This window comes from Candidatus Krumholzibacteriota bacterium (assembly GCA_016931295.1).
Lineage (GTDB): Bacteria > Krumholzibacteriota > Krumholzibacteriia > Krumholzibacteriales > Krumholzibacteriaceae > JAFGEZ01.
On record JAFGEZ010000038.1, the window covers coordinates 1 to 57,671 of the forward strand.

A 57,671-nucleotide genomic window follows, 5' to 3' on the forward strand; every position below is an offset into this window, starting at 1 on the left:
GTCGCCGTCGATGTCCCCGGCGGCCATGGCGGCGCGGATGTTTCCCGCCATCGAGAGCGGGAAGGCCTCGAGACCGTCCCCGTTGCGGAACCACCACGAATAGACGCGATACCTCGGTCCCGCCGCCGAGAAGGATTCGTCGAAGGAGATCGGCGAGGGCACCGGACCGCTCGCCAGCGACCACGATCCGACCGAGACCTGCATGCCGGGCGGGACCGAGCCGTCGTCGTCGACGAGGCTGACCCGGCCGGTCCAGTATCCGAATGGTGGCGCGGACTGCCACCAGGAGGACGTGACGGCGACCTCCTGCTGTTCATCCTTGTCCCCCTGGACCATGATCGGGGAGGTCTCGATCATCCCCGGCACCCGCGGGGCCGTGGGCCAGACGAACGCCCCCGAGGGATCGACGGCGAAGACCTCGCCGCTCAGCGCGCCGACGACGATTTCGAGCCCCGCGGCCGCTGCCGAGATCTCTCCGATGACCGGCGGCGCGACGACGACCGTGTCGATCGTCGCCGGCCACCCGGCGCCGTAGACCGAGCCGTCGTGGCTCAGCAGGTCGAGCCGCGAATGGATGCCCGGCGACGTGTACCCCCACGTCACGACGGCGATCTCGAGGTCGCCGTCGTTGTCGACGTCGCCGACGGCCGCCTCGGTGATGCCGCCGTTGACCTTGTACACCGGCTCCGTCCAGCCCGCGGTCCATTCCTCCCCGCTTCCCTTGAACACGCGGAGGCGGCATTCGCCGCCCTCCTCGTACTGGGGGAGAATGATCTCGCACAGGCCGTCGTCGTCGAGGTCGGCGAGCGTCACGGCGTTGCCGATCCGGATGTACGTCTTGATGTACCGGACGACGGTCCCGTCGCTCTCCACCAGGTGGAGAAAGCCGTCCACCGTGCCGACGACCACCTCGGGGCGCCAGTCGCCGACGACGTTCCCCACGGCCGGGGCGGCGACGATCGAGTCGCCGAGCGAGACGGGCCAGCCCGAGAGGGGACCGCCATCGGCGCGGATGGCGTGCAGGAGCCCGCCGTCGTCGCCGACGATCGTCTCGAGGGTCGCCGGATCGTCGTCGATGTTCGCCAGGGCCGGCGCCGTGCGAACCGGGGCGAACCCCGCCGCGGGCCAGCCGGGTTCGCCCGGCACGCCCCAGGTGACCGTCACGGGGCCGGCCGCGTTGTTCTCCTCGTCGCCCTCGCGCACCGCTCCGTTTGCGTCGGCGAGAAACCAGCTCTCCCAGACGCCGAAGTCGGCGCTCGTCATCGGCCCCGCCGTCCAGGTGACCGAATCGCCGGCGGCGAGCCCCGCGACGAGCGTGTCGAGGGTCGCGGTGGATCGGATCATGGGCGCCGTCGAGCGATCGCGGTAGAACCCGATCGCGAAGGTGTCGGCCGCGCCGATGCCGTCGTTCCGCACCGTCACGGTGAAGAGGATCTCCTCGCCCGGATCGAGGTGCGTCCCGTCCGCGAAGAGGGCGGTGACGACGAGATCCGGCGCCTCCTCGCAGTCGACGGCGAGGGCGCCGACGAGCTCGCCGCAGGGGGCGTGGGCCGGCGCGCACGGGGAATCGTCGAAGAGGTGAAAGTCGCCGGCGAGGGTGTCGCAGAAGAGGGGGGCCTCGGAGAAATTGTCGTCCAGCCCGGTCTGGTCCTCGAGATCGCCGGCGTACTCCCCGCCGGCATTGCCGAAGACGTCGGAGCAGGCGACCGTGACGTCCCAGCCGCCGACCTCGCCGTCGACGCAGATCCCGCAGCCGCCCCCGCCGTTGAAGGCGACGATCGTCTTCTCGACGACGACCGGATCGTCCGTGCCGACCGGCCCGATGTGGATCCCGCTCCCGGCGAAGGCGGACTCGTTTGAAACGATCGTGCAGTTCGAGATCGTCGAGGCGCCGGAGACGCGCAGGCCGCCCCCCCACGAGGTGCCCTCGAGGGCGACGGCGTTCCCGGCGACGACCGTGTTCGAGATCGCGAGCCCGCCGCCGGCCATCACGCCGCCGCCGCCGAGTTCTGCATGATTGCCCGTGATCCGCGAGTCCTCCACGACCAGGTGATGGTCGGTCCCGGCGAAGACGCCGCCCCCCCAGACGCCGCCGGCGTTTTCGGCGAGCGTGCAGTCGCGGATCGTCGATTCCCGCGCGGCGCCGCCCGCGAGGCCGACGCCTCCCCAATCCGCGCCGGTGTTTGCTTCGATCGTGCAGTGCTCGAGGAGGAGCTCGGCGTTCACGGCCGAGATCCCTCCCGCGCCCGAGTTGCACTCGTTGTCCTCGACAACGCACCAGCGGACGGCGGGGCTTCCCCATTCGAAGCGCATCCCGCCGCCGGGGCCGAAATAGTCCGTCTCGTCGTTGTCGACGAAGCGGCAGTGTCGTACGACGGGACTCGCCCCGTCGCCGCGAACGCCGGCGAGAGAGGCGCGGGTGACGGTGAAGCCGTCGAGGACCGACGCGCTGTCCTCGCCGGCGACGAAGAGGAACCCGGCGTGGTTGTCTCCTGGCGCGCTCTCGCAGTCGACGATCGTGAGATCGCGGCCGCTCTCGGAGAGAACGAGGAGCCCCTTGCCGCGGAACTCGACGTCGCGGTTGCCGGCGCCCGTGTACGTGCCCGCCGCCACCAGGACGGTGTCGCCGGCGAAGGCGGAGTCGATCGCCGCCTGGATCGTCGGCGCGTCACCCGTGCCGGCAACCGTCACGTACCAGAGGCTCCGCGAATGGCAGGCCTGCCCGAACAGGCCCATCAGCTCGCCGCACGCGTTGTTCGCCGGGAGACAGGGAGAGATCCCCTGCAGGCCGAGGTTGCCGCCGGCGGCGTCGCAGAAGAGCGGATCGGCGGCGATGTTCCCGTCGATGCCGGTGCGGTCCGTGACGCTCCCGCCGTAGCCGCCGCCGGCGTTCCCCCAGACGTCCGAGCAGGAGACGGTCGCGCCGGAGACGCCGGCCGCGCCGCAGATCCCCTCCCCCGCCGTGGACAGGGCGACGATCGCGTTGGCGACGGCAGGGTAGGCGTCGGTCCCGGCGAAGATGCCGCCGCCGTTCGGGGCGTGGCAGGAGACGATCGTGCACCGCGAGATGCCGGGGCTCGCGCCGTAGACGGCGATCCCTCCGCCGGAGGCGGCGGCGCTGTCGGCGTCGAGCAGGACGTATTCGATGTCCGCCCCGGCGTGGTAGAGGCAGAGACCGCCGCCGACGCTCCCGGCTGCGCAGCCGGCGATCGCCGCGTCGTGGATGTGCGGCGCGCCGTAGTACGCGTAGATGCCGCCGCCGGCGGCCGAGCGGCAATCCTCGATCGTGCAGGCATCGATCTCGGAGGCGCCGCCGGCGAGATAGAGGCCGCCGCCCCGCAGGGCCGCCTCGCAGGAGAGGATCCGGCAGTCGGCGATCCGTGCCGAGGGGCTCGCGCAGAAGAGGGCGCCGCCGTAGCCGGCCTCGCCCGCGCCGTCGGCCGAGCCGCCGGTCAAGGTGAAGCCCTCGATCGTCACGGCGTCCGCCTCGCTCTCCACGCGGAAGCAGCGCCCGAGCCCGCCCGCGTCGACCGACGTCTCGCCGGGGCCGCCGGGGGCCGTGACGACGAGCGACCTGTCGACGACGAGGTCGTGCTCGTCGTAGAAACCGGGCATGACGACGATCGTGTCGCCCGCCGCGGCGACGTTCAGCGCCCCCTGGATCGTCTCGAAGTCCGCGCCGCCGTCGTCGTCGACGAACCACGTCGTGACGAGGGCGAGCCCGGAGACGACGAGCGAGACGTCCTGCGAACCGCCCGCGAGGAGGCCGTTGTTCCAGATCCACAGGGCGTAGCGGTCGCCGATGCCCGCGCCGTCGACGTCCACCCGTTCGACGTTGTCCCGGTGGTTCGCGGCCCGCAGGGCCCCGGCGTCGGGATTGAACGGATCGAGGATCCACGGGTAGTGGAACGCGCCGCCGCGCTCGAGCATCAGCTCGACGTCGTTGACGAGCTGCGGGACGGTCGGATTCAGTGCGATGCCGGTCGGCGAGCCGGGCGGGTCGTTCCAGCAGATCGTCGCGCGCGGCTGCGCCGCGGTCGCCCGGTAATGCATGACGATCGGGGTCCCCTCGTCGAGGGTCAGTTCGCGGACGATCCCCCGGCCCCCGTCGAGGTCCGCCAGGAGGAGATCGTACGCGGCCTTCGCGTCGAAGAGCCCCCAGCCGAACCGGTAGTCGGGGCCGTCGTACGTCCCCGCCTCGCGGGCCGTGCAGAGGGCGAGCGCCTTCAGGGTCGCCGCCCGCATCGGGCCGCCGTGGTTGTCGACGTACCAGTCCTCGAGGAGGGCGAGCGAGCCGGCGACGTTTGCCGAGGCCATCGACGTGCCGGTGAGGCGGTCGTGCCCGTCGTGGAGCCCGATCGCCGAGTAGACGTCGTCGCCGTTGCCGACGAGGTCGGGCTTGATCCGCCCGTCGTCGGTCGGCCCCCAGGAGGAGTAGTCCATCATGGAGACCGATCCCGGCCCGGTGTATTCCTCGAGGTCGGCGACCATCCCCACGGTGAGGCCGTTCTTCGCCGTCTTCCAGCCGTCGCCGAGACAGTCGTACCCGTCGATCCCGCCGTCCATCTCGCGCGTCGCCGAACTCCACTGCCAGTAGCCGAGCCCCTGGTTCCACACGTAGTGGAGGCATCCCGGGTAGGGGACGTTCTCCCAGCGGTGGTTGCCGGCAGAGCAGACCATGAGATAGTCCGGGGCCTCGCCGGCGATGCTGTCCACCTGCGCGGAGATGTCGCTGTAGGAGCCGAAGCGGTAGTCCTCGACCCCCGAAACGAGCGTGTTGCCGTACCAGTACCAGTTGTACTCGGTGACGCCGTCGTCGTGCAGGTCGCCGTAGTACCAGCCCTGGATGTGCCCGTAGGAATGGTTGGAGAGGACCATGCCGCCGGCCGCCTCGGCGGCCATCTCGGCGATGTCGTCGTCGTTGCAGTACGCGGCGAGCTCGGCGTCCCAGGCCATCCCCAGGGCGAGGGCGTTGCTCGAGCCGTCGCCGATGAGCGTGCCGGCGACGTGCGTCGAATGGATGCTGATGTCCGGGTTGCCCGCGTCCTCCCAGGAGACCCGCGTCGACAAATCGGGGCGCCGGAAATCCTCGTGGGTGATGCCGATCTTGCCGGCGTCCCAGATCCCGAAGACGAATCCCGTGCCGCCCCCGATCGCGCCGTGCACCTCGTCGGTGCGCGTCGTGGCCGCCGCGTCGACGTTCTCGGTGATGTAGTAGACGGGGATCTCGCCGGGGCCGAGCGCCTGGAGCGAGAACTCCCGCCCGCCCGCATCGACGCCGGCGACGGCGAGCCCGCGCGAGCTTGCGGCGCGGAGCGCCGTCTCGCGCGCGCCCCTGCTCTGCTCGAGGAGATCGCGGGAGAGTTGCCGCAGCCGGTTTTCGTCGCCGCGCATGCCAACCGGGAGAGCGAGGATCGCAGCCGCCAGACCGGCGCAGATGATGGATCGTCTCACGCGTGCTCCTTTGCGCATGGTTGTCGTCTGTGCGGCCCCCGCGTAACGGAAACGGCCGGTACATGTTCAGACCGCCGGAACCGGTACGATGACACAGCCGGCGCGCGTGAAAAACGGCCCCGTCCGGGTGGACGGGGCCGTGAACGATCTCGTATCGGGCAGTCGGCCGTCTAGTACTTGACGGCCAGCATCACGTATTCCTGGAAGCGGCTGTCCCGCTCGTCGCACCGGAGGTTCACCGTCGACATGAAACGGGCGATCCCGTCCATCTCGGCGCAGCTGAGCCGCGGGTGTCCGCGCCCCTCCCGCCGATGGATCCGCTCGAGGATCTCGAAGCCCTCCTCGGTGAACTCGGCGAGAAGGAGCTTCCCGCCGGGGAACAGCACGCGCGCCGCCTCGCGGATGATCCCCTCGGGGGTCTCGAGGTGATGGAGAACGTTGACCGCGGTAACGAGGCCGAAGGAGCCGTCCTCGAAGGGCAGCGCGCCTCCCTCGTAGAGATGGAACTCGATGAAGTGGTCGAGCCCGGCTGCGACCGCGTTGAGATGGGCGACCCGGAGATACTCCTCCTCCACGTCGACGCTCGCCACGGGCAGGCCGCGCCGGGCCAGCTCCATCGCGACGAGGCCCTGCCCCGTCCCCACGTCGAGGACGGGCGGACGGATCTGCCCCGCCGAATCCACGACGAACCGCATCGCCGCCTCGCGGTCATGCCCCTCGTCGCGGTAGACGGCGAGCCGTTCGCCGTGGTGTTTCCGCCTGTCGGCGATCTCTTCAGGCGTCGGTGCGCTCGGTCTCCAGAGCATCGGAGGTCTCCGCCGTTGAGGACGAGCCGATGAGCGCCATCCCCTGATCGAGGTCGGCGATGATCTCGTCGACATCCTCGATCCCCACGGAGATACGCACGAGCCCGTCGGTGATCCCCGCCGTGGCGCGCGCCTCGGGGCTCATGCCCGAGTGGGTCATCGAGGCCGGGTGCTGCACGAGCGACTCGACGCCGCCGAGGCTCACGGCCAGCGTGCAGAGCTTGACGTTGTTCATCAGGACCTTGCCCGCCTCGAGACCGCCCTTCAGTTCGAAGGAGATCAGCCCGCCGGGGCCCGAGGCCTGCTTCTTGTGCGTCTCGTACTGCGGGTGATCGGGCAGGCCGGGGTACATGACGCGCTCGACCTTCGGGTGGTCGTCGAGGAACTCGGCGATTTTCATCGCGCTGGCGCAGTGGCGCTCCACCCGGATGGCGAGGGTCTTGATCCCGCGGGCGACGAGGAAGGCGTTGAAGGGATCCATGCAGCCGCCGATCTTGATGTGCGTGTCGCGCAGCGTGCAGAAATCCTCCTCGGTCTTCGCCACGACCATGCCTGCGACGACGTCGGCGTGGCCGTTGAGGAACTTCGTCATCGAGTGCAGGACGATGTCGGCCCCGAGATCGAGGGGCTTCTGCAGGATCGGGCTCATGAAGGTGTTGTCCACGCAGAGCCGCGCGCCGTGCTTGTGAACGAGCTCGGCGATCGCGGCGATGTCGGAGACGACCATCGTCGGGTTGCAGGGCGTCTCGATGTGGATGAGCTTCGTGTTCTTCTTGATCGCGGCCTTGATCGCGGCGAGGTCGCTCGTGTCGACGAAATCGGCCTCGACGCCGAACGTGCTCATCACCGAGCCGAGCAGCGCGGTGACCGGCCCGTAGACCGCCTCGCTGCAGATCACGTGGTCGCCCTTGCCGAGGAAGGTGGCGAAGACGAGGTGGCAGGCGGCCATCCCGGAGGCGCAGCCGAGCCCCATGAACCCGTTCTCGAGCACGGCGACGGCCTTCTCGCAGCCCTCGATCGTCGGGTTGCCGACACGGGTGTAGATGTACCCCTGCTCGGTCCCGGCGAAAAGAGCGGCGCCGTGGTCGACATCCCTGAACTTGAAGGTGGAGGTCTGGTAGATGGGGGTTACGACGGCTCCGCGCTCGTCGTGAAGGTCACTCCCGTGCACGCATTTGGTGTCCTGGTGACGCATTCGAACGTCGTCCATGACTCGACTCCTTTCATATCGTCCGGCAGTACGACATGCCGTTGCCAACGTGTATCGATCGCCCGGAAAACAGCGGTACTAATATAACGTAAACCATCGCCCACGGCCAAACGGAACGACACATTATTGCAAAAATTTTAAGAAATGCCTGATTGCCGGCGTCGGCAATCGTCGATGGCGGCCCTGAGCGCCCCCTCGCCGAGGAGCGAGCAGTGCCGCTTCTCCTCGTCGAGCCCGCCGACCGCCTCCTCGATCTCGTCGGCGGTGACCGCGTACGCCTCGTCGAGGGAGCGTCCCTCGGCCAGTTCGGTCATCGCGCTCGAGGTGGCGATCGCCGAGGAGCAGCCCCGGCATCGGAAACGGATGCCGGCGATCGCGCCCGCCTCGACGCGGATCGTCACGCGCAGCCAGTCCCCGCAGGATTCGTCGCCGCACAGGCCGACGCCGTCGGGGTCGTCGATCTCGCCGACGTTCCGCGGATTGATGAAATGGTCGAAGAATGCAGCGTTCACGATCTCCATGGCGGAGTGCATGATAGCAGATCGCGGCGCGGATTGCCAGCGCGGGAAGCGGCTGGTCGCCGGTGGCGTGCGGGCGCGGCGGCGGGTCGCGGGCGGGACGCGGGCGAACCTGAACGCGGAGGGGGCATGACCGAGGGCGCGGCTGCGGGTCGGCCCGTGCCCGCGAGGCGGATCAGAGGGGTTCGTTTACCCGCTCGCCGCCGCGGCGGACGATGCGGGCCGGCACGCCGGCGACGGTGCAGCCGGGGGGGACGTCGCGGAGGACGACGGCGTTCGCCCCGACCACGACGTCGTCGCCCACGGTGATGCCGCCGAGCACCTTCGCCCCCGCCGTGATCTTCACCCGGTCGCCGATCGTCGGCGTGTCGGTCGCGCTCGTGTAGCCGATCGTCACCTGCTGGTTGACCCAGCAGTCGGCCCCCATCCGGCGCGCGGCGACGATCGTGGCGAAGCCGTGCTGGATGAAGAATCCGGGGCCGATCTCGGGGCAGACGAGATGCAGGGTCGGCTCCGGTCGCCAGAAGAGACGCGCGATCGCGACGAGCGGCCGCCGGAGCGGGCGATGCTCCATCAGGAGCCGGTAGTAGAGGAGGTTGCGGAAGGCCCGGTGGCGGGCGAGGAGCCGGGGCAGCGCCCGGGCGGCCGGGACCGTTCCGCGGTCCGGGCCCTCGATCACGTCGAGCCAGCGGGTGACGTCGCGGTCGATCGCGGCGCGGGCCCGCGAGGTGCGGTAAAGCGCGAGATGCGGCAGCGACAGGATCGCCGCGAGGAATCCGGGCATTCGATCTCCCCTGCGGTAACGGCGGGCGCCGGCGCGGCGGCCGCCCCGGGGCAGTATAGCACGCGCCTGGCGCGGCCCGTCAACAGGCGCCCGGCGACTCCTTTTCGCGGATCCGCCGCTGAACGCGGTTCCACCTCGCGAGGCCGAGGGGGAAAGCGATCGCCCAGGGGATCCACACGAGAAACCGCCAGGGCGAGGGCAGCAGGAGGAGCGCGGCGAGGAAGAGGAGGCCGGCGATCCACAGCACGGCGCTCGCGCGGATGACGAAGGCCCGCTCGCGGGGGCCCCCGGTGTTCCGGATGCTGCAGCAGGTGCCGACGACGCCGCCGGCGAGGCCGATCGCGGCGCCCGCGATCCCGCCGATCAGTCCTGGATGCATGGCGTACTCCTTTCCCCCGGAATCGCTTGCATCATTCGTGCCCGCCGTGCCCGTCGCCTGGGCCGGCGGGTGTCTCCGCGCCGGTTTGCCGCTCGCCGCTCGTCTCCGCGCCGGTCTCCCGCGGGTTGCGGAGGAATCCCTCGAAGAGATCGGCGTGCCGGCCGATGCGATCGGGGCCGAAACGCTCCTCGTACCGCCTGCGGGCCGCCCGGCCCATTTGTTCGCGGAGGGCGTCGTCCCCGAGGAGGCGGTTCACCGCAGCCGCGAGGGCGGCCGGATCGCCCGGGGGCACGAGGAGCCCCGTCTCGCCGTCCGCGACGACCGCGGGGATCCCGCCCGTGTCCGAGGCGACGACGGGGGTGCCGACGGCGTGGGCCTCGAGATTGACGAGCCCGAAGGCCTCGTGGATGCTCGGCGACACCTGGACGGCCGCGGCGGCCATGAGCTCGTAGACGCGATCGATCGAAACGGCGCCGTGGAAACGGCATGCACCCGGCACGCCGAGTGAATCGGCGAGCCGTTCGAGAGCCGCCCGCTCCGGCCCGTCTCCGGCGATTTCGAACGTCGTCTCCGGGTGCGCGGCGACAACGTCCGGGATCGCGCGAACGAGCACGTCCACCCCCTTGCTCGGGGCGAGCCGCCCCGCGTACACGATCGAGCGCCCCCGCGGGAGCGCGGAACCCGCGAGCGGATCGGGCAGGACGAAATGAAGGACCTCGATTCTCGCCGGCGAGACGCCGTACGAGCGCATGAGATCCTCGCGTGTCGCCGCGCTGTTCGCGACGATCCGCGTCGCCAGGCAAAGCACGGCCCGGCGCCGCAGATCGAGGAGCCGGCGCTTCACCCCTGCGACGGCGGTATCCATCCGTATCTGGCTTGTGAGGGTGTGCCCCCACGCCACTCGCGCCGGCACGCAATCCAGCCGGCCGACGATCATGCAGAGGTTCACCGCGGTGAAATTGCCCACGAGGCAGTCGACGCGGCGCTCATGGATCAGGCGGTGGAGAAACCGCGCGTCGGCGAGGCGCGTCGGGCTCGCCGAGGGCCAGGAGAAAATCGCCGGGTTTCCCGCCGGGGCGACGAGATCCCGTCGCCGCCCGTCGAGAAGGAGCGCGGCGCGATGGCCGCGGGCGGCGAGCTCCCCTGCGAGCAGGGAGAAGTACCGGTAGAGGGCCCCCGTTGTGCCCAGCGTGGCGAAAACGAACGATGCCATGGCGCGGTCTCCCAAACCGGAAGAAACGACCTGCGGGCGCCGGCGGACGACACCACCCACGATACCCGGGCGGCCGCCCGCGAGGCCAGCGAAATCCGCGCCTGGAAAAGACGTGGCAATCCTCCGAGCGGTGGTATACCGTTTGCAATTGTCAGGTATTCACCGGACGGCCGCCGGCGTGTGTACGGAACGACGGGGAATCATGCGGCACGCCCGGGAACGACGTCATATCAGGGGACCCGATGAACCGATCGAACGGAAGGTATACCGTGACCAGCATCAACGCCTCGCGCGGGGGAATCGTGCGTTTCGCCCTGCTTTTCGCTGTCCTCGCGCTCGTCCCCCCGGGCGCGCGCGCGGCCGGCGAGGCGGCAAACGACGGGTACACGAGCGTCATGATCCATGCAGACCGTGCCGGCGTCCGCGCCATCGAGCGCGAGATCGCCGCCATCACCGGGCGCGCCGGCCGGCGACTCCTCGTTCCGCGCTATCGCGAAACGGTCCTCGCCGAACTCGATGCGCTCGTGGGCGAATTGCGTCCCCTCGTCGAGGCGGGTTCGGTCCGGAACGTGCGCCCGCTCTGGATCGCCGGCGCCGTCGTCGCCGACGTGCGGGCGGAGGCGGTCGACGGGATCGCCCTGCTGCCGGGCGTCGATTGCGTCGTCTCCACCGATCGGGCCGCCGCGAACGCGGCGGCCGGCCCCGCGGCCCGGAACGGCCGGGGCGGTTTGTACGCCCCCATGGCCGACGACACCTCCTGGGCCCTCGGGCGACTCGGCGTGACGGGGCTCTGGGCGGCCGGGCTGACCGGCGAGGGGGTCGTCGTCGCCATCCTCGACACGGGCGTCGACGAGACGCATCCCGACCTCTCCGGGCGTCTCTGGACCAACCCCGGCGAGATCCCGGGGAACGGCCTCGACGATGACGGCAACTGGTACGTCGACGATGTTCACGGCTACGACTTCGCCGGCCGCACGGAAGAGATCGCCGACTTCGACGGCCATGGCACACGGGTGGCCGGCTGCGTCGCCGGCGACGGCACGGCCGGCTCGGCGACCGGCGCCGCCCCGGGCAGCCGGATCATGATCTGCAAGGCCTTCGAGGATCTCTCCGCGATCGACGACATGGACTGCTTCGAGGCGATCCAGTACGCCGTCGAGAACGGCGCCGATGTCATCAACATGAGCTTCGGCGTCGCGGCGGCGGACCGCCGCGGCTGGCGCGAGACCTGTCGCGCCGCCTCGCTTCTCGGCACCACGATCGTCGCCGAGGCCGGCGACGGACGGGGCGACCTCTCGGCTCCCGTACCGGCGAACATCCCGACGCCAGGCGACGTCCCCTCCCCCACCGCCCCCGGCAACGAAAGCGGCGTCATCACGATCGGCGCCGTCACGAAGAGTGACGCGATCTGGGATCCGGCCCCCGACACCCTCGGCAGCGGCGAGGGCCCGGTGAGCTGGGAGACCGTCTCCCCCTACCTCGACCACCCGTATCCGCCGGGGCTCGTCAAGCCCGACCTCGCCGCGCCGGGCGACAGCCTGCGGACCACGGCGCCCGGTGGCGGGTACGTCGACGACGTGTCCGGCACATCCTACGCCGCGCCACTCACGGCCGGCGTCGCCGCGCTCCTCCTCCAGCAGGACCCGAACCTCCTGCCCGCCCGGCTCGACTCGATCCTCCAGGCGACGGCCATCGACCTCGGCGCGCCCGGAAAGGACAGCGATTTCGGCGCCGGCCTGGTCGACGCCGCCGCGGCCTCCGCCGTGCTCGAGCAGAACGTGGCGAGCGGGCACATCACGGAGAACACGACGTGGTACTCGGGGATCGTCTACCTCGTGACGGGCGACCTCACGATCGATCCCGGCGTCACCCTCGCCATCGAGGCCGGCGTGATCGTCAAGGTGGGTGCCGGCGCGAGCATCGTCGTGGAGGGCGTGCTTTTCCCGCAGGGCACCTCGACCGTCCCGGTCGTCTTCACCTCCTGGCGCGACGACGCGGTCGGCGGCGACACGAACGGCGACGGCCCGTCGGCGGGCGAGGCGGGCGACTGGGGCCAGGTCCGGATCGTCGGCACGGGGAACGTCATCCAGTTCTGCGAGTTTTACTTCGGCGGCAGCACCGACGACGTCGACGCCGTCCTCTACGTTGCCGGCGGCGACCCCGTGATCCGCTACTGCCGTATCGAGTCGGGATACGAGTACGGCGACTGGATCTATTGCGAGGGCGGCTCGCCGATCGTCGAGCACAACCGGATCGTGGCCGAGGGCCTCTCGCCGACGAAGCACGTCACGGCGATCCACGCCACGGGCGGCTCGCCACGGATCCGCTTCAACCGGATCGAGTTCACCGGCACCTTCGCCTTCGTCCGCGGCATCCAGCTCGACGACGTCTCGTCGGGCGCCGTCGCCCTGGGCAACCGGATCGACGACACCTGCCTCTGGAACGGCGGGTCGGATTTCATCATCCGCTGCGCCGGCTCGACCGCCCCCGAGATCTCGGCGGACACGATCGCCACGCTCTATGGCAACGGCATCGGCTGCTCGCTCGGCACGGCGGCGACTCTCTCGGCCAACGTCGTCTCGGGCGGCGGCGCGGGGCGGGGCATCTACTGCCACGAGAGCGCGAACGTCGTCGTCACGGGCAACAAGGTGTCCTCGTTCGCGTACGGCATCGAGAGCTACCGGTGCCGCCCGACGATCACGAGCAACACGATCTCGCACACGGCGACCGTCGGCGAGCGCTACCCCTTCGTCCACGTGGGAAGCGCCTGGCCCTCGTACGCGAGCAACACGGTGAGCGGCACCTGCATGCACGCGATCGGCGTGAAGGGGGTCACCGACGGCAACCTCGCCTGGAACGACATCGAGGGGCGCGGCTGGCCCTACGTCCTGATCGACAACTTCATCGTGAACGCCGGCGACACCCTCGCCGTCCCCGCCGGCCTGGTCATCAAGGTGAGCCTCGACAGGATCTTCTACCTGAACGGCCTCCTCGCGCTCGGCGCCACGGCGGCCGACCCGGTCATCTTCACCTCCTGGCGAGACGACACGGCGGGCGGCGACAGCAACGGCGACGGCCCCTCGGCCGGCGTGCCGGGCGACTGGGGCTATCTCCGCATCGCCAACGGAGACAACCTCATCGAGCACTGCGAGTTCCGCTACGGCGGCAACACGGCCTACTACGACGACTACGCCATCTACGTGGCATCGTGCGACCCGGTGATCCGCCGCTGCTCGATCCTCGAGTGCAAGGACAACAACGTCTACGGCATCTACTGCGAGTACGCGGCCCCGACGATCGAGGACTGCACGATCCGGACGACCCCGGTCGTCAGCGCGAACGCGACGGCGATCTACTGCGTGTACAGCGCCGGCCAGCCGATGTTCACCGGCAACACGATCTCGGGGTTCCGCGTTGGGGTGCTCGTCAACGGCATCGGCACGACGGGCACCCAGCCGCGCGTCACCGGCAACTCCTTCGACGGCACGGGGACCGACGCGACGGGCTATGGCGTCTACTGCATCGGCGCGGCCGGCGCCATCTGGCACCCCTACATCGAGGGCAACGAGCTCATCGGCAACTGCACGGGCTGGGGCGTCTACCTGAACAACGTCGGCGACGGAACGATCGTGCAGAACAACGACATCTTCGATTTCTCGCTCGGCGGCGTGCGCGGCGCGGGAGCGAGCGGGTGGATCACGTCCAACTCGATCGCGCAGGGCACCGGCTACGTCGGCATGGGCACGGGGATCGAGGCGAACGCGGCGAGCGACCTCATCATCACCGGAAACATGATCAACGGCTTCGCGACCGGCGTCCACAGCGCGTCGACGTCGACCGCCGCTTCGAGCGACCTCACGATACGGAACAACCACATCCTGAACGCCGCCGGCGACGGGCTGCGCTTCGAGTCGCTCGACACCCTCGCCTGGGACGGACCCACGGTCGTCGTCGAGAACAACGACATCTGGGGGCACGGCGGCTACAACCTGTCCCTCGGGCACTACCAATCGCCCGCTTCGCGCCACATCGCTGCGACCGGGAACTGGTGGGGCACGGCGAACGCCGATACCGTCGCGATGGGCATCTTCGATTACACCGACAATGTCCTCTCCCCGGTCTGCGATTACGAGCCATACCTCACCGAGCCGATCGAGGACGACGTGCCCAACCTCTGGGTTTTCCCCGCGCGGCTCCACGTGGCGATGTTCCCGAACGAGGCGAAGTCGACGACGTTCATGCTCGGCAACTCCGGCGTCCGCGACCTCACCTTCGCGATCACCGAGGGGATCGGCGAGACGGCCGCCGAGATCCGCCAGACGCCCGTGCCGGGCTCGGGGCGCGAGCCGGTGACCCTCTTCGACGTGCCGTGGATCTTCGAGACGCCCACCGACGGCACGATCCTCGGCGGCCAGCAGGAGGAGATCGAGGTCTTCTTCTCCTCCACCGGCCTCACGGACAGCATCTACACGTCGTACCTCATCCTCGACACGAACGATCCCGACATGAGCACCTTCGTCATGCCGGCGACGATGGAGGTCTCCCACGTCTTCGTCACCGGGCCGAACGGCGGCGAGTCCTACCAGGAGAAGAACGACATCAATGTCACATGGACGACCGCCTACAGCGGCGACGTGGAGGAGATCGACATCCTCTTCTCGAGCGACAACGGCCAGCACTTCTACCCGGTCGTCGCGGGCGAGCCGAACGACGGCTCGTTCAGCTGGCGGATCCCCGGCCTCTCCTCGGACAGCTGCCGCGTGATGGTGATCGCCCACTATCCGTCCGACCGCGCCTATTTCGACGTGAGCGACAGCGTCTTCTCGATCATCGCGCCGGTCGACGCGGGGGAGATCCCCGGGATCCGGCGCGCGGCGCTGCGCCAGAACTTCCCCAACCCCTTCAACCCGTCGACGACGATCACCTTCGCACTGCCCGAGAGGACGCGCGTGCGCCTCGACGTCTACGCGCCGGACGGCCGGCACGTGGCCACGCTCGTCGATGGCGAGCGCGACGCGGGGATCCACACGGTGATGTGGGACGGGGTGAACGGACGGGGTGCTCCGGTGTCCTCGGGGATCTTTTTCTGCCGCATGCGCGCCGGCGGACGCACCGAGACGCGGAAGCTGATCCTCGTCAGGTAGGGGGCGGGGGCGCCTGTCAGCGGCCGGGGTTTCGGGCCGAGACGGCGAGAAGCTTGCCGGCGAACTCGGTCTCCTTCTCCCCCATGTCCTTGTGGAACGAGATCTTCTCGAAGCCGGCCCGCCCGAGCATCCCGCGGAGCTCGGCCGGCCGGTAGGCCTGGGTCGTCGAGGCATAGCGGGTCGTCTCGCCGCTTTCGGCGTCGACGATGAGCCAGCGGCTCACGGTCGCCGCGGCTTCCTCCCGCCAGAAATGCTCCTCGAGCCAGAGATGCGGCCGGTCGGAGAAGAGCCCGCGCTCGAGCGCCTGCCACCACGGCGGCTCCTTTCCCTGGCGCTCGATCTCCTCGCAGGTGGCGACCTCGACGAGGACGCGCCCGCCGGGCGCGAGGGCGGCCCGGGCGCGGCAAAGGATATCGAAGGCCTCCTCGCGGCGGAAGACGCCGAACTCCCCGAAGACCATCATGACGAGATCGAAATTCTCTCCGAACTCCGCCTCGCGGACATCGGCGAGATGGTAGGCGATCTCGAGACCCGCCGCGGCCGCCTCCTCGCGGGCGTGGCGGATCGAGGCGGGACCGAAATCGATCCCGACACACCGGTGGCCCCGCGCGGCGAGGCGCCGCGCGTAGAGCCCGGGACCGCAGGCGAGGTCGAGGATGCTGGACGGGCCATCGAGGAAGCGCTTCCCGATCCAGTCGACGTGCCGGTCGACGACCGCCTCGCGCCGGCTCGCCCAGTCGCTCTCCTGCGAGAGGTGGGTCGCGAGGATCCGCTCGCTGAACGCGGGATCGTTCCAGGGGATCTTCTCCCCCTCCTCCCACGGGTCCGGGGGGATCTTGCGTTCGATGATGTCTCGCAGGTCCATTCGTCTCCCTACCGGTCCGGTGAGTTGCTCCGCATTTTCAGCGAGGACCACGTGTTCTCCGCGACCGGCGTCGCCAGGATGTTCGCGACGAGTGCGCCGGGGTTTCCCAGAGTATGCACCGGGGAACCGAGCGTTGCCAGGTATTCCTCCAGCCCGTAGTTTGAACCGACGGCGACCGGAAAGACGGTCGCGCCGAGGGCGACGAGGTCATCGATCTCCTGCTGGGCCGCCTGCTTCGCATTGGCCGTGTCGATCGGCCGGTTGGGCTCGCCGTCGGTCAGCACGACGACGATGTCGGGAAATCCGCTCCTGCCGTATACCATCAACTGACTCCGCGCGCCGCGCAATCCGCAGTACAGGCAGGTTCCGTCGCCTCCGCACCAGACCATGTTCGCAAGCGCCCCGACGACGGATGCGGAATCCGCATTCAACGCGACGATCAGCCGCTCCGACAGGGCGAAACCGTAGGCGCCGAAGCGCGCCGCTCTCGGCCCGGTGAAGTCGAACGCCGCGACGACGTCGAGGCAGTACTGCTTCATGGCCGCGAACTCCCCCGAGTCGATGCTGTTCGATTCGTCTATCACGAACACGACATCGGCGTACGCCGACACCTTTGCCGGCGCAAAGCCGACAACCGCCAGGCAGGCGACCGAAACGAGAATGAATCTGGAAAGGTTACCGTACATCGACGCCTCCTTCGTCCCTGTCCCCGGCGAGCGCCGGAAAACGATTGCAAGACATGTACAGATGGCGTGATACGGATTCGCGTGCGCCGCGCATGACGGATCCCGTCCATCAGCCCGGACTACGCATCAGAAGATGTAACACGAAGGTGGCGAGACTGCAAGCACGATCGGGAGCATCGCGCATTCGGCGTCAACGGCGGTCGGCCAACCCGGAGGTCCTCGCCGGCGAATCGCCCCACCAGAACAGGCTTTTGGCGCGCCAGAGATAAAGAATAGCCCAGACGGAGAAGAGAACGAACGGCGAGAAGAGCACGGCCCCGGGGCTGACCAGGCCGAGGCGCGCGTCACGGCACCAGATCACCGTCATGGAGTAGAGCCAGAGGATGTTGACCATCTGCGCGGCGAGCCAGCCCCACGCCCGCATCCGCCAGAGGCCGACGGCGCCGACGACGAGGGTGAGCGCCGCCCACACGAGATCGCCGACCATGAATCCGAAGGTCGCCGACACCGAGCCCGCGTCCATTTCCCCGGGCGATGCGGCTCCGGGGGCGAAGAGCCGTGCGTACACGAGCACCCAGAAGGCGATCGTGAGCATGGCGGCGAACGCGTCGACGACGGCGATGACGGTGATGCCGCGGGGTCGCTTCATGATGATCCTGCCTGCCTTTCCCTGTGCGGATTCATCTCGATCGCTTCTCTGCAGCAGCGATGAGCATTTCGCGCGCTCTATCACGCTAGAACCAGCTTTCCTTTTTCGCGGGGCCTTCCCTGGAACGAACATACTTGATTGCCGGTTCACGTTCGTTCACTGAGATCGCCTCGATGTAAAGGCTTTCTTTCGGGCCAACGCCGGGAACGGAGATGACGAACATGCTGTCCCTGGTGACGACGGATGACGTGCCAGGAAAGGCAGGTGTGATCTCCCATTGCGCCGGAGGCCTGCTGAAGGCGACTTCGACGCGCTCCGCCGTCCGTTCACCGTTGTTACGCACGCGAACGTCGATCTCCCATACCTTGTCGACACGCTGATCGAGAAAGGCACGGGACGCGGATATGGACGCGTATCCTCTCACGCTGTCGGAGTTCAAATGAACCATCAACATCGTCACCTTGTCGCCTCTTTCATTCCTCGGCCAGGTCGGGTTGCCGCGAACGTCGTCCGCCAACCAGTCATCGTCCCGATGTTTCCTGAGAAAAGAACCGATGCTGTCTGGCCGCATGATTGTATCGTATCCTCGTGGTGCGACGGCATAGACCAGCCCGGGACGAGGCTCAAGCCAGCGCTGAACATACAGGGTCAACAGCACGCTGATCGAAGCGACGAAGAGATTCGAGATTATCGGGTGCCTGTTTCGAGAACGAACCATTGATTCCACCGAGGCAAACAGAAGCCCAGATTTCATGAAGCCGCTGCGGCAACGATTCGCGACATGATTCAGATCACGCGGCGCTCGGCTTCCCTGAATCTGCCGAACCGCATTTCCAGACGCTCCCGGCTCGGCCGCCGATCGACCGCCCGGGGAAGGATGATCCGGTTTCCATCCATCCCCTTGAGCCCGTGAAGCAGCATCGGACCATCCTCTTCTTCCAAAATATCACGCCGGACCCGAATGAAATAGTCGGGATCGATTCCGAGGAAGAATTTATCATATGCCGCGTGGTGGAGTTTGCAGAGGGCTATGCCGTTCACGACGACCGGTTCACCCCCCGGTTCCCCGTCGGGGATGATGTGGGCGGCATCGAGGAGTTCAGCGTGCCTGAGCCGGCAGAGCGCGCACTGCTGCCGGTATGCCGTCAGCACACGCTCGCGGAATCCCCGCTGATGGAGACGTTGCTTCACCGTGGAGGTGATGTACTGCCTGCGTCCCATATCCTCGGCAACCATTGCCTCACTCCTGGATCGTTTGAAGATCCCCGCATGAGCGGCATCGTCCACGGCCACCTGGAATGTCAGCGCAGCCGGATTGTCTCCGACTATGAATACGGGCCAGACAGCCATGTATTTTCCCGGGCTCACCGCATGAAAGTAAACCAAGGGGATGTTTCTCGCCATTGCCGTGCGGAGACCGACATTATCCCGGTGACGAGGGTCCGAACCCCGATATCGATAGAGGATCAGCCCACCGTTTCCAAGCCGGTCGTCGTACGGACCGTGAACGGTTGTCGTGATCGAGAGGGGAACTTCAAGAACCCGGGGCTTGAATATCCCCTGGGGCCCAACAACGGGAATCCGGTTGCCGTCGAACTCGAAACCCTGGGCGAGAAGGCTGCGGGGGAGAATCTCGTCATGCGTCCTGGCCTGATCGCGGAGCCACTGAAAGACCGCCGCTCTCACTCTCTTGTCGTCTAATCGCTCTGTCATTTCCTATCCCCGTATTCTTCACGCCATCGCATGAGCCTGGCTACTTGTACTTTTTCGGTATCGCGCTGTTGAGCGGCGGCACCTCACCGAAGCGAAACAGGTACCGCTTGATAAGCGTCTCCTCCTCAGCTTCTGCCTCTTCACGAGTGGCGAAAGGTTTGAACGCGATCTCATAACGGGCCCCGGAAAACCTGCGCCGCAAGCAAGAACGCCGTTCAAGCATATGCAATAAATTGGCTTCTGAATGCCCCCAGCCCGTGGCAAGACCGCGGACAAATTGCCGCCTGCGTTTCTTCGCGTTCTTTGTCACGCCGATCTGAAGGATACCAGACGGATCCTTGCGCAGGAATCTTTGTATCGTGGCAACTTCATCACCAATGATGAAACGCACCTTGTACGACGCCGGTCCTGCATAATCGACAGGTGAATCGATCGGTCGGAATCTCCATCGCATCAATCGCCTCCAATGCAATCCAACGTTCCAGGCTGATGCGGCACGTACCGTGCAGTTCACATGGCATCCAGACAACTACCAGGGCATTATGGGGATATGCCTCAAATTCCTTTCGTCACACGTTGCCACCAGCGTTCCGGAGTCATAGCAAACTGCCTCGAGGCCGCTTTCATCTGGATCGGCCGAGCGACGAATGCATCCACTTTCGATTCCAGGTCGGCGTACGCGACAGGATCGATTCCCCTGTCTCTTTCAGGTAATGCCACTTCGAGGCCTGCGCGGAGTAGTTCATCAATGATGCGATTCCGACCGAGCAGTTCGATGACCTGTGTATCCACACCGCCTCCAGCGAATGTATACACATATGTATCTATTTATCGAGACGAGGATAGCACGTCGGAAGCTCAGCATGCCAGAGATAGATTAAAACCGGGGAGCAGGAACGATGAAAACGCCGGCGGGCCTTGTGAGGCCCGCCGGCGCCGGTGTATTCGCGCATGTTTTTCCGCGCTCAGTGGTCGCAGACGTTGTCGCCGATCTCGAGGTCGCCGGTCATCCACGCCTTCGCGATCTCCTCGGGAGTACCGGCCGGGGCGCCGGTGATCAGGTTGATCCCCCGCTCGCGGAAGAGTCCCTGGGCGCGCGAACCCATCCCGCCGGCGATCACGAAGTGGATCCCCCGGTCGTGGAGCCATGCGGGCAGCACGCCGGGCTCGTGGGGCGGCGGATCGAGATACTCGACGCCGTGCACCTGCTTCGCCTCGCGATCGACCGAGACGACGGCGAAGGTCTCGCAGTGGCCGAAGTGCATGCAGAGTTTCCCCTCGGCGACAGGGATGGCGATCTTGTAGAGGCCGTCGCTGTCCGCCCCGCTCTCCTTCTCCTCCGCCGCGGGCGCCGCCCCGGCGGCGCCGTCGCTCGCGCAACTCGAGCAATTCCCGCTGCACCCGCTCGCGGCCGCCGCCGGAGCGGTCGCCTCGCTCGCGGGCCTCGGGGGCAGCCCGAGGATGGGAGCGGCGATCTTCGCGAACAGCTTGCCCGTCTCCGTCTCGGGGAAGGTGGTGACGTAGGGCTTGCCATCGTCGCTCGCCGAGACGATGCCCGGATCGATCGGCACGGCGCCGAGGAAGGGCACCTTCATGTCGCCGGCCATCAGTTCGCCGCCGCCGCGCTTGAAGATATCGGTCACCTCGCCGCAGTGCGGACACGTGAACCCGCTCATGTTCTCGACCACCCCGAGAACGGGGACGCCGAGCTGGTGGCAGAAGTTGATGCTCTTGCGGACGTCGATGAGGGAGACGTCCTGGGGCGTCGTGACGATGACGGCGCCGTCGGCCTCGGGGATGAGCTGCGCGATCGACAGGGGCTCGTCCCCCGTCCCCGGCGGCGAGTCGACGATGAGGAAATCCAGCTCGCCCCACTCGACGTCGCCGAGGAACTGCTTGATGACCCCGTACTTCATCGGGCCGCGCCAGATCACCGCGTCGTCCTGGTCGCGCAGGAGGAAACCGATCGACATGATCTTGAAATTGTCGCCGATGGCGAAGGGATGGATCGTGTTCTCGTCGACGACGTGCAGCGGCATCCCGTCCACGCCGAGCATCTTGGGCACGCTCGGTCCGTGGAAATCGATGTCGAGGATGCCGACCGACTTGCCCGCCGCGGCGAGCGCGACGGCGAGATTGACGGCGACCGTGCTCTTGCCCACGCCGCCCTTGCCGGAGAGCACGAGCACCGTGTGCCGGATGTTCTTCATCCGCGCGGCGACCTTGGGATCTTCGGGACCCATCAATGTTCCTCCTGTTCGATCACGTATTTCACGCGGTTCCAGACGCGGCGGACGTCCTCGGCGGCCGGCCCGTCGCCGATCTCGACGACGCTGCGGCCCGCGATCTGCGCCGCGGTGACGGCCGCATCGTAGCGGATCCGCCCCGCGACGGGCACGCCGTTTTTCGAGGCGAACTCCTCGATCTCGGCGGCCGCGTCCATGTTGATGTCGTACTTGTTCACGGCGACCATCGCCGGCACATCGAAGTGCCGGGCCAGCTCGATCACCCGTCCGAGGTCGTGGATCCCCGACAGGGTCGGCTCGGTCACGACGAGCACGAAGTCGGCGCCGGTGATCGAGGCGATCACCGGGCATCCGATCCCCGGCGAGCCGTCCACGAGGACCATGTCGATCCCCTCCTCGTCGGCGATCCGCCGCGCCTCGCGCCTCACGAGGGAGACGAGCTTGCCCGAGTTCTCCCCACCGGGCCGGAGCCGCGCGTGCACCATCGGGCCGAACCGCGCGTCCGATACGAACCAGTCGCCGGCTGTCTCCTCCACGAGATCGATGGCCTCCGCGGGGCAGAAATATGCACAGACCGCGCAGCCTTCGCAAGCGATCTCGTCGATCGCGTATCGGGTTGCGGCGGCGGCCCCCCCCGGAGTCCCGCCGCCTGCCGCTGCCGCGTTCGTTTCCCCGAGAGCCGATACCGCATCGAAGCGGCAGAGTTCCTCGCACCTGCCGCAGCCCGTGCAGCGCGCCGGATCGATCCTGGCGACGACTCCGCCGCTGAAGCTCTCCGTCCGCTTCACGCGGGGGTCGAGGACGAGATGGAGATCGGCCGCGTCGACGTCGCAGTCGGCGGTCACGCATCGATCGGCGAGCGCGGCGAAGGCCGCGAGGATGCTCGTCTTGCCCGTTCCGCCCTTGCCGCTGATCACGACGAGTTCCTTCATTCCGTCACCTCCGCGTCGCTCGTCCGGTCGTCACCGGGCGCGGCCCCCGGCGCCGATCCCGTTTCGTCCAGGACCGCGAGCAGGGCCTCGATCCGCGCCCGGAAGCCCGGGACGGCGTCCACGGGCAACTCTCCCCGCGAATAGGCCTCGGCCACCGTCCGGTCGTCCGGAATGCGGGCGAGGATCCCGATGCCCTTCTCGTCGCACCAGCGGTCCACCCGGTCGTCGCCGGCGCCGTCGCGGTTCACGACGACCCCCGGCTCGAACCCCATCGTGCGCACCGTTTCGACGGCGATCGCAAGATCGTTGAGCCCGAAGGGGGTGGGCTCGGTGACGAGGATCACCCGGTCGGCGCCGCGCACCGACTCGACCATCGAGCACGAGGCCCCCGGCGGCGCGTCGACGATGACGAGCCCGTCCGCGGGGATCTCGCGCTTGACGGCCCTGATCACCGGCGGGGCCATCGCCTCCTTGACGTTCAGCGTCCCGTGGAGGAATCCCACCTCGGCGCCGCCGGCGGTCCGCGCCGTGCCCGACTCGAGGACGCCGACCTCGCGCGGCCGCTCCGTGATCGCCCGCACCGGGCAGACGAGCGCGCAGCCTCCGCACGCGTGGCAGAGCTCGTGGAAGGTGAGGACGCGATCGAGGATGAGGGTGATCGCCTTGAACCGGCAGATCCGCCCGCACTCGCCGCAGGCGGTGCAGAGCGCCTCGTCGACGACGGGCATCAGCATCGTCACCGGCTCGCTCCGGTCGATCTCCGGCTTGAGAAAGATGTGGCCGTTCGGCTCCTCGACGTCGCAGTCGACGTAGGTCGACCGCCTCCCGGCCGCGGCGGCCACCGCCGCGAGGTTCGTCGCGATCGTCGTCTTGCCCGTTCCGCCCTTGCCGCTCGCGATTGCTATCCTCATCGTCTCACCGTCTCCATGTCGACCGGTGAAGGCAGGGCCCTGCCTTCACCGGCGTTCGCCTCTCCCCGGATCCATCGGGAGAGGGCACCGTTGTTCGCTACTTCTTCTTCTCGTCACCGGCGGATTCGAGCTCCTCGATCCGCTTCGTGACCTCGGCAAGGCCGTTCTTCAGGTAGCCGGCCTCCTCGCGCAGGGCCGCGAGCTCGTGCTCGCGATCCGGCGCCTGCGGGGCAGCCGGCCCGGCGTTCCAGTTCCACGCCCATCCGGGCACGCCCGTCGCGTAGAACCGGTTGCGCCGCCCGCGGCCGCCGCCGCCGAAGCCGCCACCGAATCCGCCGCCGCGGCCGAAGCCGCGACCGAACCCGCCGCCGAAACCGGGGTTCATGTAGCCGGGCGTATCGTACCCGGAGCAGTACCCCAGGCCCCGCCCGGTCCGGGGACCCATTCCCTGCGGTCCCGTTCTGTCTCCTCTCGGCATCGTCGCCACCTCCTTTCGTGGTCGTTGATCCCGTCCGTTCGCTACTGCCAGTGTCCCTGGACGTCCGGCCCGCCGGTCACCTGGAGCTTCCCGTCCTTCCAGGCCGCGATGGCATCCGCGACCGTGCCGGAGATCCCCGACGCGATCGTGACGCCCGCCGCCTGGAGCGTGCGGAAGGCCTTGGGCCCGACGTGGCCCGTCAGAACCACGTTGATATTCTCTTTCGCCATGCGCTCGCCGGACTGGATGCCGGCCCCCTGCATCGCGTTCATGTTGACCGCGTTGTCGACCGCCGTGTACTCGCCGGTCTCCGTGTCGTAGATGACGAAGTGTTTCGCGCGTCCGAAACGCTCGTCGACGGGGCTGTCCTTGTCGGGCCCCTGCGCCGTTACCGCGATCCTCATTGTCCCCCTCCTCCGCGATTGTTCCGGTTGCGTCCGCTGCCCTGACCCTGGCCGCCGCCCTGGCCCTGACCGCCGCCCTGGCCCTGGCCACGACCCTGGCCCTGGCCACGACCCTGGCCCTGCCCGCCGCCGCGTCCCTGGCCCATACCGCCGCCCTGACCCTGGCCACCGCCCTGGCCCATGCCGCGACCCATGCCGCCGCCACGTCCCCGGCCCTTGCCCTGGCCCATACCGCCGCCCTGTCCGTTTCCCTGTCTCATACCGTCGCCTCCCCGTGCGCCGCGTCCCATACCGGCGCCCATGCCACCGCCTGCGCCCCGTCCGCACCCTCCGGCCCAACGCCCCCGCCCGCCGCCACACCCCGGCATGAGATAGCCGGCATCGCCGAGCCGCCCCGCCGCGTACGCGGCGAGCACCTCGTCGACCGGCCCGCTCACGAACGGGATCAGCGTGATCCCGGCGGCGACGACCATCTGCCCGAGCGGGTTCGAGACGGCGCCGCAGATGAGCGTGTCCACGCCGAGTTCGACGAGCCGCCGCGCCCGGTGGGGCGGGAAGGTCGCGGCCAGGTCAACCTCGTCGCGACCGCGCTCGCCCCCCTCGTCGATCTCGACGAGGAGAAGCCGCGCGGCCGTGTCGAAGACCGGCGAGACGCGTTCGTTCCATATGGGTATCGCGAGTTTCATCATCGTTTCACCAATGCGACGGTAACGCAAGGGGCGTGCCGCATGCTCGTCCCGAAATGACATAATCTGTAACGCCTTATTATACAACATTTCATACGGAGAGACGATCCGCCGGCGCGCGACGCACGGTGACGCATGGTTGCGTATATGCTACGGTATCCGGGGGCGGGATGGTTGCGGCGGCGCAGTCCTAGTCGTTTTCGCCGGGGTGCCGGCTGCGGCCGTCGGTGTCGGGCAGCTCGAGACCGAAGCGGCGGACCTTTCGCCAGAGGGTGGTCTTGTGCATCCCGAGCTCGCGCGCGGTTGCCTGGCGGTTCCACCCGTTCCGCCTGAGCGCCTCGAGAAGGAACCGCGCCTCGATCTCTTCGAGGCTCCCGCCGGCCGCGGCCAACTCCTCGTCGGCGGGGCGCAGGTGGTCGGGCAGGTGCCCGGGCTCGATGAGACCCTCGCGGCAGAGGACGAAGGCGTGCTCGACGGCGTTCTCGAGCTCCCGAACGTTCCCCGGCCAGTCGTGGCCCATGAGGATCGCCATCGCCTCGGGAGCGACGCCGCCGATCGCCTTTCCCTTGAGGCGGTTGAACCGCTCCACGAAACGGTCGACGAGAAGCGGGATGTCCTCGCGACGGCGCCTGAGCGGCGGCACGCGCAGGCGGACGATGTTGATACGGTAGTAGAGGTCGCGGCGGAACTTGCCCGCCTCGACCATCCGGTCGAGATCGCGGTTCGTGGCGGTGATGATCCGCACGTCGGCCGCCACCGGCCCGGTGCCACCGAGCGGCTCGTAGACCCGCTCCTGCAGGACGCGCAGGAGCCGCACCTGCATCGCCGGCGAGATGTCGCCGATCTCGTCGAGGAAGATCGTCCCCCCCTCGGCGAGGGCGAAGCGACCCGGCTTGTCCTTTTTCGCGTCGGTGAAGGCGCCGGCCCTGTAGCCGAAGAGCTCCGCCTCGAGCAGCGTGTCGGGGAGCGCGCCGCAGTTCACCGACACGAGCGGTCCCTCGCGCCGGGGGCTGAGGTCGTGGATCGCCCGCGCGACGAGCTCCTTGCCCGTGCCGCTCTCCCCCTCGACGAGGACGGTGCTCTCGCTCTCGGCGATCTCGGGAAGGATGTCGAAGATGCGGCGCATCTCGTGGTTCCGGCTGACGATGTCGCCGAGCGAACGGCTCGCGTCGAGCTCGCGGCGCAGCGCCTCCTCCACCGAGAGGTCGCGGAAGGTCTCGACGCCGCCGATCGCCTCTCCCGCCTCGTCGCGCAGCACGGCCGCCGTCACGCTCACCGTGAGCGGCTCGCCGTCGGCGCGGATGATCGAGATCGCGCGGTCGCGCACCGGCGCGCCCTCGGCGAGCGCCCGGCGGATCACGCAGGCCGTCTCGCAGACGGTGGCGCGGAAGACCTCGGCGCAGATCCTGCCGATCGCCTCCTCGCGCGGGATCCCCGTGATCTCCTCGGCGGCGGCGTTGAAGGAGGTGATCCGCCAGTCGAGGTCGACGGTGAAGACCCCCTCGGCGAGCGAGTCGAGTATGATGTCGCGGTCGGCGTCCATCCGGTACCTGCCCGCGCCCGTGGTTGCCCGGAGCGCGTCGTGGCGGCCGGACGCGCTCCGGTCGCCCCGCCCGCTCCGACGGGTCGCATGTCCAATGATACAGGCCGGCCCGCCGCGGCGCAAGGGATATCGTTGCATATTTGCTACGATATAACCGGGTCGTACCCGCCGCATCCCCGAATATTTTCCGCTGCGGCGACGATTCCGCTTGCGTACCGGGGCCGAACATCTATTATTTGCGTGATTTTCAACTCATTCCACCGGCCGCGCGGGACGGCGGCCCGGATGCGGGCGACCATGCAGCGCTGCGACATGAACGAACACGACGACCCACCGTCATCGCAACGGCTCCTGTTGTTTCCCGCGTACAACATCGGGGACAGCGAGCTGCTCCATTTCATCAAGAGCCTCGAGCGCGCCGACCTGGCGGACCGCGTCCTCCTCGTCTGCCCGGCCGATTTCGCCACCGCCCACGCCATCGATCCGGCGCGCACCATCGTCGACGAGTTCGACGACGTTCCCGCCCTCGTCGAAAAGGTCGCCGCCTGGAAAAACGAGCACCGGTGCGTCTTCACCGGCATCGTCGGCATCGACGAGGAGGTGCAGTTCCGGCTCTCGCGCAAACTGGCGCGGCGTTTCGGCCTCGAGTTCTACGGCGAGGCCACCTGCGCCATCGCCGCGAACAAGTACCTGCAGAAGCGCGCCTTCAGCGAGCACGGCGTCCCGACGAGCGACTTCGCGCTCTGCACGGGACGGCTCGCGGACGCCGCCCGCCGCATCGGCTTCCCCAGCGTCCTGAAGGCGCTCTCGGGCACGCAGAGCCATTTCGTTTTCTTCAACCGGAACGCCGGCGAGCTGGCCGCCAACCTGCGCAGGATGAGCCGCGCCGCCGCCGCGACGAACGGCGATCCGCGGTTCGCGCGGCAGCGCGCGATGCTGGACGGACGCCGCGTCACGCTCGACCCGAAAAGCCAGTTCCTTCTCGAGGCATACGTCCCGGGCGATGAGTACAGCTGCGATTTCCTCGTCCGCGACGGCGCGATCAAGATCATCCGCGTGACCGGCAAGCTCCCCGGCTCCCACTTCGGCTACGCCGGCGGCTACCGGCTCCTGAACGAGGCGGGGCTGGCGCGCGCCAACATCGGCCGGGCGCGTCTCGAGGCGGTCTGCCGCGGGATCGCCCGCGCCCTCGGCATCGACGCCGGCGTCTGCATGGTCGACTTCAAGAAGGGCGACGGCGGGATCGTCGTGCTCGAGACCTCGATCCGCCCCGGCCTCAGCGCATTCAACCACCTGATGTACGACATCTGCGGCTACACGTCGCTCGCCCTGATGGCCATGGAGAAGCTGGGCCGGCCGGTTCGCGTGGAACTCCCCGACGCGCGGGGCGCGGTCGTCTACCTCTACGACTCGGCCGACGGCGTGCCGCGCCCGCTCGATACGCCCCTCCGCGACGACCTGTTCTCCCGGTGCGCGGTCACCGCCACACATCTCTACCGAGACGACGGCGGGCGCGCGGCGGATTCGGCCGTCGACCACTCGGCGCTGCTGCGCGGCTACGTCGTCCTGAACGATCTCGACGGGACGGCTCCGCCTCCCGGCCGTCCGGCGGCGCGCGCCGCCTGCGGGATCGAGGCCGGGGAGCGATGAAAATGGACCGTCGCGGCGAGATCGAGCGTCTCCTCGGCGAGCCCGTCACGGCGAGTCCGCCCGGCTCCTTCCTCCCCTTCATCCGGCGGATCGACACGGAGCGCCTGCGGGCGAGCGCCGAGCGATTCGGCACACCCCAGTACTGCCTCGATCTCGACAGGCTGCGCGAGCGGGCCGGCCTCTTCGCCCGTACGATGCGCTCGCACCTGCCGGCGAGCGAGTGCTTCTACGCCTTCAAGTGCAACGATTTGCCTCTCCTCGTCAAAACGCTGAAGGAGGCCGGCTTCCAGGCCGACGTGGCGGGGATCTTCGAGCTCGAGCTGGCCTTGCGCCTCGGGTTCGAGCGGATCCTCTTCAGCGGCCCGGGCAAGAGCGCCGACGAGCTGGCCCTCGCCGCGCGCAACGGCGACCGGGTGACCGTCATCGTCGACAACATGGACGAGCTTCGTCTCCTTGCCGATGTCGCCGCCCGCGAAGGCGCGGAACCGGCCCTCCGGATCGGCTTCCGCCTGCGGGGGATCCGCTCGCCGCGCGCCGGCGGGAACTGGTCGAAGTTCGGCATCGCCCTCGACCGCCTTCCCGGGGCGATCCGCGTCGCCGACGACTCGCCGCGGCTCGACTGGGCGGGGCTCCACTTCCACGCGAGCTGGAACAGAACGCCCCGCGCCTACGAGGAGAACATCGCCCGGATCGGCGGATTCCTCGGCGGGCACATCCCCGGCGATCGGCTCCGGCGCATGCGCTTCTTCGACGTCGGCGGCGGCTTCTACCCCGAAGGGACGGCCCTCCTCGCCCGGGGAACGGACCGCGGCACGGTGGAGGAGATCCTCGCGGAGCGGCGGCGCCTCGCCGGCCGCCCCGGCGAGGAGACCGGCTTCGATCCGGACGCCTTCGTCATGACCGAGGTCGCGCCGATCGACGAGTTCGCCTCCGCGATCGCAGGGAGCGTGCGGACGCACATCGAGCCGCTCGCGCCCGGCGCCGCCGTCTACCTCGAGCCGGGACGCTTCATCGCCGCCCATTCCACCACGATCCTTCTCACCGTCACGGCGGTCAAGCCGGACTGCGTCATCGTCGACGGCGGGATCAACATGCTCGGCGACTCCGGGCCCGCCGAGTACGCCTTCGCCCCGATCGTCAATCTCTCCCGCCCAGGCGACGGGCTCTCGCGGCGCACCGTCTGCGGCCCGCTCTGCGACCCGGCCGACCTGTGGGGCCGGATTGTTTACGGCGGGGAGCCGCTGGCGGGCGACCTCCTGGCCGTCCTGCACCAGGGCGCCTACACCTTCTCGACGGCGTGGCGGTTCATCAAGCCGATCCCGCGCTACGTCGCCTGCTCGGGCGGACGCCTCGCCCTCGCCCGCGAGACCGAACGCTTCGACGACCGCTACGCGGGCTGCCGCTTCTGACCCAAAGCCGTTGACTTCGCCGTCGGCTGCTGATTTACTCGACGCGGAGACCCCGCACGCAACCCCGAACGGAGGTAACCCGCCATGACAGCTCGCAAGACGCGTCCGGTCGCCGCGCTGCTTTTGTTCGCCGCGGCCCTGCTCGCGGCCGGCGCCCTCGCCGGCGCCGCCGCGCGGAACGAGACCGTCCTCGAGACGACGATCGTCTCCGCCGACATCTACGGAGGACTCGCCAGGGTGACGCGCCGCGGCCGGGTCGCGCTGACGCCGGGAACGTGGCGTATCGTCTGCGACGATTTGCCGAACGCCGCCGACGAGACGAGTCTCCAGGTGGCCGGCGCGGGCACGGCGGGGGCCGTCATCCTCGGCACCGATATCGAGCGGATCGTCGAGCCGCCCGAGGAGACGCCGCGCTACGGCGAGCTCCGCGCGCGGCGCGACGCGCTCCAGGGTCGCCGCGACTCCCTCGCCGTCGTCGTCACGGCCCTCGCGAACCGGTCGTCCTTCCTGAAGATGCTCGCCGCCCTCCCGACGAAGCAGGGTGAGGAGCAGCATCCCCCCGACATCTTCCGCGTGGACGACTGGCGTGCGCTCATGGACTTCCTCCAGGCGGACGAGACGGCCACGTGGCACGCCGCGCACGACGTCAAGAAGCGCGTCGATGAGATCGACCGCACGATCGCCGCCATCGACGCGGAGCTCGGCTCGATGAAGCGGGAAAGCTGGCGGCGGCGCCTCGTCGTCTCCTGCGAGGCGTCGTCTCCCGGCACCCTCTCGCTCGACGTCACCTACAGCGTCGGCCCCGTCTCGTGGATCCCGCGCTACACGATCCGCTACGACGCGGCGACCGAGCGGATCGGCCTCGACTACCGCGCGCGCATCAACCAGAAGACGGGGGAAGACTGGCGCGACGTCGCCGTCACCCTCTCGACGGCGAAGCCCCACATCGGCGCGGCGCCTCCCGATGTGAGGCCCTTCTACGTCCGCCGCCTCCGCCCGCTTCCTCGCGGCGGCCGGGGCGGCTTGCAGGAGATCGTCGTCGAGGCGGAGGCGGTCAACGACGTCGCCGAGGCCGTCGCGATGAAATCCGCCGTCGTCTCCGCCGATGCCGTGGCGACCGTGGCCATGAGCCAGTTCGCCGCGAGCTTCGCCCTCCCGGGCACGGTGGACCTGCCGAGCGGAGACGCGCCGAAGACGGTCCTCGCCACGCACGCGATCCTCGCCGGCGCCCTCGCCCGCTCGACCGCCCCGCGTCTCTCCAGGCACGTCTTCATCACCGCCGAGGCGGAGAACACCCTCGGCGTGCCGATCCTCGACGGCCAGGCCGAGGTCTACGTGGAGACGCCGGCCCCCGGGCGGACGGGCACCGTCTCGACCTTCGTCGGCCGGGCCGACGTCGCGGCCGTTCCCGCGGGCGGCACCTTCCCCGTCCACCTCGGCGCGGACCAGGACATCGCCGTCTCTTTCGAGCTCGTCAAGCGCGAGCAGGTCTCCCCGGACAGCAGGAGCCGTCGCGCGATCCGCTTCACCTACGAGATCGGGATCGAGAGCTTCAAGCAAGAGCCCGTCGAGGTGACCGTGCGCGACCGCGTGCCCGTCTCCGCCGAGAAGGACATCAGGATCGGCGACGTCGATCTCGACCCCAGGCCGAACGAGCGGGACGAGGAGACGGGGCTCTGCTCGTGGACGCTCCTCCTCCAGCCGAAGGAGAAGCGACTGATCGGGATCGCCTACACGATCTCCGTACCGGCCGAATGGCCGGAGCACCTCGTGCCGATGGAATAGGGGCGAGCGCCCGCGGGCGCAGGCGCGGAGACGGACGCGGCGCGGCCGGACGCGCAGCCCCTCACGCCCGGGGCATGCAGACGATCTCGCGGATGCGCGTGTCGAAGAAGGTGTGGGTGTTGGCGGCGGTGAGAACGATCGCCGTGTCGGCGCCCTTCCCCGTGCCGGCGATCGCGACGACCTCGCTCCCCGCGCAAACGAGTCCCGCGTCGGCGGCCATGCAGGCGATCTCGCAGCAGACCTTGGCGCCCTGTCCGAAGAGCCGCAGCGTGTTCGCGACGATTCCGTCGGCCTGCGCGCCGCCGAGCCGCCGGTCGACCGCCCGGCCGATCATCCCGAAGGCATGGCCGGCGAAGAAGATCCTTCCCCCGGCCGCCTCGATCGCCGCGCGATGTGCGTCCCGCATCGCGACGGCGTTCGGTTCGCGGAAGCCGCAGACGCCCCCGCAGACGACGAGATCGAATCCCCCGAAGACCGCCGCGGCCCCCGCGCCGGTCTCGCCCGTGTAGGAGGCCACGACGATCGTGCGGAGTTCCAGCGCGTCGGCGCGCTCGCGGGCCAGGCGCAGCGTCTCGCCGGTATTCGCCGCGCCGCACCGCTCGAAATATCGGATCGATCGTTCCATGGTCATGGCTGCATCCGATCAACCCGGGCGAGCCGGCCTACATCTCCCACTCGAAGCGGTAGCGGCAGACGGCTCCACCCTTCGCGCGGCATTCCTCCTCGGCCGCCTCGACGTTCTTCGCGCCGCACATCCGCAGGGCCTCCTTGTACCAGCCGATGACCGTCCCGCAATCGGGGGCCGAGAAGGTTTCCGCCTCGAAGGTGGTGACGACGCCCGAGGTCGGGCCGGTCTCCTGGTATTCCCGGTGCCCCTTGTCGTAGTAGAACTTGTATATCATCGGAGTCTTCCGCATGAAGGCCTGCGGATCGCCCGGCGCGAGGAATGACTTGTTGACCTTCGTGAGGCCGCGCCGGGCCGACGTGGCCCCGATCTTCTCGAAGATGTCGGTCTCGCCCTCGCCGAGGACCCTGGCGATCGCCCGATCGAGATGCTCGCCCACCTCGAAGGGATACCACTTGGCCGTGAGAAGCACATCGTCGCCGAGCACTTCCCGGTCGGGGCCGGGAAGCACGGCGAGCACGCGCTCCCAGGCGCCGTGGCCGTATTCGTCGTTGACGAACTCCTTGCGTGCCTGCAGGACCATACCCTTGATCTGCATGGGTCACCTCGCTGTTGATGCCGCGTTCAGGGCCGAACCTAGCGCAGGCGCCGACGGATGTCAAACGACGAAAAGAGGCCTCCCCCGCACGGGGGAGGCCTCCGTCTATCGGACAGGGCCGGAGAGCCGGATCCGTCCGGCGTCGCCGCTAGATCAGGCCGCGCCGTTCGAGCATCGGCTCGTTCTTCGGTTCCGCGCCGCGGAACTTCACGTAGAGGACCATCGGGTCCTCCGTGCCCCCCTTCGAGAGGACGAACTCGCGGAACCGCCGCGCGGTCTCCCGGTCGTAGAGATCGCCCGTCTCCTTGAAGGCCTGGAAGGCGTCGGCGTCGAGGACCTCGGCCCAGATGTAGCTGTAGTACCCCGCCGAATAGCCGCCGGAGAAGATATGCTGGAAGTAGGTCGACCGGTAGCGGCTCACGATCTCGGGGATCAGCCCGATCCGGTCGAGGGACGCCGTCTCGAAGGCGACGGGGTCGACTTCGACGGCCTCGGTCATCGTGTGCCAGTCCATGTCGAGAAGCGAAGCGGCGAGATACTCGGTGGTGGCGAATCCCTGGTTGAAATGCTTCGCCTTCCTGATCTTCCCGATCAGTTCCTCGGGAATCGGCTCGCCCGTCTCATAGTGGCGGGCATAGACCTTCAGCAGCTCCGGCTCGCCGGCGAAGTTCTCCATGATCTGCGAGGGCAGCTCGACGAAATCCCACGCGACGGCCGTGCCGGAGAGCGTCTCGTAGGTGCAGTCGGAAAGCAGGCTGTGCAAGCCGTGGCCGAACTCGTGGAAGAGGGTCAGCACCTCGTCCCAGCTGAGCAGCGAGGGGCTGTCCGCCGTCGGCTTCGAGAAGTTGCCGACGTTCGTGACGATCGGCGTCACCTCGCCGTCCATGCGCTGCTGCTTGCGGATGGCGCCCGACCACGCGCCGCCGCGCTTGCTCTCGCGAGGGAAGTAGTCGGTGTAGAGGATGCCGATGTGCGAGCCGTCGGCCTCCTTCACCTCGAAGACGCGGACGTCCTCGTGGTAGACGGGGATGTCCTTGCGCTCCTCGAATTGCAGGCCGTAGAGGTTCCCGGCGAGATGGAAGACGCCCTGCAGGACGTTTTCCAGCTCGAAGTAGGGCTTCAGCATCGTCTCGTCGAGATCGTACTTCGCCTTCTTCAACTTCTCGGCGTAGTACCACCAGTCCCAGGAGGCGAGCTTGAAGTCGTGCCCCTCGTCGTAGACGAGCTGCTGCATCATCGCTCGCTCGTCCTTCGCGCGGGCGAGCGCAGGCCACCACAGCCCGTCGAGGAACTCGTGGACGCGCTCGGGGGTCTTCGCCATCCGCTCGTCGAGGATGAACGCGGCCCAGGAGTCGAAGCCGAGCAGGTTGGCCTTGCGGACGCGCAGGGCGGCGATCCGGGCGGCGTTCTTCTTGTTGTCGAACTCGTCGTCGTTGTTGCCGCGCATCGTGTAGGCGCGGTAGATCTTCTCGCGCAGTTCGCGGCGGTCGGAATACTGCAGGAAGGGGATCATGCTCGGCTTGTGGAGCGTGAAGACCCAGCAGTTCTCGTGGCCGCGCTCGGCGGCGGCCTCGGCGGCGGCGGTGACGACGGCGTCGGGGAGGCCGGAGAGATCGGCTTCGTCGTCGATCACGAGCTCGAAGGCGTTGTTCTCCTTCAGCACGTTCTCGCCGTACTGCAGCGAGAGGACGGCGAGCTCCTTGTTGATCTCGCGCAGCTCGGCCTTCTGCTCGTCTTCGAGGGCGGCCCCGCTGCGCACGAAGTTCTTGTAGTACTCCTCGAGGAGCCTGTGCTGCTCGGGATCGAGATCGAGCGTTCCGCGCATGTCATAGACGGCCTTGACGCGCTCGAAGAGCTTTGCGTCGAGGCTGATGTTGTCGCGGTGATCGGAGAGAAGCGGCGCCGCTTCCCTGGCGATCTCCTGCATCCTCGGCGAGGTGTTCGCCGAGTTGAGCGCGAAGAAGATGTTCTCCACGCGGGAAAGCAGCTCGCCGCTCCGCTCGAGCGCCTCGATGGTGTTCTCGAAGGTGGGGGCGGCGGTGTCGTTCGCGATCAGGGCGATCGCATCCCGCTGGGCGGCCATGCCCGCCTCGAAGGCCGGCGGGTAATGTGCCTCCTCGATGCGGTCGAAGGGCGGCACGCCGAAGGGCGTATCGAATTCGGCGAGCAGGGGATTGCCTTCCTGCATCGTCCCGGGCGCCTTCTCGACGCAGGAGATGAACAGGACACCCGTCGCGAGAACCAAAAGCAGCGCCTTGGTCGCGTTGCGCATATCGGATCTCCTTGCCTGTGGAGTTGGACGATAGAGATACATGCAGGAAAGGTAGTCGCCGGACGGCCGCCGGCACAAGGGGAAATTCCCGTGTCGCCTCTCAGGCCGACGTCCGTCCCGTCCTGAGCCACGCGGCCCAGTCGTCGCGCCCGCCGCGCTCGGCGAGGCGGGCGACGGCCTCGCAGTCGTAGCGCACGCTCACCGGCTCCACCTCCCATCCCGCCCTCGTTTGATGGAGGACGGCGTAGCGGGCTGCCGGCGAGCCGGTCTCCATCACGTGCGGGTACGGCTCGGCGTCCGCGAAGGCCGGGCAGCCGACCGATCCGGGATCGACGACGAGCGTGCCGCCGGACAAGGCGATCACCCGCGGCACGTGGTCGTGCCCGCAGAGGACGAGCGCCCCGCGGTACCCGTCGAGACGGGAGGCGACGGCGGCGGCGTCGCGTTCGACGGCGCCGGCGGGTGTCACGTCCCAGAGCAGGTACTCGTCGTCGGCGTCGGGCGAGGCGTGGAAGCAGACGATCCCGCCCTCCACGTGCGCGACGGCCGGCAGCGACTCGAGCCAGCGCAGGTGCTCGCCGGACAGCATGCCGCGGACGTGGCGCGCCGTCGGGTCCGCGTCGGCCGCCTCCCCGATGAGCAACCGGTCCTCGTTGCCCCGGACCGTCGTTATCGGCCGCGCGAGGAGCATCTCCGCCGTGCGGCGCGGATCGAGCGGGCCGTAGAGGCTGTCGCCGAGGTTGACGATCCGTCCGATCCCGCGCCGGTCGATGTCGGCGAAAACGGCGCCGAGGGCCCGGTGGTTGCCGTGGATGTCCGAGATGACAGCGATGCCGCTCACGATGCCTCCTTTCCCGCCCGCCGGGGAGAAAACCGCCGCGACCGAGGATATACGGTCGGGGCGCGGCATGCAACCCCGCCCCGACCCGGGGGGCCGGGCAGGCGATCCCGGCGGACCCCGAAAAGGCACGGCCCGGCCGCCTCCGGGCGACCGGGCCGTCTGCAGCCGCTGACGCAGGCGAAACGCGATCAGCGGAGCAGGATGAGCTTGCGGGTCCGCTCGTACCCCGGCGCGGTCATCCGGCAGAAGTAGACGCCGCTCGCCATGCGCGAGCCGGCGTCGTTCGTGCCGTCCCAGAGGACCGTCTGCTCGCCGGCGTTGCGCACGCCGGCGACGAGCGTCCTGACGAGGGCGCCGCGCACGTCGTAGACCTTGATCTCGACGCGCGAGGTGGTCGGCAGGTTGAACGCGATCGTCGTCGTCGGATTGAACGGGTTCGGGACGTTCGCGTCGAGGGCGAAGACGCCGCGCGGCGTCTCCTCCGCGTCGGGCCGCGAGTAGCGGCCGGTCGACACGAAGATCCATTCCCGCCTGACGTCCCGCGAGATCGGCGCGAGTTCGTTCGCGTCGAAGACGAGGTCGATCACCTCGCCCCGCGACAAGGTGAGCACGCCGGCCGGAGAGGCGGCGACGGCGTCGCAGTGACCCGACGGCGCGGTGTGCTCCGCCCGGAGCAGGACGGGCTCGACCGGCACGCCCTTCCATTCCTCGGCCTCGCGGAACTCGATCATGTCGGTCCGGTACCATCCCTCCCACGAGTAGCGGAGCACGAGATCGCGATCGGGAGAGAGGAGCCGCTTCTCGACGAGGGTCGTCTGCAGCGTCTTCTCGGCCCGCGAGTCGGCCTCCGAGACGAGAATCCAGCCGTCTTCGGTCTTCACCGAGATGCGCAGCTTGGAATCGGGGGCATCCTCGCCGGCCTTCAGCACATCGGGCTCCTTCGGCCGCGGCTCCTGCGAGGTCGAAACGAACCGGCGGATCTGCTCCGGCGAAAGGGTGCCGAAATCGATCTCGAACCAGCCGTCTTCCCGGCTGTCGTAATAGACGCCGTCACGGGCGGCCAGGAGCGGCTTGATGTCCTCGCCGTTGTGATCGCGCGCCGACTTGATCATGAACAGGCGGCCGAGCGTGATGATCTCTCCCTCCCGCGTCACCTGGATCGCCTGGTCGGCGGGATGGTCGATCGCCAGGAGGCGGAAATCGCTGAACCGGCTGGTCTCGAGACCGTCCTCGCGGACCTGGAAACGCAACTGTCCGTCGACGGCGGCGACCGCGTTGTTCATCAGGTACCAGTCGGTCACGTCCGTCTCGACCGTACGGCCGTCGCACTGCGGAAGGATCGTGTTCTCCCTGGCGAATGTCTCGCCGTTCCATACGTACAGGGCCGGGCAGGACGGCGGCGGCGGCGTTGGAACGATCGTGATCATGCCGTCGTCCAGCGTCAGATCGGCCTCGTGCATCCCCAGTCCACCGTACCGGTCGAACCAGACCTTGTTCACCGTCCAGAACCTGATCTTGAACTTCGTGCCGACCGGGTAGGCGGCGTTGCGCGAGAAGTTGATGGCGAACACGTCGTCGGGCAGATCCTCGAGATCCATGCCGAAGCTCGCGACCGACCTGAATTTCAACAGGTCGGGGTAGTCCTGGTTCGTGATCACGTCCGGCGCGGGATACCCGGCGCCGATGGTGAGATCCACGTACGTCAGGCTGTCGCTGGGGAACTCCACCTCGAGGTAGAGGCTGTCCACCGGCATGTTCGAGTCGATCTCGATCGGCACCGAATATCCGGTCGCCGACGAGTAGTAGCCGACCTCGTCGATGTCGGCGGTGGCGACGTGGTCGGGCACCATGATCCAGCCGGGGACGAGATAATCGACTTCCTCGTAGTTCCCGCACGCGGTCCGCCAGAGACCGTAGAAGGGCGCCAGCGTGTACGAAACGTCGTCGGCGCCGTTCACCAGGTCGAAGCTGATCGTGCAGATCTCGATCTCCTCGTCGACGGCGACGAGCGGATCCGTCGGCCAGAAGAGGAGTTCGAGCGTATCCCCCGTGACGGTGCTGTAGATGCTTTCGCCGACAAGCCCCGGCAGGGGAGTCACCTCGTCGAACACGAGCGACGAGGAATCGAAGGTGAGCTTGACCTGTATCGGTTTTCCGGGAACGTTCTGGTGATACACCACGACAACGTCGACGCTCTCTTCTCCGGGGAGGGCCGTCGCGTTCTCGATGTCGTACCAGGTCGCGTAGACGGATTTCAGGCCAACCTCGCCGCCGTAGCGGACCGGCGAATAGGATCCGGAGCTCGTGTAGTAGTTGTACTCGTCGTCGTCGTAGAATTCGATCTCCGTGGTCGTGCCGTAGCCGAAGCACAGGACGTCGAGATTGACGAACGCGAAAGGCTCGCTTGACGACAAAACGAACTCCTCCTCGTTCGACAACCACAGCTTGATCGTGTCGTCGCCCATCGCGGCGAACTGCGTCGTCGCCGTATCGGGCAGGAAAGCCGACCACGTGATCGAATCGAACTCGAAGGCGCTGTCCGGCCAGACGATGTAGCACTGGAGGTAATCGAGCGTCGATTCCGTGTCGAGGTAGATTGGCACGGCGATCGTCGTGAGCGGCAGCTGATTCGTGAGACTTCCGATCATGAACGTCGAATTCGGATCGGGTTCCGCGAGCATCGACCGGCCGCCGCCGTCCTTCTCGATGTCCGCGAACGCGGTCGCCGCCAGCAGGCACGCCACCGGCAGGACCAGCAACAGAACACGAGAGCGAACCATCCCTTCCCCCTTTCCCGGCCCCTTCCGGGGCCGCGGACGCCTCATACAGTGAATGTGTGCCGGCCCGCGAGGCGGGGTGAGAGCTGAATCCGCGGGCCGGCGCAATCGTACCGCAGATTATCTGTGATGTCAATTACATATTTTCATGTGCAAGCGAAGCAGCGCACGACCGCACAGAATCAATGCAATCACATTTAATTACAACATTATGTAACCGTCTATTTACGGTGTATCTCATCGTTTACTGTCAATTTTTATTGATATAATAATGCTTGTTTTGTGTGTTGCGCCGACTCCCGCGTCGCCGCGCGTTGACACGATCGCCGGCGGATCGGGCAACGGCGGATATTGCGCGGGAGCGATCGCGCGCCGGCGAGGTGCGCCGGCGAAAACAGATAAAGTCGAATTGCAAGCAACCAGGGCTGAAAGAAGAATCCTTCATCTCTGATTTACAGAGAAAACGCACTCGTAAATCTTGTATGTACATCTTTCATATACATGAATCGGAATATTTTTCCGCGAGGAGCGCCAGCGCATGTTGACTCTCTCCGGCTGTCGTTGCATCATACGGTGTTTTGACGATCCGCGGCCGATCCCTCCCCTGCGGGAAGGCGGCGGGCAACGGACCGGACCGACGATCGCGATCGAGACGGCCGGCGGCGAACGCGGGGAACGCGCCCCGCCGCACCGGACGCCCGAACAGGGAGAGCTGGATGAACGACACGTACCGCGAGCTCCTGCAGCGGAAGATGGTCGGCGACGGCTACGAGAAACTCGTCGCCCTCGGCAACGCGAAGCTCTACGACTTCGTGGGCGAGAGCGTCGCCCTCTGCGAGCCCGACAGCGTCTACCTGTGCGACGACAGCGACGAGGATGCCGAATACGTCCGCCGCACGGCAGTCGAGATGGGCGAGGAACGCCCGCTCGCCAGGAACGGCCAGACGATCCACTACGACGGTTACGGCGACCAGGCCCGCGACAAGGAGAATACGCGGTACATGGTCTCCCGCGGGATGATGGAGGAGATGACCGGACTGAACTGCATCGAGCACGACGAGGGTCTCGCGGAGATCCGCGGCATCGCGCGCGGGATCATGCGAGGCAAGCAGGCGATCGTCAAGCTCTTCTGCGAGGGTCCGCCGATGAGCGCCTTCGCCGTCGCGTGCGCGCAGATCACCGATTCCTTCTACGTCAGCCATTCGGAGGACATCCTCTACCGCCGCGGGTTCGAGCATTTCCGGCGGATGGCGGACAAAAACGATTTCTTCCGCTTTCTCCACAGCGCCGGCCGCCTCGACGAGCGCGGCTGCTCGGTCGACCTCGGGAAGCGCCGCATCTACCAGGACCTGGTGACGATGACGGTCTACTCGATGAACGACCAGTACGCCGGCAACTCGATCGGGCTCAAGAAGCACGCGATGCGACTCGCCATCAAGAAATCCGGGCAGGAGGGCTGGCTCTGCGAACACATGTTCGTCATGGGCTGCCGCAACCACCGGACCGGCCGGATCACCCATTTCTGCGGGGCCTATCCCTCGGCGTGCGGCAAGACGTCGACGGCGATGCTCCCCGGCGAGACGATCGTCGGCGACGACATCGCCTACTTCCGCAACATCGACGGCGAGTTCCGCGCGGTGAACGTCGAGCGGGGGATCTTCGGGATCATACGCGACGTCAATCCCGAGGACGACCCGGTGATCTTCCGCACGCTGCAGTCCGAGCGGGAGATGATCTTCTCGAACGTCCTCGTCGGCCCCGACGGCAACCCCTACTGGCTCGGGATGGGCGTCGAGACCCCCGACACGGGCGAGAACCACTCGGGCCCCGGTTGGCATCCGGGAAAGAAGGACGCGAACGGCGCCGAGATCCCCATCGCGCACTCGAACAGCCGCTACACGATCCGCATGCAGTACCTCGAGAACCTCGATCCGTCGTGGAACGACCGCGAGGGCGTACGCGTGGGCGGGATCATCTACGGCGGGCGCGACGGCGACACGAGCGTCCCCGTCGAGGAATCCCCCGACTGGGAGGACGGGATCGTCATCAAGGCCTGCACCCTCGAGTCGGAGACGACGGCGGCCACCCTGGGCGCCGAGGGCGTGCGGAAGCCGCAGCCGATGGCCAACCTCGACTTCATCTCCTATCCGATCGGCGACTACGTCAGGAACAACATCGCGTTCGGACAGGAAATCGCCGATCCGCCGCGGATCTTCGCGATGAACTACTTCCTGCGCGGCGCCGACGGGGCCTTCTGCTCGTGTAAGCTCGCCAAACGGGTCTGGCTGCACTGGGCGGAAGGGCGCGTGCACGGCGAGTACGACGCGCTGCGGACGCCGACGGGATTCATCCCCGTCTACGAGGACCTGCGCGTCCTCTTCGACGAGCTCCTCGGGAAGCCCTACGGGCAGGAAGATTACGAGTACCAGTTCTCGTTCCGCTGCGACGCCTGGCTGGCCAAGATCGAGCGCGCCGAGGCCTTCTTCCGCAAACGCGCGCCGAAACTTCCCCGGTCCGTCTTCGATCGCTGGGCCGACGCCCGGCGGCTGATCGAGGCCGCCAGGGTCAGATGCGGCGGCGTCATTCCCCCCGGAACGTACACCGGATAAGGCGCGGCGGGTCTCCCTATTCAGTCCGGAGCGTGTCGGCCGGCGAGGCGTGGACGGCCCGCAGCGTGTAGATCCCCGCTGTCGCGAGGGCGACGAGGAGGGCGCCGGCAGCCGCGCCGGGGTAGAGCCACCAGGGGAAGGGCGCCCGGTAGGCGAAGGACTCGGCCCATCGCCGCATCCCCCACCACGCGACCGGCCATGCGACCACGTTGGCAACGAGCACGAGCCGCACGTACTCGCCCGAGAGGAGCGAGAAGAGGTCGCGCATCGAGGCCCCCATCACCTTCCGGATGCTGATCTCGCGCATGCGGCGCTCCGCCGAGTAGGCGACGAGGGCGACGAGCCCGAGAACGGAGATGACGAGGGCGAGCCCCGTGAAGAAGGTGAACATCCCGCCGAGCCGGATCTCCGCGTCGTACATGCGCGCGAAGTTGTCGTCGAGGAAGATGTAGCGGAAGGGCGCGCGGGGGAACCGCTCCCGCCACGTTTCGCGCAGATGGGCGATCGCGTCCTCCACCCGCTCGGGGTGCAGCCGGAAGGCGATCTGCGCGGGGCGCCCCTCGTCCGGGACGAGCGCCATCGGCTCGATCCCGTGGTGCAGTGACTCGAAGTTGATGTCCCTGACGACCCCGACGATCGTCACCGGATGGCTGTTTTCATCCCCGTGCGAGGGATCGGCGTCGAGTCGCCTGCCGACCGGATCCTCGTAGCCCAGCTCGCGCACTGCCGTCTCGTTGAGGATGACCGGCCCCAGGTATCTCCCCCGGTCGTTCTCGTCGAAGTTGCGCCCGGCGACGAGTTCCATCCCCATCGTCTCGATGAACCGGCCGTCGACGGCGAACATCCGCGTCATCAGCATGTCGGCCGCCTCCGGCTCGGGCACCTCGTAGGTGAACTCCATGTGCCCGGTCGTCGGCAGGTGCGACGAGCAGGTGCCGGCGACGATGCCGGGATGCCGGATGGCCTCCCGCCGGAAGGTCTCGCAGTCGTCCCGTGTCATCTCCGGCCCGACGGACAGGGCGATCAGCTGCTCGCGGTCGAATCCCGGATCGCGGCCGTTCATGTACTCGACCTGGTTCGCCACGGTCAGCGTGCAGAGGATGAGGCCGATCGTCACGGCGAACTGGAAGGTGATGAGCGCGGGCCGGAGCCGGGAACGCCGCGTCGAGGCGAAGAGCCGCTCGTGGATCACCTGCCGCGGCAGGAAGGACGTGAGATAGGCTGCCGGGTAGAGGCCCGCCAGGACGCCGACGAGGAGGGCGAGCCCCACGAACGAGGCGGGCAGCCACGGTCTGGCGTCGAAGTCGGCGGTGAGCTCGCGCCCGGTGAAATCGGCGAAGAAAGGCAGCAGCGCCTCCACCAGGAGAAAGGCGACGGCCGCGGCGACGAGGGCGATGATGATGAACTCGCCGACGAACTGGGCGGCCAGCTGCAGCCGCGACGCCCCGACCGCCTTCGAGATCCCCACCTGCCGGGCGCGGTCGCCGCTTCGCGCCGTCGCCATGTTGACGAAACTCACCGCCGCGACGACGACGATGAAGACGGCGAGGAGAGCGAAGACGAGGAGCTTCCGCCGCGGCACGGGCGGTGTGAAGCCGCCGGCGAAATCGAAGCCCGTGTCGAAGTGTATCTCGCGGACGGGCTGCAGGTGGATGCTGCTCTCCGCGTCGAGCAGCTTCATCAGCTCCGCGGCGTGCGCATCGAAGACCGCGTCTGCGAGAGGCTGGACCGCCGCCGCATCGGCGCCCGGCAGGAGGAGCAGGTAGCTGGCGTACATCGACCGGCCCACCCAGTACTCGCCCCCCTCGATATCGAGCGACGCGATGGAGCAGACGAGGGAGAAGGAGGGCAGATGCGAGGGCCCTGCCATGTCGGCGTAGACGCCGGTGACCGTGTACGAGCGGTTTCGCGACAGCCTGATCTCGCGGCCGATCGGATCGGCGTCGCCGAAGAAGCGCCGCGCGGTCGATTCGGCGATCGTGGCCATCATCGGCGCGGCGAGAGCCGTCGCAGGGTCGCCGAGGAGGAGTCGTGCGCCGAGGACGCGGAAGAAGGTGGAGTCGGCCCACGCGAGATCCCTCTCGAGGAAGATCTTTTCGCCGACGAAGACGGGCCGCTCGCCGGTCGAGAGACGCAGGCGCACGAAGCTCTCCACCGCGCCGATCTCCTCGGCGAGTCCGGCGGCCACCGGCCAGGAGGCCGTGGCCAGGCGGATCTCCTGCCCCTCCCCCACCTTCAGGTCGGTGTTGACGCGGACGACGCGGTCGACGTTCGGCATCGAGGCGTCATAGCTGTTCTCGTGATCGAGATAGATGATGATCATCATGCAGGCAGCCATGGCGGCGGCCAGCCCCAGCAGGTTCAGCGAGTTGATCACGATGTTGCGGCGGAAATTCCTGAGGAAGAGCTTGAGCGTGTACGAGAACATCCAGCGACTCCCGGCCTCTTCGGCATCCCCTGTCCGGACGGGCGGGCCGTAACGGCCCCGGTGACGGGTGCGCCAGCTCCCGATCGCCTCCGCGAGGCGGCGGCCTGCCATATACTACGACGAGCCGGGGCCGGTGTTCCACCGGAAATGCCGCCGGCGACTGACGGGAAAGTCAGGAATCGTTCAGTGGCGCGGCGCCCGCGCGGCGCGTACACTGTCATCGAAGGTGAAACACGGGAGGAATCCGATGAGATGCACGACGACGTTCATTCCGGTTTCGGCCGTTGCGGCGATCGTGGCGGCGGCGATAATCGCCTCGCTATTCGCGCTCGCCGCCCTCGCCGGACTGGCGACCGCCCTCGTCTGCCTCGTGGCGCCTGCCGACTGCGCGGCGGCCGAGTTCGGGTTCGACGAACCATTCGACATCCCGCCTATCGAGGGGATCGACATCGACGGCGATGCGGCCGACTGGCGCGGCGCGGGCTTCCGCGTCGCCGTCCTCGCCGCGCCTGACGGCGCGATTCCGCCCCCCGCCGATTTCGACGTCCTGTTCCGCGTCGGCTGGAACGAGCGGGGGCTCCTCGTACTCGCCGAGGTGACGGACGACGAGCCCCGCGAGAACGCCGACACCGACCGGCTCTGGCGATCGGACTGCATCGAGATCTTCATCGCCGAGGCGGTCGGACACGCCAACCGCTACCAGCTCGTCGCCGCCTCCGGGGCCGATCCCGCCCGAACGGCGGTCCGGACGCGTCTCTACGACCATCGCGAGGCACGCCACGGCCGTGCGCCGCTCGTCGACCCCCCGTGCGAGGCAAAGGTAGGCGAGGGCGGATACACGATCGAGGCGCTCCTGCCCTGGGAGAACCTCGGCGTCGAGCCGCGCGCGGGGCTCGTCGCCGCGCTCCAGCTCGTGGCCAACGACGAGGACGGCGACGGATCGCTGCGGGTGGCGTGGTTCCCGAGCTACGCCGCCCCCGATGACCCGTCGAAGATGCACGCCGTCCGCCTCGCCGAACGTCCCTCTCCCCCCATCCTCTGCCGCGTCTTCCGGGAGGTGCGCGAGGGACGGTGCGTCGTCGTCGCGATCGGCGCCCCGGAGACCGAGGGGCGCGAGGCGGTCGTCTCCATGAACAACCGCATCGTCGCGCGGGACGTGCTCCACGCGGAAATCGGCAGGGCCGAGGCGCGGATAGAGATACAGACGCCTCCCGGGGCCGACCGGTGGCCGCCGATGTCGGTCGAGATCGGGGGCGAACGGATCGCCGCGTGGGAGGAGTCGCCGGCGCTCGAGCGCGTCCTCGCCCGCTATATCGAGGCGGCGGGCGGCCGCGAGGCGATCGGGCAACTAAACTCGCGCGCCGTCGCCGGGCGGTACCTCTACGACCTCCCCTACGCGGATGTCCCCCGCGACACCTGTCCGCTCGAGGGATGGAGCGTGTCGCAGGACCGCTGGATGATCGAGGTCCGCGGAAACGGCGAGATCCAGCGTCTCGGCGCCGACGGCGTCACCGGCTGGCGCCAGTCGGGAACGGACATCCGCTACGACGACCGGGTGCGGCGCGGCCTCATCGCGTTCGTCCTCGATCCGCGGGGCCCCCTCCACATAAACCGGTTCTTTCCCGGCATGGTTTTCACGGGCGTCGAGCGCCGCGGGGCAACGCTCGCGATCGCCGTGGAGTCCCGCGACGGCGACCGCCGCCGGACGCTCTGGTTCGACGACGGAACGGGTCTCCTCTCCGGCGTCGACGAGCATCTGCTCCTCGACTACGCGGCCGTCGACGAGGTGACGATCCCGCACCGGATCCGGTCCGACCGGGGAAACGGCTACAGCGCGTACGAATTCCTCCAGATCGAGCACAACGTGGACACGGGCGGCGTCCAATTCGCCATCCCCGAACGGGCAGACGGGCCGGAAGGGCTCTTCGAGGGGATAAACGACCCGGCGGTCCTTCCCATGCTCCGGCATCTCTCCTTCCGCCACGGCGGGATGAACGTACCGGCCGAGGACGGACGCTTCCTCTACGATCTCGTCCGCCGCAACGGTTATCGCCGCGGGCTCGAGATAGGCACGTCGAACGGCTACTCGACGCTCTGGCTCGGCCTCGCCTTCCGCGAGACGGGCGGCCGCGTGATCACGATCGAGTACGAGCCCCTGCGGGCCGCCGAGGCGGCGGAGAATTTCGACCGTGCGGGCCTCGGCGACGCGATCGACGCCCGCACGGCCGACGCCTTCGCGGAGATCGGAAGGATCGAGGGCTTGTTCGACTTCGTCTTCATAGACGCATGGAAACCGGACTACATCCGCTACTACCGGCTGCTCCGCGAACGAATCCGCCCCGGCGGCGCCATCGCGGCGCACAACGTGACCGCGCATGAAAGCGACATGGAGGAGTTTCTCGACGCGGTCAAAAACGACCCCGATTTCGAGACGGTCATCCACCGGACGAGCCCGGCGGGGATCTCGGTGAGCGTCCGGCGGCGAAATCGCTGACCCGGCCGGGCGCTTGGCGGCGCCGGCCGGTCGTGATAGGATGTCCGGGCCGCCGACCGAGGGGAGGAGACGATGCACATCCTGGTCATCGAGGACGAGCCGAAGGTGGCGCGGGCCCTGCGCACGGGCCTCGAGGCGGAGCACTACGTGGTGACGGCGGCCGCGACCGGCGAGGAGGGGTACTTCCTCGCGACGACCCGCGCCTTCGATCTCGTTCTGCTCGACCTGATGCTCCCCGGCCGAAACGGCTTCGAGATCCTCGCCGCGCTCCGCGAGACCGGCAACGAGACGCCCGTTTTGATCCTGACGGCCCGAGACGCCGTCGACGACCGCGTGCGCGGCCTCGACGGGGGCGCCGACGACTACCTCGTGAAACCCTTCGCCTTCTCCGAGCTCCTCGCGCGCATCCGCGCGCTCACGAGGCGCGGCCGTCCGGACGGAGCGCTCCGCCACCAGGTGGCCGACCTCGTACTCGACCGCGTCACGCGCAAGGTCAGCCGCGGGGGCGTGGACATCCCCCTGACGGCGCGCGAGTTCGAGCTGCTCGAGTACCTCCTCCGCAACCGGGGCCACGTCGTCTCGCGCGAGATGCTCGCCCACGACGTCTGGAAGGTCGAGGAGCGTGCCACGCCGCTCGACAACGTGATCGACGTGCACGTGGCCAGGCTGCGCCGCAAGATCGACGCGCCCTTCGAGCGCAAGCTCCTGCGCACGATCCGCGGCGTCGGCTTCACGCTCGGCGAGGAGAACGGGGAATGACGATCGCGCGACGGCCCGGCATACGCCTGCAACTCACCCTGCTCAACGCGGCCGTGCTCGTCGTGATCCTCGCGATCGCCGCGATCGCCGTCTACCTCTTCGTCGGCGACCGGCTCGAGACGAACGTGCGGGATCGTCTCGACGCGGGATACAACACGGTGCGCACGGTCATCGGGCGCTCGGGCGGCGACCTGGGCGACGTCTCGCACCTCGGCCACGATGTCCTCTTCCGGATCGTCCAGGACAGCGAGATCGTCTACCGCACCGAGGCGTGGAACCGGCTCCGTCTCGATCCCCTCCCCTCGTTCGATGGCGATTACGGGGAGATCGCGCCCGGCGACGGACGGCTCTTCCTCCTGCGCCGCGGGAAGGCGGGACCGGATCTCTCGCTTGTCTGCGCGGTCGAGGCCACGGCGGCCGCCGAAAGCCTCCGCACGCTCCGGCTCGTCCTTTTCGCCGTCCTTCCCGTCGCGCTCGTCCTTGCCCTCGCCGCCGGATACTTTCTTTCCGGGCGCGCCCTCGCCCCGGTGGCCGCGATAACCCGCACGGCGCGCGCGATCAGCGCCGACCGGCTGAGCGAGCGCCTTCCCGTGCACGATCCCGGCGACGAGATCGGGGGTCTCGCCGTCGTCTTCAACGAGACCCTCGCCCGGCTCGAGGGATCGTTCGAAAGACTCAAGCGCTTCACGGCGGACGCATCGCACGAGCTGCGCACGCCGCTCACCTCGATCCGCTCCACGGGCGAGGTGGCCCTCGGCGGGGCGCTCGACGCGGAAGGATACCGCGAGGTGATCGGCTCCATCCTCGAGGAGACCGAGCAACTGACTCGCCTCGTCGACGACCTGCTCCTCCTCGCGCGCGGCGACGCGGAACCGGCGCCGGCAGGCGGCCGGATCGATCTCTCGGCGCTCGTCCTGGAGACGGCCGAAGAGCTGCGCGTGCTCGCCGAGGAAAAGGAACAGGCCCTCGAACTCGACCTCGCAGCCGGTGTGGTCGTCCAGGTCGACCGACGCGACGCCGAGCTGGCCGCGACGAACGTCATCCACAACGCGATCCGCTACACGCCGCCGGGCGGGCGGATCGACGTGCAACTCGCCGCCGGGCGAGGCTCGGCCGTCATCGAGGTGACCGACGACGGCCCGGGGATCGTTCCCGCCGAGCGCGAGCGCGTCTTCGATCGCTTCTACCGTATCGACAAGGGACGGGCGGAGTCGGCGGGCGGCACCGGCCTCGGGCTCGCCATCGCGCGCCGCGCAATCGAGCGCGCCGGCGGCTCGATCGGCTTCGTCGATCCCCCCCCGGGCCGGGGCGCCCGCTGCCGGATCGTCTTCCCCGTCGCGGCCGGCTGAACGCCCCCTTTTCCCTGTACGGCGCGCGTTCTCCGGCGCTATCATTCATCAGTCCATTGAAAGGAGAACGCATGAAACGGAACACGATCCTCTTCGCGGTCGCGGCGGTGCTCCTCCTCGCAGGCTCGTGCAGGACGCGAGCCTGCACGTCATTCGTCTTCCGGGGCGCAAACGGCCCCGTTTTCGCCAGGAATTTCGACTACATGTTCGGCGGGGGCACGCTCCTCGTCAACCCGCGCGGCCTCGAGAAGGTCGCCCTGACGATGGGAAATCGGGCGCGGTGGACTGCCCGGTACGGAAGCGTCACCTTCAACCTCTACGGGCGCGAGCAGCCGATGGGCGGGATGAACGAGGCGGGGCTCGTCGTGGAGAACATGTGGCTCGAATCGACAATCTACCCCGGCCCCGACGCTCGGCCCGGCGTCAACAACCTCCAGCGGATCCAGTTCATGCTCGATTCCTGCGCGACGACGGCCGAGGTGCTCGCCGCGGCTCCCGGGCTCAGGATCAATCCCGACTCCCCCGCGAGGATCCACTATCTCGTCTGCGACGCGGAAGGCGAGGCGGCGGCGATCGAGTACATCGACGGGGAACTCGTGATCCATGCCGGCGACAGCCTGGCGTATGCCGCCATGGCGAACAGCGTCTACGAAAAAAGCGCCGCCTTTCTCGCGTCCGGGGCCGACACGACGGGGATGAACGACGCCGACGAGGCGAACTCGCTCGGGCGGTTCGCCACGGCCGCCGAGGCCGCCGTTCGTCTCGACGCCGAGCGGCCAGAAGAGATGTTCGCGGAGGCCTTCGCCGTGCTCGACACGGTCTGCGCCGGCCCATGGACCCACTGGCGGATCGTCTACGACATCGCCGCGCGGCGGATCGTCTACCGGACGCACGTCAACCCGGCCGAGCGGTCGATTTCGCTCGCGGCGCTCGACTTCTCCTGCGCCTCGCCGGTTTCCGGGATCGAGCTCGACGCCCCCGGCGAGGGAGACGTGGCGGGCGCTCTCGCTCCCTTCACCACGGAGATGAACCGGGCGCTCGTGCGGTCCTCGTTCGGAAACACGGATTTCCTGAAGGAGGCGATCCCCCTCAACATCCTCGAGATCATCGCCGTCTATCCCGAGCGGCTCGTCTGCCGGGAGTGACCCCCGCGCGGAACCGGCCGCCCGGCGTCGTCCGTGTCGACGAGGATGCTGCAGCAGGTGACGGCCCCCTCGGCCTTCGCCAGCTCGTCGAGCTCGACTGTTTGCACGTCGATCCCCGCCCGCTCGAGCCGGCGGCGCGTCTTCGGAAAGGCCGACGAATAGACGACGGGCCCGCCCACGCTGAGGGCGTTCGCCGCGAAGGGTTCGCCCGGGTCGACGTCGACGAGCTCGAATCCGTCGAAGGCCTCCGCCGGCGCCCACGCGCGGTTGACGAGAAGCCGCCGGCCGCCGAGGGCGGTGACGGCCGACTTGAGGTGGAGACAGCCCGTGACGGGCACGCCGGTCACCGTGTAACCGTGGGGCGCGAGGAGCGCCGCCAGTCGCTCGATCCCCGCCTCGTTCGTCCGACCCGAACGCCCCACCCAGATCCGTCTTCCCGCGCGAAGGACATCCCCCCCGTCGAGGGTGGCGGGGGCCTCGATCCGCTCGACGTGGCGCAGCCGCCCGAGCGCCGCGGCGACGCTCGCCGTCTCCCGGCGCCTCGCTTCGGCCCCCGGACGCGAGATCACCGCCACCTCGTCGACGACGACCGCCGCGTCCTCGACGAAGACGGCGTCGGGCATCTCCGGCTCGGCGGGCAGCCGGACGAGACGGCAGCCGAGCGCCTCGAGCAGACGCTCGTAGGCGGCGTGCTGCCGGCGGGCGCGGCCGAGGTCGATCGGCTCTCGCGCGAGATGGGTGAGCTCGCAGCGCGCGATCGAATCGCTCACCGGGCGCGTGAGGGCGATCATCGTTTCCCGAAATCCTTTCCCGCCGACCAGGCCGTGGCGATCCGTTCGCCGACGCTCCAGTAGCCGTTGTCGGGCATCGTCAGGGTGAAGGGCCGCATCTTCGCCACGTCGGGCGCGCCGCCGGTCATCGCCTCCTCGTCGCACCATGCGGCCACGATCTCGCCGATGAAGAGGGTGTTCGACGGCAGGTCGACTGTCCGGACGAGCCGGCATTCCATCGCGAGCGGGCACCCCTCGATCATCGGCGCCGACGGCATGTCGCCGTAGAAGAGCCGGAAGGCGGCCGACTTGTCCACCTGCCTGCCCGAAACGGTCCCCACCCAGTCGGTCGCCTCGACGAGGTCCGCGCCGGGCACGTTGACGCTGAAGGCGCCGTTGGCCGCGATCCCGGTTGCGGTGAATTTCCCCCCGCTGAGCGCCACGCCGATCATCGGCGGACGATGGTTCACGCGCGCCGCCCAGGCGACGGCGAGGAAGTTCGGCCGCTTTTCCACCATGGCGCCGACGATCGTCATCGGCATCGGGTAGAGGAAGGCGTTCTCGTCGATCCGTTTCTTTCCCATCCGTTCTCTCCTTTTGCGCCGCGGCGGGAATTCCGCGCCGCGCCCCTGTGCCGATCGGCCGTTTCGACATATACTACAGATATAGGCGGCTCGTGCGATATCTCAATCCCCACATATTTCCGACTCGTACAGTAAACATTAGGGGTTTACACCCATGCCGATACAGTTTATAATGATTATCGTATTCGAGCATAAATCAATGAAAAGTCGATTGGTTCCATTTTCCACCAAGGGGGAACGACATGCGGGGATATTCCATCGTCGTATTGCTTTTCGCCGCGCTCGTCGTTTTGCCGTCGGCGCCGGCTCGCGCCGGCGATGACGGTCACGACTGCGAGTGCTACTGCGAGAAGTACGATCACGTCTTCAAGGCGAAAATCCGCGGCTACGAGGAGGTGCCGCCGGTCTCGACGAAGGCGCACGGCAACTTCGTCGCCCACCTCGACGCGAACTGGGAAGAGCTCTGTTACCATCTCGTCCTGAACTCGATCGAGAACGTGACGGCGGCTCACATCCACCTCGGCATGAAGGGCGAGAACGGCCTGCCGGTCGTCACGCTCTACGGCCCGATGCCCTCCGGGGGCGGACGGATCAACGGCAATGTCGCGCGCGGCGTCATCACGGCCGCCGATCTCGGCGGCCGGCTCGCGGGCGAGCCCCTCCACCGCCTCATCGAGGAGATCGAGGCGGGGAACGCCTACGTCAACGTCCACACCGACGGGCACCCGGGCGGCGAGATCCGCGGACAGATCACCCTTCGCGGCACCCTGCCGCCGAAGCTGGCGCGCCTCCAGGTCGTCCACAACGCCGCCGACCCGGCGGCCGGCCTGGTCGACGTGTGGGTGAACGGCGCGCTGCTCCTCGACGACTTCGCCTTCCGCACGGCGACGCCCTTCGTCGTCGTGCCAGCAGAGGTGCCCCTCTCGATCGGCGTGGCGCCGCCGACGAGCATGTGCGCCGGCGATGCCATCGCCACGTTCGACGTCACGCTCGATCCGTGGACCTCGTACGTGGCCGTCGCGAACGGCGTGCTCGACCCTGCCGCCTTCGCCGCCAACCCCGACGGCCGCGAGACGGGTTTCACCCTCTTCGTCAAGGCCGGCGCGCGCGAGGCGGCCTCCTGCGCGGCGATGGTCGATCTCTTCGTCCTGCACGGCTCGACCGACGCACCCACCGTGGACGTCTACGCACGCGACGTCGGCCGTCTCGTCGACGACGCCGCCTACGGCGACATGACCGGCTACCTCGAGGTCAACGCACAGACATACGTCGTCAACATCACGCCGGGGGGATCGGACACCCCCGTCGTTGCGAGCTACATCGCCGATCTCGGCGGCCTCGGCGGCGGCGCGGCGGTCGTCTTCGCCAGCGGGTTCTTCGACCCGTCCGCGAACGGCGGCGGCCCCGGCTTCGGTCTCTTCGCCGCCCTGCCGGACGGAACGGTGATCGAGTTGCCGGCCTCCCTCGCCAGGCTCCAGGTGATACACAACGCCGCCGATTCGGGCGCGGATACGGTGGACGTCTGGGTGAACGGCGCGCTGCTTCTCGACGATTTCGCCTTCCGCACGGCGACGCCCTTCGTCGACGTGCCGGGCGAGGTGCCCCTCGCGATCGGCGTGGCGCCCCCGACGAGCACGACGGCGGGCGATGCGATCGCCACCTTCGACGTCAGTTTGCGCGCGCTAGGCGCCTACATCGCCGTCGCGAACGGCGTGCTCGATCCGGCCGCCTTCGCCGCGAATCCCGATGGGCGCGAGACCGGCTTCATCCTCTTCGTGAAGGAAGAGGCGCGCGAGGCGGCCGCCGATCCGGCGCAGGTCGACTTCTTCGTTTTGCACGGCTCGACCGACGCGCCCACCGTCGACGTGTACGCCCGCGACGTCGGCCGTCTCGTCGATGACGCGGCATACGGCGACATCACCGATTACCTCACGGTCGGTCCCGCCTCCTACGTCCTCGACATCACGCCGGGGCTGACCGATACCGTGATCGTGGCGAGTTTCCTCGCCGATCTTTCCGGTCTCGGCGGCGGCGCCGCGGCCGTCTTCGCCAGCGGCTTCCTCGACCCGGCGGCGAACGGCGACGGCCCCGGTTTCGGGCTCTTCGCCGCATTGCCGGACGGCACGGTGATCGAGCTTCCGCCCGCGGCGCCGCCGACCGACGGCCCGATCGGGCCTTCCCGCCCGGCGGCGGGAGGACGGATCGCCCTCGCCCAGAACCGGCCGAACCCCTTCAACCCGACGACGACGATCCACTTCGAGCTCGCCGCCGCCGGGCGGGTGCAGCTCAGAATCTACGACGTCGCCGGACGCACCGTGGCGACCCTCGTCGACGGTTTCCTGCCGGTCGGCGGCCACGATGTCCTTTTCGAGGCGAACGGCATCCCCTCGGGCGTCTACTTCTATCGACTGAAGATGGGATCGATCTCGGAAACGAGAAAGATGCTCGTCATCAGGTGAGTCGAAGCTTCGGTCGCTTCGCTTCGGCGGCCGGCGGCGCCCTCGGCGCCGCCGGCCGTTCCGCGTCCCGGCGAAAAGGGAATCACCGCATGAGGACCATCTTCCTCGAGATACGGTTCTTGCCCGCCGAGAGGCGGTAGAAGTAGACGCCCGAGGGCACGGGAATGCCCGCGGCGTTCATCCCCGTCCAGACGACCGACCGTTTTCCTGCCGGCTCGACGCCATCGACGAGACGGACGACGAGCCTGCCTGCGGCGTCGTAGACGTCGAGCGCCACCGGCATGCGATCGGGCAACGAATAGAAGATCGTCGTCGCCGGGTTGAAGGGGTTGGGCGCGTTCTGCCCGAGCGCGAGGATCGCGGCGGGCATGGCGACGGCGCCGGTCTCGAAGAGGACCCGCGCCGATCCGTCTTCGACGATTTCGACGCCGTAGCGGTAGGAGCGCCCCGGCTCGCAGGACGTGTCGACGAGGCGGTACGTCCTGTCATCGAGGCCTATCGTCGCATCGGGAATCGCCGCCCAGTCTCCCGCGTCGCCGGTCACCCGCCGGACGACGAAGGCGGCGCCATCGATCCGCTCGGAGAGGGTCCACGAGATCTCGATCCCTCCGCCGCCGGGCGCGGCGCTGAAGCCCTCGAGGAAGGCGGCCACCGGGTCTCCGGACTCGTCGATCCTCACCGAGTAGAGATCGCAGATCTCCGCGTTCTCCCGGAAATCCCGCCACACGACGACGGCCGAACCGCTGCTTCCCTGCACGATCCCGGGGTCGAGCTGGTTGCCCGAGGCCAGGCAGACGGGAACGCCGAGCGGCGACCACCGGACGTACCCGTATCCGTCGAGACTCTGCGCGAAGATGTCGCCGTCGCCGTTCCGGTTATCGAACCAGGCCACCACGAAATCCCCCGCGGACGTCGCGCACACGGCCGGGCTGTACTGGTCCGCTGCGTTCGAGCAGACCCTGACGCCGTTCGCCCGCCAGACGCCGCCGCCCGCGTACAGCCGCTGCGCATAGACGGCATTGCCGTCACGGGCGTCCTGCCAGGCGACGATCGCGCCTCCCGCGCGGTCGGAGACGATCCGCGGGGAGACCTCGGTCCCGGCCGCCGTGCAGACGGCCGCCTCCCAGCTGCCGACGCAGCTTGCGAGAATACGCCCCGCGTACAGGTCGCTTCCGCCGTGCCTCGAATCCTGCCAGACGGTGATGAGACCTCCCTCCCCGTCGGAAGCGGCCTCGTAGGTCATCCCGTTCGCGAACATGTGGACGATCGGCGTATCGACCTGCCGTGCGCCGTCGCCATCGATCGAGACCGCGAGGATCATCGAGCCGTATGCGCCCGAGTCGGTGGAGAACGTTACGATCGCCCCCGAGGAGAGCGAGCCGACGATGCGGGGACGACGGCAATCCTGCCCTTCAAGGGGCAGCGGGAGCACGCCGTCGGCCGCCCAGCGAGGCGAGCCGTTCGCGCCGACGCGCTGGACGTAGATCTGCCGGTCGTCGCCGCGCCCGTCCTCCCAGGCGACGAAAGCGCCACCCGCGGGATCGGCCGCCAGGTACGGGCACTCCTGGTCGCCTGCAGCGGCGCAGACGGGAACGCCGTTCGCCCCCCACATCGGGAACCCGAACAGACTGATCTTCTGCGCGTAGATGTCGAGTTCGAGCGCCCGCCGGTCGCGCCAGACGATGACGACTCCTCCGTCGCTCGACAGGGCGATCCTGGGCAGGTCCTGGTCGCGGGCCGCCGTGCAGACCGGCACGCCCCCGGCCGTCCACAGCGCGTTCCCGTCCCCGTCGATCTTCTGCGCGTAGATGTCGTACCCGGTCGACGTGTTCCGGCCGTCACGCCAGACGACGATCGTGTTGCCCCCGTTGTCGCTGACGGCGCGGTGCTGATCCTGGCTGCCGGCGGCGTCGCAGACGGGCAGGCCGTCGACGACGAACGCCTCCGCGGGCGAGGCGGCGGAACAGACCGCGAAGACCGCGAGAACGATCATGAACGCGAAACGATTCGACATGACACCCCTCCTTGCAACGACCCGCGCGGGCACGGCGGGAATCGTTCCGATTCCGGGAACGGCCGTACCCGTGGCATCTATCGTCAAAGGGAAATATCGAAAGCGCGGTCGATCGGGGGGGTCTCGCACGCGACGGCGGACATGTCCGCCGTCCCTCAGGAACGCTCACACGTCGAATATGCCCATTTGTCTTATCAGATGCAAGCCATAATGCGGCCCGTCCCCCCTGTTTTGCCGCGGAGAAATCAGTACCCCGCCGCGCAGCCGTCCTTGCGGCTCTCCGTGCCGCCGACGAGGACGTCCCGCTCGCGGTCCCACCAGATCCCCTGGTAGCCGCCGAACCCGCCGCTCTCGCGCACCACGGCGTGCCCGCGGTCGACGAGGGCGCGGACGAGCTCGGGAAGCACGCCCGCCTCGACGGCCACGCGGCCGCCGTCGCGCATGACCTGCCCGGTCGGCTGCGAGGAGCCGATGTGCCTGATCCGCGGGTAGTCCCCCGCCTCCTGGATCCCCATCCCGAAGTCGATGATGTTGCAGAGGATCTGTACATGCCCCTGCGGCTGCATCGAGCCACCCATCACCCCGAAGGCGAAGACGGGCCCGCCGTCGCGCGTGACCATCGCGGGGATGATCGTGTGGAAGGGGCGCTTGCCCGGCTGGAGGGCGTTGGGATGCGCCGGGTCGAGATTGAAGAGGGCGCCGCGGTCCTGGATGCAGAAGCCGAGGCCGTCGGGGACGGGCCCCGAGCCGAATCCCGCGTAGTTGCTCTGGATGAGGGAGACGAAGTTGCGGTCGGCGTCGGCGACGCAGAGGTAGGTCGTCTCGCCGCTCTCGAGGCGGACGTCGCCCGGCTCGTACTCGCGCGCCGCCCGGCCGGGGTCGATCAGTGCGCGGCGCTCCGCCGCGTATTCCTTCGAGATCAGTCTGCCGACGGGGATGTCGACGAAATCGGGATCTGCGTAGAAACGGGCGCGGTCCTCGAAGGCGAGCTTCTTCGCCTCGACGAGGACATGGAGCCAGTCGGCGCTCTCGGGACCCATCGCCGCGAGATCGTAGCCCTCGAGGACGTTCAGCATCTGGAGGGCGGCGATCCCCTGGCCGTTCGGGGGAAGCTCCCACACGTCCCAGCCGCGGTACGAGGTCGAGACGGGCTCGACCCAGGTCGACGCGTGCGCGGCGAGGTCGTCGAGCCGGATGTACCCGCCGATCCGCTTCATGAAGGCGTCGATCGTTTGGGCGATCTTTCCGCGGTAGAAGGCGTCGCGCCCGCCGGCGGCGATCAGGCGGAGGGTGCGGGCGAGGTCCGGATTGCTGAATATCTCCCCCGTCCGCGGCGCGCGGCCGCCGGGGAGATAGGTGGCGGCGAAGTTCGGCTCGCCCTGCAGTCGCCGTCCGCCGAGCTCCCAGTAGTGGGCGATCACCTCGGTGACGGGGAAGCCCTCCTCCGCGTAACGGATCGCCGGGGCGAGGATCTCCTCCATCGAAAGACGGCCGAAGCGCTTGTGCAGCTCGAACCAGCCGTCGACGCAGCCGGGAACGGTCTGCGGAAGAACGCCGGTGTAGGGGATGTACTCGTCGTATCCCCGTTTCCTCACCTCGTCGATCGTGAGGAGCCGCGGGGCGCGGCCGCTCGCGTTGAGGCCGTAGAGGCGCTTCGACTCCGCATCCCAGACGATTGCGAAGAGGTCGCCCCCCACGCCGTTCGCCACCGGCTCCATGAGACCGAGGGCCGCGTTCACCGCGATCGCCGCGTCGACGGCGCTCCCGCCCTTCTGGAGGATGTCGACGCCGATCTGGACGGCCAGCGGCTGCGCGGCGCAGACCATCCCGTGGCGGGCGATCACCGCCGAGCGGGAGGCGTCCATGCGGCCGGTCACCCGGTCGAAGGCGCCCGCCTCCTCCGGCATGAGGACGGCGAGAAGCGCGGCGGCGAAGGCCGGCGTCGCCAGAAGCATCAGGCATCCCTGGAGAACGTTCTTCATGATCTTCCCTCCCCGCCCGGTCCCGCGCCGATCCAGCGCTCGAGCCAGGCGTGGAACTCGCCGTACCAGCAGATCGAGTTCTGCGCCGTCAAAACCCAGTGGTTCTCGTCGGGGAAGTAGACGAGCCGGGCCGGCACCCCTTTCGCCTTGAGCATCCCGTAGCACTCGAGCCCGTTGCCGATCGGCACGCGGTAGTCCTTCTCGCCGTGGACGACGAGGGTCGGCGTGACGTAGCGCTCCATGTGGTGCGCCGGGCTCCAGCGCAGGATGTTCTCGAGACCGTCCCACGGTTGTCCGCCGTAGGATCGCTCCCGCCCGTGGGTGATGTCGCTCCCGAACTGCACGCAGAGGTCGAAGACGCCGGCGTGGTTGATGATGCAGGCGAAGCGGTCGGTCTGCGTGCCGATCCAGCTGACCAGGTAGCCGCCGTACGAGCCGCCGGCCACCGCCATCCTGGACTCGTCCACGTAGCCGCGAGCGACGAGCAGGTCGACGGCCCG

The 57,671-nt window shown here is 68.4% G+C and carries 42 protein-coding genes (1 of these 42 running past the window's edge); 10 read left to right on the forward strand and 32 right to left on the reverse strand.

Annotation, left to right across the window (positions count from 1 at the left end; genetic code table 11):
• The 7 genes from JW876_09840 to JW876_09870 form a co-directional block, all read right to left on the reverse strand.
• The coding region (locus JW876_09840) for a S8 family serine peptidase (protein MBN1885806.1) at positions 1-5,454 on the reverse strand (5,454 nt) is incomplete at its 3' end.
• A 170-nt stretch (positions 5,455-5,624) separates the two neighbouring features.
• Complete coding sequence (locus JW876_09845) at positions 5,625-6,260, reverse strand: class I SAM-dependent methyltransferase (protein ID MBN1885807.1); 636 nt, start codon at positions 6,258-6,260, stop codon at positions 5,625-5,627.
• Positions 6,229-7,470, reverse strand: a complete 1,242-nt coding sequence (locus JW876_09850; protein ID MBN1885808.1) for an aminotransferase class I/II-fold pyridoxal phosphate-dependent enzyme — start codon at positions 7,468-7,470, stop codon at positions 6,229-6,231. Before JW876_09850 ends, JW876_09845 begins: the two co-directional genes overlap by 32 nt.
• Before the next feature lie 137 nt (positions 7,471-7,607).
• The gene (locus tag JW876_09855; protein MBN1885809.1) at positions 7,608-7,991 is read right to left on the reverse strand and encodes an iron-sulfur cluster assembly scaffold protein; all 384 of its coding nucleotides are present in this window, start codon (positions 7,989-7,991) and stop codon (positions 7,608-7,610) included.
• Positions 7,992-8,163: 172 nt separating this feature from the next.
• A complete protein-coding gene (locus tag JW876_09860; protein ID MBN1885810.1) occupies positions 8,164-8,772 on the reverse strand; it encodes a serine acetyltransferase in 609 nt (202 codons plus the stop codon).
• A gap of 79 nt (positions 8,773-8,851) precedes the next feature.
• Positions 8,852-9,151: a hypothetical protein gene (locus tag JW876_09865; GenBank protein ID MBN1885811.1), complete on the reverse strand. Its 300-nt coding sequence runs from the start codon at positions 9,149-9,151 to the stop codon at positions 8,852-8,854.
• A 31-nt stretch (positions 9,152-9,182) separates the two neighbouring features.
• Positions 9,183-10,364 (reverse strand): glycosyltransferase family 4 protein, encoded by a 1,182-nt coding sequence (locus JW876_09870; protein ID MBN1885812.1) that lies wholly within the window; start codon positions 10,362-10,364, stop codon positions 9,183-9,185.
• A gap of 269 nt (positions 10,365-10,633) precedes the next feature.
• On the opposite strand from JW876_09870, the gene JW876_09875 reads away from it, so the two are divergent.
• On the forward strand, positions 10,634-15,508 hold the full coding sequence (locus JW876_09875) for a S8 family serine peptidase (protein MBN1885813.1): 4,875 nt from the start codon (positions 10,634-10,636) through the stop codon (positions 15,506-15,508).
• Between the two features lie 16 nt (positions 15,509-15,524).
• On the opposite strand, the gene JW876_09880 is transcribed toward JW876_09875, so the two are convergent.
• From JW876_09880 to JW876_09945, 14 genes are all read right to left on the reverse strand, one after another.
• Positions 15,525-16,373 carry a class I SAM-dependent methyltransferase gene (locus JW876_09880; protein MBN1885814.1) on the reverse strand — a complete coding sequence of 283 codons (849 nt, stop codon included), beginning with the start codon at positions 16,371-16,373 and terminating at the stop codon, positions 15,525-15,527.
• Positions 16,374-16,381: 8 nt separating this feature from the next.
• Entirely contained in the window at positions 16,382-17,059 is a 678-nt protein-coding gene (locus JW876_09885) for a VWA domain-containing protein (protein MBN1885815.1), read from the reverse strand.
• A gap of 190 nt (positions 17,060-17,249) precedes the next feature.
• Positions 17,250-17,708, reverse strand: a complete 459-nt coding sequence (locus tag JW876_09890) for a hypothetical protein (GenBank protein ID MBN1885816.1) — start codon at positions 17,706-17,708, stop codon at positions 17,250-17,252.
• Positions 17,709-17,793: 85 nt separating this feature from the next.
• Entirely contained in the window at positions 17,794-18,462 is a 669-nt protein-coding gene (locus JW876_09895) for a hypothetical protein (protein ID MBN1885817.1), read from the reverse strand.
• A 32-nt stretch (positions 18,463-18,494) separates the two neighbouring features.
• Positions 18,495-19,421: an HNH endonuclease gene (locus JW876_09900; protein ID MBN1885818.1), complete on the reverse strand. Its 927-nt coding sequence runs from the start codon at positions 19,419-19,421 to the stop codon at positions 18,495-18,497.
• Between the two features lie 40 nt (positions 19,422-19,461).
• On the reverse strand, positions 19,462-19,875 hold the full coding sequence (locus tag JW876_09905; GenBank protein MBN1885819.1) for a hypothetical protein: 414 nt from the start codon (positions 19,873-19,875) through the stop codon (positions 19,462-19,464).
• 101 nt (positions 19,876-19,976) lie between these two features.
• Positions 19,977-20,213, reverse strand: coding sequence for a hypothetical protein (locus tag JW876_09910; GenBank protein ID MBN1885820.1), 237 nt, complete (start codon positions 20,211-20,213; stop codon positions 19,977-19,979).
• A 173-nt stretch (positions 20,214-20,386) separates the two neighbouring features.
• A complete protein-coding gene (locus tag JW876_09915; GenBank protein ID MBN1885821.1) occupies positions 20,387-21,664 on the reverse strand; it encodes a P-loop NTPase in 1,278 nt (425 codons plus the stop codon).
• Positions 21,664-22,599, reverse strand: coding sequence for an ATP-binding protein (locus tag JW876_09920; protein MBN1885822.1), 936 nt, complete (start codon positions 22,597-22,599; stop codon positions 21,664-21,666). The genes JW876_09915 and JW876_09920 overlap by 1 nt, the downstream gene beginning before the upstream one ends.
• The gene (locus JW876_09925; GenBank protein MBN1885823.1) at positions 22,596-23,510 is read right to left on the reverse strand and encodes an ATP-binding protein; all 915 of its coding nucleotides are present in this window, start codon (positions 23,508-23,510) and stop codon (positions 22,596-22,598) included. Before JW876_09925 ends, JW876_09920 begins: the two co-directional genes overlap by 4 nt.
• 97 nt (positions 23,511-23,607) lie before the next feature.
• The gene (locus JW876_09930) at positions 23,608-23,988 is read right to left on the reverse strand and encodes a DUF5320 domain-containing protein (protein ID MBN1885824.1); all 381 of its coding nucleotides are present in this window, start codon (positions 23,986-23,988) and stop codon (positions 23,608-23,610) included.
• 41 nt (positions 23,989-24,029) lie between these two features.
• Positions 24,030-24,392: a NifB/NifX family molybdenum-iron cluster-binding protein gene (locus JW876_09935; protein MBN1885825.1), complete on the reverse strand. Its 363-nt coding sequence runs from the start codon at positions 24,390-24,392 to the stop codon at positions 24,030-24,032.
• A complete protein-coding gene (locus JW876_09940; GenBank protein ID MBN1885826.1) occupies positions 24,389-25,081 on the reverse strand; it encodes a NifB/NifX family molybdenum-iron cluster-binding protein in 693 nt (230 codons plus the stop codon). The genes JW876_09935 and JW876_09940 overlap by 4 nt, the downstream gene beginning before the upstream one ends.
• A gap of 187 nt (positions 25,082-25,268) precedes the next feature.
• Positions 25,269-26,621 (reverse strand): sigma 54-interacting transcriptional regulator, encoded by a 1,353-nt coding sequence (locus JW876_09945; protein ID MBN1885827.1) that lies wholly within the window; start codon positions 26,619-26,621, stop codon positions 25,269-25,271.
• A 285-nt stretch (positions 26,622-26,906) separates the two neighbouring features.
• Here JW876_09945 and JW876_09950 point away from each other — a divergent pair, with 285 nt between their 5' ends.
• From JW876_09950 to JW876_09960, 3 genes are all read left to right on the forward strand, one after another.
• Positions 26,907-28,271, forward strand: a complete 1,365-nt coding sequence (locus JW876_09950; GenBank protein MBN1885828.1) for a hypothetical protein — start codon at positions 26,907-26,909, stop codon at positions 28,269-28,271.
• Between the two features lie 2 nt (positions 28,272-28,273).
• The gene (locus JW876_09955; protein ID MBN1885829.1) at positions 28,274-29,680 is read left to right on the forward strand and encodes an alanine racemase; all 1,407 of its coding nucleotides are present in this window, start codon (positions 28,274-28,276) and stop codon (positions 29,678-29,680) included.
• 84 nt (positions 29,681-29,764) lie between these two features.
• Positions 29,765-31,465, forward strand: a complete 1,701-nt coding sequence (locus JW876_09960; GenBank protein MBN1885830.1) for a mucoidy inhibitor MuiA family protein — start codon at positions 29,765-29,767, stop codon at positions 31,463-31,465.
• A 61-nt stretch (positions 31,466-31,526) separates the two neighbouring features.
• Here JW876_09960 and JW876_09965 read toward each other — a convergent pair whose 3' ends face one another.
• The 5 genes from JW876_09965 to JW876_09985 form a co-directional block, all read right to left on the reverse strand.
• Positions 31,527-32,096: a hypothetical protein gene (locus JW876_09965; protein MBN1885831.1), complete on the reverse strand. Its 570-nt coding sequence runs from the start codon at positions 32,094-32,096 to the stop codon at positions 31,527-31,529.
• A gap of 31 nt (positions 32,097-32,127) precedes the next feature.
• Positions 32,128-32,688, reverse strand: coding sequence for a TIGR02265 family protein (locus tag JW876_09970; GenBank protein MBN1885832.1), 561 nt, complete (start codon positions 32,686-32,688; stop codon positions 32,128-32,130).
• A gap of 148 nt (positions 32,689-32,836) precedes the next feature.
• Entirely contained in the window at positions 32,837-34,960 is a 2,124-nt protein-coding gene (locus JW876_09975) for a M3 family metallopeptidase (GenBank protein ID MBN1885833.1), read from the reverse strand.
• A 100-nt stretch (positions 34,961-35,060) separates the two neighbouring features.
• The gene (locus JW876_09980; protein MBN1885834.1) at positions 35,061-35,801 is read right to left on the reverse strand and encodes a metallophosphoesterase family protein; all 741 of its coding nucleotides are present in this window, start codon (positions 35,799-35,801) and stop codon (positions 35,061-35,063) included.
• 188 nt (positions 35,802-35,989) lie between these two features.
• Positions 35,990-38,581, reverse strand: coding sequence for a T9SS type A sorting domain-containing protein (locus JW876_09985; protein MBN1885835.1), 2,592 nt, complete (start codon positions 38,579-38,581; stop codon positions 35,990-35,992).
• A 713-nt stretch (positions 38,582-39,294) separates the two neighbouring features.
• Here JW876_09985 and JW876_09990 point away from each other — a divergent pair.
• On the forward strand, positions 39,295-41,187 hold the full coding sequence (locus tag JW876_09990) for a phosphoenolpyruvate carboxykinase (GTP) (GenBank protein ID MBN1885836.1): 1,893 nt from the start codon (positions 39,295-39,297) through the stop codon (positions 41,185-41,187).
• A 16-nt stretch (positions 41,188-41,203) separates the two neighbouring features.
• On the opposite strand, the gene JW876_09995 is transcribed toward JW876_09990, so the two are convergent.
• The gene (locus JW876_09995) at positions 41,204-43,615 is read right to left on the reverse strand and encodes an ABC transporter permease (protein MBN1885837.1); all 2,412 of its coding nucleotides are present in this window, start codon (positions 43,613-43,615) and stop codon (positions 41,204-41,206) included.
• Between the two features lie 247 nt (positions 43,616-43,862).
• Here JW876_09995 and JW876_10000 point away from each other — a divergent pair, with 247 nt between their 5' ends.
• The 4 genes from JW876_10000 to JW876_10015 all read left to right on the forward strand — a co-directional run bounded on the left by JW876_10000 (position 43,863) and on the right by JW876_10015 (position 49,362).
• Complete coding sequence (locus tag JW876_10000; protein MBN1885838.1) at positions 43,863-46,109, forward strand: class I SAM-dependent methyltransferase; 2,247 nt, start codon at positions 43,863-43,865, stop codon at positions 46,107-46,109.
• Between the two features lie 72 nt (positions 46,110-46,181).
• Positions 46,182-46,868 (forward strand): response regulator transcription factor, encoded by a 687-nt coding sequence (locus JW876_10005; GenBank protein MBN1885839.1) that lies wholly within the window; start codon positions 46,182-46,184, stop codon positions 46,866-46,868.
• On the forward strand, positions 46,865-48,217 hold the full coding sequence (locus JW876_10010; protein MBN1885840.1) for a HAMP domain-containing protein: 1,353 nt from the start codon (positions 46,865-46,867) through the stop codon (positions 48,215-48,217). The genes JW876_10005 and JW876_10010 overlap by 4 nt, the downstream gene beginning before the upstream one ends.
• 71 nt (positions 48,218-48,288) lie before the next feature.
• The gene (locus JW876_10015) at positions 48,289-49,362 is read left to right on the forward strand and encodes a linear amide C-N hydrolase (GenBank protein ID MBN1885841.1); all 1,074 of its coding nucleotides are present in this window, start codon (positions 48,289-48,291) and stop codon (positions 49,360-49,362) included.
• Here the strand turns inward: JW876_10015 and JW876_10020 are convergent.
• Both JW876_10020 and JW876_10025 read right to left on the reverse strand, forming a co-directional pair.
• Positions 49,332-50,153 carry a dimethylargininase gene (locus tag JW876_10020; protein ID MBN1885842.1) on the reverse strand — a complete coding sequence of 274 codons (822 nt, stop codon included), beginning with the start codon at positions 50,151-50,153 and terminating at the stop codon, positions 49,332-49,334. The two genes, JW876_10015 and JW876_10020, sit on opposite strands and share 31 nt — an antisense overlap.
• A complete protein-coding gene (locus JW876_10025; protein ID MBN1885843.1) occupies positions 50,150-50,716 on the reverse strand; it encodes a flavin reductase family protein in 567 nt (188 codons plus the stop codon). The genes JW876_10020 and JW876_10025 overlap by 4 nt, the downstream gene beginning before the upstream one ends.
• 242 nt (positions 50,717-50,958) lie before the next feature.
• Here JW876_10025 and JW876_10030 point away from each other — a divergent pair, with 242 nt between their 5' ends.
• A complete protein-coding gene (locus tag JW876_10030; protein ID MBN1885844.1) occupies positions 50,959-53,175 on the forward strand; it encodes a CHRD domain-containing protein in 2,217 nt (738 codons plus the stop codon).
• Positions 53,176-53,257: 82 nt separating this feature from the next.
• Here JW876_10030 and JW876_10035 read toward each other — a convergent pair whose 3' ends face one another.
• The 3 genes from JW876_10035 to JW876_10045 all read right to left on the reverse strand — a co-directional run.
• On the reverse strand, positions 53,258-55,189 hold the full coding sequence (locus JW876_10035) for a T9SS type A sorting domain-containing protein (protein ID MBN1885845.1): 1,932 nt from the start codon (positions 55,187-55,189) through the stop codon (positions 53,258-53,260).
• A gap of 245 nt (positions 55,190-55,434) precedes the next feature.
• Complete coding sequence (gene ggt, locus JW876_10040; GenBank protein ID MBN1885846.1) at positions 55,435-57,144, reverse strand: gamma-glutamyltransferase; 1,710 nt, start codon at positions 57,142-57,144, stop codon at positions 55,435-55,437.
• A gap of 23 nt (positions 57,145-57,167) precedes the next feature.
• Positions 57,168-57,671, reverse strand: partial view of a S9 family peptidase gene (locus tag JW876_10045; protein MBN1885847.1) — the 3' portion only. The gene runs 1,563 nt beyond the window's last position; only the last 504 of its 2,067 coding nucleotides appear in the window; the start codon falls outside the window, past its right edge — the gene reads right to left on this strand; the stop codon is at positions 57,168-57,170.

What these genes read in the sequence shown, in the direction of transcription:
- JW876_10030 (MBN1885844.1), top strand. Translation starts at nt 50,959, where the DNA reads ATGCGGGGATATTCCATCGTCGTATTGCTTTTCGCCGCGCTCGTCGTT.
- JW876_09900 (MBN1885818.1), bottom strand. Translation starts at nt 19,421, where the DNA reads ATGACAGAGCGATTAGACGACAAGAGAGTGAGAGCGGCGGTCTTTCAG.
- JW876_09880 (MBN1885814.1), bottom strand. Translation starts at nt 16,373, where the DNA reads ATGGACCTGCGAGACATCATCGAACGCAAGATCCCCCCGGACCCGTGG.
- JW876_09950 (MBN1885828.1), top strand. Translation starts at nt 26,907, where the DNA reads ATGCGGGCGACCATGCAGCGCTGCGACATGAACGAACACGACGACCCA.
- JW876_09915 (MBN1885821.1), bottom strand. Translation starts at nt 21,664, where the DNA reads ATGGGTCCCGAAGATCCCAAGGTCGCCGCGCGGATGAAGAACATCCGG.
- JW876_10005 (MBN1885839.1), top strand. Translation starts at nt 46,182, where the DNA reads ATGCACATCCTGGTCATCGAGGACGAGCCGAAGGTGGCGCGGGCCCTG.
- JW876_09930 (MBN1885824.1), bottom strand. Translation starts at nt 23,988, where the DNA reads ATGCCGAGAGGAGACAGAACGGGACCGCAGGGAATGGGTCCCCGGACC.
- JW876_09905 (MBN1885819.1), bottom strand. Translation starts at nt 19,875, where the DNA reads ATGCGATGGAGATTCCGACCGATCGATTCACCTGTCGATTATGCAGGA.
- JW876_09935 (MBN1885825.1), bottom strand. Translation starts at nt 24,392, where the DNA reads ATGAGGATCGCGGTAACGGCGCAGGGGCCCGACAAGGACAGCCCCGTC.
- JW876_09945 (MBN1885827.1), bottom strand. Translation starts at nt 26,621, where the DNA reads ATGGACGCCGACCGCGACATCATACTCGACTCGCTCGCCGAGGGGGTC.
- ggt (MBN1885846.1), bottom strand. Translation starts at nt 57,144, where the DNA reads ATGCTTCTGGCGACGCCGGCCTTCGCCGCCGCGCTTCTCGCCGTCCTC.
- JW876_09865 (MBN1885811.1), bottom strand. Translation starts at nt 9,151, where the DNA reads ATGCATCCAGGACTGATCGGCGGGATCGCGGGCGCCGCGATCGGCCTC.
- JW876_09990 (MBN1885836.1), top strand. Translation starts at nt 39,295, where the DNA reads ATGAACGACACGTACCGCGAGCTCCTGCAGCGGAAGATGGTCGGCGAC.
- JW876_10020 (MBN1885842.1), bottom strand. Translation starts at nt 50,153, where the DNA reads ATGATCGCCCTCACGCGCCCGGTGAGCGATTCGATCGCGCGCTGCGAG.
- JW876_09850 (MBN1885808.1), bottom strand. Translation starts at nt 7,470, where the DNA reads ATGGACGACGTTCGAATGCGTCACCAGGACACCAAATGCGTGCACGGG.
- JW876_09965 (MBN1885831.1), bottom strand. Translation starts at nt 32,096, where the DNA reads ATGACCATGGAACGATCGATCCGATATTTCGAGCGGTGCGGCGCGGCG.
- JW876_09870 (MBN1885812.1), bottom strand. Translation starts at nt 10,364, where the DNA reads ATGGCATCGTTCGTTTTCGCCACGCTGGGCACAACGGGGGCCCTCTAC.
- JW876_09885 (MBN1885815.1), bottom strand. Translation starts at nt 17,059, where the DNA reads ATGTACGGTAACCTTTCCAGATTCATTCTCGTTTCGGTCGCCTGCCTG.
- JW876_09960 (MBN1885830.1), top strand. Translation starts at nt 29,765, where the DNA reads ATGACAGCTCGCAAGACGCGTCCGGTCGCCGCGCTGCTTTTGTTCGCC.
- JW876_10010 (MBN1885840.1), top strand. Translation starts at nt 46,865, where the DNA reads ATGACGATCGCGCGACGGCCCGGCATACGCCTGCAACTCACCCTGCTC.
- JW876_09860 (MBN1885810.1), bottom strand. Translation starts at nt 8,772, where the DNA reads ATGCCCGGATTCCTCGCGGCGATCCTGTCGCTGCCGCATCTCGCGCTT.
- JW876_10035 (MBN1885845.1), bottom strand. Translation starts at nt 55,189, where the DNA reads ATGTCGAATCGTTTCGCGTTCATGATCGTTCTCGCGGTCTTCGCGGTC.
- JW876_09855 (MBN1885809.1), bottom strand. Translation starts at nt 7,991, where the DNA reads ATGGAGATCGTGAACGCTGCATTCTTCGACCATTTCATCAATCCGCGG.
- JW876_10000 (MBN1885838.1), top strand. Translation starts at nt 43,863, where the DNA reads ATGAGATGCACGACGACGTTCATTCCGGTTTCGGCCGTTGCGGCGATC.
- JW876_09895 (MBN1885817.1), bottom strand. Translation starts at nt 18,462, where the DNA reads ATGAAATCTGGGCTTCTGTTTGCCTCGGTGGAATCAATGGTTCGTTCT.
- JW876_10015 (MBN1885841.1), top strand. Translation starts at nt 48,289, where the DNA reads ATGAAACGGAACACGATCCTCTTCGCGGTCGCGGCGGTGCTCCTCCTC.
- JW876_09890 (MBN1885816.1), bottom strand. Translation starts at nt 17,708, where the DNA reads ATGAAGCGACCCCGCGGCATCACCGTCATCGCCGTCGTCGACGCGTTC.
- JW876_09955 (MBN1885829.1), top strand. Translation starts at nt 28,274, where the DNA reads ATGGACCGTCGCGGCGAGATCGAGCGTCTCCTCGGCGAGCCCGTCACG.
- JW876_09975 (MBN1885833.1), bottom strand. Translation starts at nt 34,960, where the DNA reads ATGCGCAACGCGACCAAGGCGCTGCTTTTGGTTCTCGCGACGGGTGTC.
- JW876_09845 (MBN1885807.1), bottom strand. Translation starts at nt 6,260, where the DNA reads ATGCTCTGGAGACCGAGCGCACCGACGCCTGAAGAGATCGCCGACAGG.
- JW876_10025 (MBN1885843.1), bottom strand. Translation starts at nt 50,716, where the DNA reads ATGGGAAAGAAACGGATCGACGAGAACGCCTTCCTCTACCCGATGCCG.
- JW876_09970 (MBN1885832.1), bottom strand. Translation starts at nt 32,688, where the DNA reads ATGCAGATCAAGGGTATGGTCCTGCAGGCACGCAAGGAGTTCGTCAAC.
- JW876_09925 (MBN1885823.1), bottom strand. Translation starts at nt 23,510, where the DNA reads ATGAGGATAGCAATCGCGAGCGGCAAGGGCGGAACGGGCAAGACGACG.
- JW876_09940 (MBN1885826.1), bottom strand. Translation starts at nt 25,081, where the DNA reads ATGATGAAACTCGCGATACCCATATGGAACGAACGCGTCTCGCCGGTC.
- JW876_09920 (MBN1885822.1), bottom strand. Translation starts at nt 22,599, where the DNA reads ATGAAGGAACTCGTCGTGATCAGCGGCAAGGGCGGAACGGGCAAGACG.
- JW876_09985 (MBN1885835.1), bottom strand. Translation starts at nt 38,581, where the DNA reads ATGGTTCGCTCTCGTGTTCTGTTGCTGGTCCTGCCGGTGGCGTGCCTG.
- JW876_09995 (MBN1885837.1), bottom strand. Translation starts at nt 43,615, where the DNA reads ATGTTCTCGTACACGCTCAAGCTCTTCCTCAGGAATTTCCGCCGCAAC.